Genomic DNA, 57671 nt, shown 5'->3' with positions numbered 1-57671 from the left:
ACGGCGGAGTTGATCTTCTTGGCCCACTCCTGCTTAGCCAGGATGACGCCCGAGCGCGGGCCGGCCAGCGTCTTGTGCACGGTGGAGGTCACGACGTCGGAGTGCGGGACCGGGGACGGGTGCAGTCCTGCGGCGACCAGACCGGCAAAGTGGGCCATGTCTGTCCAGAGCAGCGCCCCGACCTCGTCGGCGATGGAACGGAAGGCCGCGAAGTCAAGGTGCCGCGGGTAGGCGGACCAGCCGGCGATGATGACCTGCGGTTTTTCGGCAATGGCCTGCTCGCGCAGCTTTTCCATGTCGACCCGGAAAGTATCCTGTTCGACCTGGTAGGCGGCAACCTTGTAGAGCTTGCCAGAGAAGTTCAGTTTCATGCCGTGGGTCAGATGGCCGCCGTGGGCCAGCGACAGACCCAGGATCTTGTCCCCGGGTGTGATCATCGCCGCGAGTGCGGCGGCATTGGCCTGGGCGCCCGAGTGCGGCTGCACATTCGCGTACTCCGCTCCGAACAGCGTCTTAACCCGTTCGATCGCCAGGTTTTCCGCCACGTCGACATATTCGCAGCCGCCGTAGTACCGGCGCCCCGGGTAACCCTCGGCGTATTTATTGGTCAGCACGGAGCCTTGGGCTTCGAGCACCGCCCGCGGCGCGAAATTTTCCGAGGCGATCATTTCGAGGGTGCCTCGCTGGCGGCCGAGTTCGTCCTTGAGGACGGCGGCGATCTCGGGATCCAGATCGGCGAGCGGGAGATTGGTCACTGACTGGGCGGATTGAGTAGACACGAAGACTCCTGGGTGGGCGTGAGGAAACTGCTACAGGTCAGGTTACCGGTTGAGGGACGGCGCCCGCAGCCGAGGCGGCGGAACGCAGTTGCCGAGGTTCAACAAGCAAAACGCGACCCTCGGCCCAGGCGTACGATCCGTGGTCTTGCACACCGCTGCTCCCCGGTGGTGCCCCACCTAACGCCAGTCACAACACCGCTAATTGTATTACAGGCGTCCTTTGTTACGGGCGTGCCGGCCCCAACCGCCGGTCTGCGGGGCGACCGCAGGTACCCTTAATCGGGTGACCGAGACAGCAATCGCCGCAAAGCCCGGCTTCATCCTGACGTTGTCCTGCGCGGACCGGCCGGGAATCGTGCATGCTGTGTCCGGTTCGCTGCTGGCCGCCGGATGCAACATAACGGACTCCCAGCAATACGGGAATCCGGTCACGGGCACCTTTTTCATGCGTGTGGCGGTGGAAACCGGCACCTCCTATCCCCGGTTGCGCAGCCAGCTGGAGTCCGTTGCCGCCGAGTTTTCCCTGAGTTGGGAGCTGCACCCCGCAGGCGCTCCGGTCCGTACGTTGATCCTGGCGTCCAAGGCCGCCCACTGCCTCAACGACCTGCTGTTTCTGCAGCGTTCGGGCACCTTGCCCATTGAAATCCCGGCCATCGTCTCCAACCACCGTGAGCTGGCGGAGCTGGCCAGGTTTTACGGCATCCCGTTCCATTACATTCCCGTGACGGCCGAAACGAAGTCCGACGCCGAGAACGCGCTGCGGGCACTGGTCGCCGAGCACAACGTGGAGCTCGTGGTGCTGGCGCGCTACATGCAGGTCATTTCCGATGAGCTGTGCAGCGAGCTGGCCGGCAAGGCCATCAACATTCATCATTCCTTCCTGCCCGCGTTCAAGGGAGCCCGCCCCTACCACCAGGCCCATGCCCGCGGTGTGAAGATTATTGGCGCCACCGCCCACTACGTCACGGGCGAATTGGACGAGGGCCCCATCATCGAGCAGGAGGTCATCCGCGTCGATCACGCCCACTCCACCAAGGAGTTCGTGGCGATGGGCCGCGATGTGGAAGGCCGCACGCTGGCTAAGGCGGTCCAGTGGCATGCCGAGCACCGCGTGCTGCTGGATGGAAACCGTACCGTCGTCTTCAACTGATCGCTGCCCCGCCTCAGTCCAGCGGCACCGGGCCCAGCTCGTCCAGCAGGTCCCCCGGGCCGGGGTTGCCGGGCGCCGAGCTGCCGCCCAGATGCCGCACCACGCCCCAGACGGCATTCAGCCCGGTTGTGACCGCACCCTCGGCCCAGCCGGCCGTAAAGGACACGTCATCTCCGGCCAGGAAGATCCCGCTCCGCTCCGGCGGCAGAGTGTCCTGCTTGAAGTGCGTGAAGAGCCGCTGCTGGTAGCGGTAGTGTCCGGGGAGGTTCGCCTTGAAAGCACCCATGAAGTTTGGGTCCGCCTCCCAGGACACGGTGATCGGCTGGCCGACAATATGCGAGGCGATGTCCACCGTGGGGTAGATCTGCTTGAGCGAATGCAGCATCAGCTCCACCCGTTCCTCGGAGCTCAGCGCCAGCCACTTCAGCGCGTCGTCGTTCCAGGTGTAGGAGAGCAGGATGACGGCGGGCTTGCCCGGGCCGTTGTCCAGCAGGTAGGTGGCGCGGTTCAGCCGGTCGGTCAGGGTCATGGACAGCACCTCGCGGCCGGTGTCCGGATCGACGTCCTTCCAGAACGGCCGGTCCACCATGACAAAGGTCTTCGAGGACTGCATGTAGTGCGAGCGCTCGATCGCGGTCCACATTTCGGGCGCGAAGAGCCCTTCCTCGGTGTGGATCCGGGTGGAGAGCAGCCACGACTGGCAGGTGGTCACCACGGCCGGGTAACTGGCCGTGCGGCCCCAGCGTTCCTGGACGCGAATGTTGCCGTCCGGGGCGCGGGAAATCTTCGCCACCGCCCCGTGCGGGGAGCCGTTGTGCAGCGACGCCAGCGAGGTTCCCGCCGGCCAGTGCTTCATCTCCGACGGCGAAATGTCCGAGGGCGAGTGGTGCCAGAGCGCCTCGGGCAGGCGTTGCGCCCCGCCCACCAGGGAGCGGTGGCCGTCGTCGGCGTCCGTATAGACCACGCGCAGGATCTCCAGGATGGAGTTCGGGAAGTCGGTGTCCCAGCCGCCGGTGCCGAAGCCGACCTGGCCGAAGGCCTCGCGGTGCGCGAAACCGGCGTCCCTGAAGGACTTGCTCTGCGCGATGAAGCCGTAGAACGTCTCCTCGTCCAGTTCCGGCAGCAGCGCGTTCCACAGTGACTTGATCCGGCCGGTGTCGCGGGCACGGATGGCCTGCTGCATTTGGGCGAATTGGGCGCCATCGTTCACTGCGGCGCGCCAGGCCTCGGCCACCTCGTGGAAGAACGGCGGCAGGTCCGCACTGGTGCGCGCGTAATGCGAGGTGCCGGCCAGTTCGATGACCGTGCTGGAGGTAACCTCCGCGAGCGGATTCGGGAACGCCGTCGTCGCCAGTCCCAGCTTGTCCACGTAGTGGTAGAAGGCCCGGCCGGAGGCGGGGAAGCGCATCCCGCCCAAATCCGCGACCACGTCGGGGGCCGCCGGGAAGCTGGCCGTGCGCAGCCGGCCGCCCAGCTGATCCGCCTCATACAGCACCGGTCGCAGGCCCAACTTCATCAGCTCATACGCGGTCACCAGCCCGGACAGGCCCGCCCCTACCACGGCTACCTCGGTGCCATAGAGCTCCGCCGGGACGGAGCCGAGCCCGGCCGGGTGCGCCAGGTAGAGGTCGTAGCTGAAGGGGAAATCCGGGTTCAACATGGTGATAGGTGCCTGCCCGGGCACCGGCGGCTGCTGCGGATCGGTGGCGATGGTCATCGCTGCCCAACTTTCACGGGTTCGTCGTCGAACGAGCTGGTCGCCAGCACACGGTACTCCTCGGCGCTCAGCTCCGCCACCTTGGAATGCCGGCGGCCGTAGCCGAAGTAGGCGGCAAATCCGACCAGCATCCAGCCGGCGAAGACCAGCCAGGTGATGCCGCCCAGGTTGATCATCAGGTAGATGCACATCAGCGAGCCCAGGATCGGGGTCAGCGGGTAGAGCGGGACGCGGTAGCTGCGTTTGAGTTCCGGACGCTTGCGGCGCAGGTGGATCACGGCCAGGTTGACCAGCGCGAAGGCGAACAGGGTGCCGATGCTGGTGGCATCCGCCAGCGCGCCCAGCGGGATCAGGCCGGCGGTGAGGGCGACTACGATGCCCACGATCAGCGTGCCGGCCACCGGGGTGCCGGTGCGGGCCGAGACCCTGCCGAAGACCTTGGGCACCAGTCCGTCGCGGGACATCGAGAGCAGGATCCGGGTCTGCCCGTACAGCACGGTCAGCACGATGCTGGCGATGGCCAGCACGGCGCCTACGGAGAAGACGAAGGCGATCCACGGCTGGTGGGTGATTTCCTGCAGGATCTGCACCAGCGCCGCCTGGGTGCCCTCGAACCAGGTCCATTCGCGGGCGCCGACGGCGGCCACGGCCACCAGCACGTACAGCGTGGTGACAATGACCATGGAGAGCATGATGGCGCGCGGCAGGTCCCGCTGCGGATTGCGGGCCTCTTCACCGGCGGTGGACGCGGCATCGAAGCCGATGTAGGAGAAGAACACCCGGGAGGCGGCGGCTGAGACACCGGCGGCACCCATCGGCATCAGCGGCTCGAAGTGGCCGGAATTGAAGGCGCTGAAGGCGATCACGCAGAAGAAGAGCAGGATGACGATCTTGATGATCACGATGGCGGTGTTGATCCACGCGCTTTCCTTGGCGCCGCGCACCAGCAGCGCCATGGCCAGGAGCACAATCACCATGGCCGGCAGATTGAACGCCCCGCCGGATCCCGGCGGCTGCGAGATCGCATCCGGCAGGCTTAGCCCGAAGGCGGACACGGTTTCGTTGACGTACTGGCCGGCACCGACGGCGACGGCGGCCACGGAGACGGCGTATTCGAGCACCAGGCACCAGCCGCAGATCCAGGCCATCCCCTCCCCCAGTGTGGCGTAAGTGTACGAGTAGCTGGACCCGGCGACCGGAACCAGTCCGGCCATCTCCGCGTAGGAGACGGCGGAGAACAGGGCGGCCAGGCCGGCGATGACGAAGGAAATCCAGATGGCCGGCCCGGCCAGCGGCACCGAGTCGCCCAGGATCACCAGGATCCCGGTGCCCAGGGTGGCACCGACGCTGATCATGGTCAGCTGCAGCACGCCAAAGCTGCGGATCAGCTTGGGACCATTCGAGCCGCTGCCGGCTTCGTGGACCATCTGGCCCAGCGGCTTGCGGCGGAGCAGCTGGCTGCCGAGTCCGACTGCCGGACGGGCACCGCTGCGCCCTCGGTCTCGGCCTTGGCGGCCGGTCCGGGTAGATGTGGGCCCGCTGGCGGGCGGGCTCTGCTGTTTCAGTTGGCTGGGCACAGTCACCGTTGACTTCCTTTTTCGTGCGTAGTTGGCGGGTTCCCCTGATCCAGAATAGGGCTGTGACCTGGCTCTCGACCTTGTGCGAAATGCCCTATGATAGACATTCATGAGACGTATTGCACCAGATGCCATCCTTCCGCAGGCGCTGGCGCCGGGGCAAGCCGGCACCGGAACAGCCCGGTCCGGCGCACTGCAGACAGACCGGGAGCAGCGTATGCCGCTGCTTTCTGAGAAGCTGGATTCCCGGTTCCGGTTCGTTACGCTGGCCCAATTCCGCCGCGAACTGCCGGATGACCTCGTCGTGCTCCATGATGCGGACGAGGGACATGCCGGCGATGGGCAGGACGCGGACCATGGCGTATTGCTGCGCTGGGTGGAGCCCAGCGAGCTGGAGGACCCGACGCCGTACCTGATGGACGGCGAATTCATCCTCACCGCGGGTCTGCCGTTTGTGGGCGACGGTGGCCGGCCGGAGCTGGTGGACGCGTATGTGGCCCGGCTCGTGGAGTCGAAGGTGTGCGCGCTGGGCTTCGGCCTCACGCCGTACCACGACGCCGTGCCGCAGCCGCTGATCGACTCCTGCCGGCAGCGGAACCTGACCCTGATCCAGGTGCCGCCGTCGGTCCCCTTTGCCGCGATCGGGCTGCAGTTCGCCCAGCTGCTCGAATCCGAAGGCGCCAAGGTCTTCCGCCAACTCGCAGACGCCAACCGGGTCCTGATGCGAGGTGTGCTCTCCCCGCGGCCGGAGCACGAGCTGCTCCAGGCCCTGGTCCAGCGCTTTCCCTGCTGGGCAGTGCTGGTCGGCGGGGACGGCAGGATCCGCGGACGGGCCGGCAAATCACCGCTTGACTCCGCTTCGCTGGCAGCTATGCTGGACCGGCTTCTCTCCGGCTCGGGACCCCGGGTGGAGCTGGAGTCCTATACGGTCGCCGGCTCGCTGCACGTCGTCGGCCACCCGCTGCGCAGCTCCAAGGACGCCAACCTGGGCGCCCTGGTGATTGGCTCCGATGAGCGGCTCACCGCCGCGCAGAACAACGTGGTCTCCACCGCTGTCGGCCTCCTTGAACTACTCTTCCGCCAGCGCACCAGCGGATCGCTGGCGCCCAGCCAGCTGGCCGTGGCGCTACTGCTGCACCCGGAGACAATGACCGGCGGCAGCGGCCGGCAGGTCACCGCGGCCAAGGACCTGCTGGCGCAAAGCCTGACGTCCACCCGCACGGCTTCGATGCGCGTCGTCCAGGGAGTGAACGTGGACGCACTGGATCACGCACAGCGGGGCAGCAGCGACGGTCCGGTGCGCGAACTGCTGCAGTGGCGCCGGCTCTTTGAAACCAAGCTGGTGGAAATCACCGACTACGGCTTCGCAGCGATCACCCGGCTGAGGGTCGACGACGCCCTGCTGGCCGAGGTGGACAAGTTGGGCTGGCGCGTCGTCGTGGGGGATCCCACTGAGCTCAACGACCTGCCGGCTGCATACAAGCGCGCCACCTCGTTGCGCTCCCGGGTCCAGAGCACGCAGCAGAACCTGCGGGTGGACGCGGTGACTTGGTCGGTCACCGGGCTGCTGGGGCCGGAAGCCGGCAGCATGCTGGCCGGACGGCTCTTTGCCCCACTGCTAGGGCTGGATCCTGAGCGGCGGGAGACGCTGCTTGGCATCCTACGGGCTTGGTTGGGTGAAAACGGCAGCTGGGACGGTGCGGCCAAAGCGCTCGGCCTGCACCGCAATAGCGTCCGACGGCAGATCGGTGTGCTGGCCGAGCTGCTGCAATACGACATTAATGACGCGCAGACTCGGGCGGAGCTGTGGATCGGCCTGCAGTACGCGGATTCGTTACCGTGACCGTCTCGGCGGCTCCCGGGCCTGATGCCTCGTGGCCCCGGGCTACCGGCCCTCCCAGCGCCCATATAGGTCCGGCCGGCGGTCGCTCAGATAGGGTACATCCGCTCGGGCGGAGTGGATTTCTGCCCGGTTTATCTGCGCAAAAAGCAATTCCTCGCCGCTGCCTGCCTGCGCCAACACCCCGCCGTCGGCCCCGGTGATGATGCTGCCGCCGCCAAAGCGTGTCCCGCCCTCCGTGCCGCAGTGGTTCGCGTAGCCGATGGCCAGTTGGCTCTCCAGTGCACGGGCCCGCAGCAGCACCTGGGGCACGCTGGCATACCCGTGCCCCAAGGCCGTCGGGACCAGCAGCAGCTCCGCACCGCGGCTGACCGCCGCGCGCACCGGCTCGGGAAATTCAACGTCATAGCAGATCAGCAGCGAGGTCCGGAGGCCGTCGAAGTCGACGACGGCGGGCGGCTGGTCCGCGGGTGCAAAGGCCTGCTGCTCCTCGGGGCCGAAGAGATGGACCTTGGCGTAGCTGAGCAGTTCCGCACCTGACCGGTCCACCAGTGTGGCCGAGATGTTCCAGTCCCCGTTCTCCCGGACCGCGGGCAAGCTGTAGACCAGGGCAATCCCATGGCGCTCGGCAATGGCGGCCAACCGGCCGGCCAGCCCGGGGAGGGTGGCCGGATCCAACTCCGCCCGGACCGTCAGCGGCGCGTAACCGACAGGGAATAGCTCGGGCGTGAGCAGCACCGTAGCCCCACGCGTGGCAGCCCGGCCGGCCGCCGCATCGATGGCGGCCAGATTGGCCCCGATTTCCAGGGTCTGGGCCCGGCCCTGAAGAACCGCGAGCAGCATGCGGCCAACCTCTCTTTTTGCGATGTCTCCGTTTCGGATGTCCGGATTCCAGAATAACCATCCGACTGTCCCCCGAGCGGGGCAGATCATCCCACCTGGATGGCATCTGGGGCGAAAGGTCCTCGGCGCGATGGTCCGGATTTTAGCACAGGGGTGAACGTCCGGTAGCGGGTAGCATCGATGCCATGACTTCGCTTATTACATTTGGTGGCAAGACACCCGCTGTCGCCGCCTCCGCCTTCGTCGCCCCCTCGGCCACCCTGATCGGCGACTTGGAATTGGGTGCCGACTCCAGCGCCTTCTACGGCGTGGTGGTACGGGCCGATACGTCCGCCATCCGGGTCGGCTCAGGCACTAACCTGCAGGACAACGTCGTGCTGCACTCGGATCCCGGATTTCCGACGACGGTGGGCAACGGCGTGAGCATCGGTCACGGTGCAGTGGTGCACGGTTGCACGGTGGAGGACGACTGCCTGATCGGCATGGGGGCCACCATCATGAACGGCGCGGTGATCGGCGCCGGTTCCCTGGTGGCCGGCGGCGCCGTCGTCCTGGAGGGCGCAGTGATACCGGCGCGCTCGCTCGTAGCAGGCGTGCCGGCGAAGGTACGCCGGGAACTGACGCAGGAGGAGTTCGACGGCGTCCGGGAGAACGCGAGCCACTACGTTGAGCTGGGGAAAGCCCACAAGGAGATTCACGCCGCCCCAACTGAGTAGCAGTTGCGGCACTCAAAACGCGGTTTGAGTGCGATAACTGCTACTCAGTTGGGGAGGAGGCGCGAAGTGTTGCGTTCAATTCTTGACTACAAAGGTCGATTGATGCACTGTACTACTTATGGCCGAAGAAGACCGCACGACCACCCCGACGAAGAGGCGCTCCCGCAATCCGGGGTCGCAGCCTGCGCTGCGTCTGCTGAACCGCCAGCGCATCATTGACGCCCTGCTCGGCGCCGGCCCGTCGACCCAAGCGGAGATATCGCGTTCCACCGGTCTCTCCACGGCCACCGTCTCCAACATCGTCAAGAGCATGGCGGCCAAGGGCCTCGTTTCAACCGCCCCCACCACCAGCTCCGGCCGCCGCGCCCTCTCCGTCACCCTTAACGGCAACGGTGCTGTCGCCGTCGGCATTGACTTTGGCCGCAGCCACGTCCGCGTCGTGCTGGCCAACCTCGGCTATCAGGTCGTCGCGGAAAGGGCGCTCCCGCTGCCGCTGGGACACCACGCCAGCGAGAGCATCGCGGCGGCCGCGGACCTGCTGAATCTGCTGCTCGCTGAGGCCAACATCCCGCGGAGCCTGATCGTTGGTGCCGGCGCCGGCATTCCGGGGCCGATCGACCGGCGGAGCGGCACCGTCGTGCAAGGCGCCATTTTGCCCGAGTGGGTTGGAATTAACATCCTTGAACGCTTGGAAAAGACCCTGGAGCTTCCTGTTTACGCGGACAATGACGCGAACCTCGGCGCCTTGGCGGAGGTCACCTGGGGCCCGCACAGGTCGGTCAGCAATCTGATGTTCCTCAAAATCGGCAGCGGAATCGGCGCCGGTCTCATCCTCAACGGGGCGCCGTACTACGGGAATGTCGGCGTGACCGGTGAGATCGGTCATGCCACCATCAACGAACATGGACCGATCTGCCGTTGCGGCAACCGCGGCTGCCTGGAAACGGTGGCGTCAACGGCCACCATGATCGAACTCCTTAGCCGCGGCGCGGTGGGACCCTTGACCGTAGGAGACATCGTGCGGCGCGCACTGGCGAAGGATTCCGCGACGCTTCGGGTCATTGACGACGCCGGACTTGCCGTCGGGCGGGCCATCGGCAACGTAGCCAACCTGATAAATCCCGAAGTCATTGTGGTGGGCGGCCCGCTGGCCGGCCTCGATGACCTGCTGCTGGATCCGATCCGGCGCGGCCTGCTGCGCCATGCCGTACCCGTGGTCGGCGAGAGCACAACCTTGGCCATGTCCTCCCTTGGCGACCGGGCGGAAGCTTTGGGCGCCGCGTCCCTGGTCTTCCAGCATCAGCGGATCCGCCGCCCCTAAAATGGGCTATCCTCGGGTTTTTGCGTTAAAGGCTTGACGACAAGCACTGTGACCGAGTTTACTTTTCTTCAGGTATGCAGCTGCCCCCAGTTTCCGGCCCATGCAGGAACAGGACCGTGGCCGCAGCGCTGCAGCGGCCGGTTTTGACCAACGTGTACGACAAAAGAGTCGCTTTGGAGGCGGAGAAAATCATGGTGTCCAGCAGACCGGTAGTCCTGGAGATGCGCTCAATCACCAAAGAGTTCCCTGGTGTGAAGGCGCTCGCCGACGTCTCCATCAGCGTGCGGGCTGATGAGATCCACGCCATCTGCGGTGAGAACGGCGCCGGAAAATCCACGTTGATGAAGGTACTGTCCGGCGTCTACCCGTACGGCAGCTACGGCGGGGAGATCTTCTACCAGGGACAGGTCTGCGAATTTAAGGATATCCGAGCCAGCGAAGCCGCAGGAATCGTGATCATCCATCAGGAACTGGCTCTGATCCCCGAACTCTCTATCCTCGAAAACATCTTCTTAGGCAATGAACCGACAAAGTTTGGCGCCATCGACTGGAACCAGGCTCGGCGCCGGTCCATCGATCTGCTGGCCCGCGTGGGCCTGCGGGATGACCCGGACACCCCCGTCAAGGAGATCGGTGTGGGCAAGCAGCAGCTGGTGGAGATCGCTAAGGCGTTGAACAAATCCGTCAAACTGCTGATTCTGGACGAGCCAACCGCCGCCCTCAACGAATCCGATTCCCAGCATCTCCTGGACCTGATCCGTGGGCTCAAGAGCAAGGGCATCAGCTCCATCATGATCTCGCACAAGCTCAACGAGATCGAACAGGTGGCGGATTCCATCACCATCATCCGCGACGGCAAGACCATCGAAACGCTTGATGTGAAGGCCGACGGCGTCGATGAGGACCGCATCATCAAGGGCATGGTGGGGCGGACACTTGAATCGCGCTTCCCGGACCACACACCGAAGATCGGTGAGGTTTTCTTCGAGGTCAAGAACTGGACCGTGCGGCACCCTCAGGTCCCCGACAGGTTGGTGTGCAAGAACTCCAGCTTTAACGTCCGCCGCGGAGAAATCGTCGGCTTCGCCGGACTGATGGGTGCCGGGCGCACAGAGCTGGCACGGTCCGTCTTTGGCCGCTCCTATGGAAACTTTGTCTCCGGTCAGATCATCAAGGACGGCAAGGAGATCAGTCTGCGCACCGTTCCACAGGCCATCCGGCACGGCATCGGCTACGTCACCGAGGACCGTAAGACCCTAGGCCTTAATCTGCTGGACGACATCAAGGAAACAACCGTGTCGGCGGCGCTGCAGAAGGTCTCCACGTATTCCGTGGTGGATGAGAACAGGGAATACGCCGTTGCCGAGTCATACCGCAAACAGCTGCGTACCAAGGCTCCCAGCGTGGATGAAGGCGTCTCCAAGCTCTCCGGCGGCAACCAGCAGAAAGTGGTGTTGGCCAAGTGGATGTTCACCGACCCCGATCTGCTGATCCTGGATGAGCCGACCCGTGGCATCGACGTCGGCGCCAAGTACGAGATCTACGGCATCATTCAGCAGCTCGCCAATCAGGGCAAGGGAGTAATCGTGATTTCCTCGGAACTTCCCGAACTCTTGGGCATTTCCGACCGGATCTACACCATCTTCGAGGGCGCCATCACCGGCGTCGTCAGCAAAGAAGCTGCCAGCCAGGAATCCCTGATGAAACTTATGACCGCGGCCAAGAAATCCGCCTGAACCACGGAAGAAACAGGATCCACATCATGAATGCCATAAAACAGCTCTTCGGCGGCAACACCCGCCAGTTCGGGATGATCTTCGCTCTGTTATTCCTGATTATCTTCTTTCAGGTATTCACCGGCGGCCTCACCCTGACACCAGACAATGTCATCAACCTCTTCAATGGCAATGCCTACATCCTCATCCTCGCCATCGGCATGGTCCTGGTGATCATCGCAGGCCACATTGACCTGTCGGTCGGTTCCATCGCCGCGTTCGTGGGCATCGTCGTCGCGATCACCATGCGTGACTGGCACCTGCCCTGGTATATGGGCATCCTGATCGGCCTGATTTTGGGGGCGATCATCGGCGCGTGGCAGGGTTTTTGGGTCGCCTACGTCGGCATCCCGGCCTTCATTGTGACCTTGGCAGGAATGTTGCTTTTCCGTGGCGCCAACCAGTTCGTCGGCAAATCCAATACCGTCCCCGTGCCGAAGGATTTCCAGTACATTGGCGCCGGCTACCTCCCCGAGATCGGACCCAACACCGGTTATAACAACCTCACAGTGCTGATTGGATTGATCGCCGTCGCTGCGATCATTTGGGGCGAGGTCCATACCCGGAAGAACGCCGAGTCCATCGGCGCCGAGGTGTCCCCGCTATGGGTATCCATCATCAAACTCGTGCTTCTATCGGCAGCCGTCATCTACGCCACCTACCTTTTCGCCACCGGTCGTCCCGGCACTTCCTTCCCCATCCCGGGCATCATTCTCGGTGTCCTGGTGCTGATCTACGGGTTTATTTCGTCGCGGACCATCACCGGCCGGCACATCTATGCCGTCGGTGGTAACCGTCATGCTGCCGCGCTCTCCGGTGTGCAAAGCAAAAGGGTGGATTTCCTGGTCATGATGAATATGGCCGTCCTGGCCGGGCTCGCCGGAATGATCTTCGTCGGGCGCTCCAATGCGTCGGGTCCGTTCGACGGCGTCGGCTGGGAACTCGATGCGATCGCCGCGGTCTTCATCGGCGGTGCCGCGGTCACCGGTGGCGTTGGGACCGTCGTTGGTTCCGTCATCGGCGGTCTGGTGATGGCAGTCCTGAACAACGGCCTCCAGCTCCTGGGCGCCGGAGCGGACATCACGCAGATTATCAAGGGCCTGGTGCTGCTGGCCGCCGTCGCCTTCGACGTCTACAACAAAAAGCAGGGCAAAAAATCCCTCATCGGGCTGTTGATGAGGAACTTCGGCAATAGGGCTCAAGCCGAGACGACCGAAACGAAAGAAGTCATTTCCAGCACGGCCGGCGTCTAACGAAGCACCGTCAGCACATTTTTCCCAGCAAGGCATGTATCCCACCAAAGAAAGCGAAAACCATGTTGAAACTCAACAAATCGGTGAAGACCATAGCGGTCCTTGCCGCGGCGTCCGCCCTCGCGCTGACCGGTTGTGGCCGCGCGGACACCGGTTCCTCTGCCAACGGCAGCTCCGCTGCGGCCGGCTTCGCCAAGGATGCCGAAATCGGCGTTGCGCTGCCGCAGAAGACCTCGGAGAACTGGGTTTTGGCCGAGAGTCTGTTCAACAACGGCCTCAAGACCGCCGGGTTCAAGGGCGACGTCCAGTTCGCCAACGGCGGCGTGTCCGATCAGCAGAACCAGATTAGCTCCATGGTCACCAAGGGCGCCAAGGTCATCATCGTCGGCGCGATCGACGGTGCCCAGCTGGGCACCCAGCTCAAGCAGGCAAAGGATGCCGGTGCCACCATCATCGCCTATGACCGGCTCCTGCTGAACACGGAGAACGTGGACTACTACGTGGCCTATGACAACTACAAGGTTGGGCAGCTGCAGGGTCAGGCGCTGCTGGACGGAATGAAGGCCAAGAAGCCCTCCGGACCGTACAACATCGAGCTCTTTGCAGGCTCTCCCGATGACGCCAATGCCAAGGTCTTCTTTGACGGCGCGATGAACGTCCTGCAGCCGAAGATCGACGATGGCACGCTGAAGGTCGTCTCCGGACAGAAATCCTTTGAACAGGCCGTCACCCAGGGCTGGAAGGCAGAGAATGCCCAGAAGCGTATGGATACTCTGCTGGCCGGAAGCTACACCTCGGCCGCCCTGGACGGTGTGCTCTCCCCCAACGACACGCTCGCCCGCGCCATCCTTACGTCGGTGAAGGCCGCAGGCAAGCCGCTGCCGATCGTCACCGGCCAGGATTCCGAGGTGGAGTCCGTCAAATCAATCATGGCCGGCGAGCAGTACTCGACCATCAACAAGGACACCAGCGCTCTGGTGACCCAGGCCATCGGGATGGTCAAGGATCTGCAGGCGGGCAAGACCCCGCCGACCAGCGCGGAAGCTGACAATGGAACCAAGAAGGTCCCCACCTTCTACCTCAAGCCCGTCATCGTCACCAAGGCCAACGCGGCTGAGGCGTATGCCAATGACAAGGTTTTGGCCCCGCTGACCAAGTAGCTCCGGCTGACCAAGAGGCTCCAGCAGGGCAAACAGCTCCAGCGGGCCGCTGAATGGTCCCCGTCCCGGTTTTCCGGGACGGGGACCATTGTGCTTTGCCCCTCCAACCTGCGATGCGTCTCTGGCATGATGGCAGGATGACGACTCCGAACCGTTACATCGCCAGGCCGCACTGGTATACCTCCGCTTCACCGGATCCCATCAAAGCCACCGGGAGACCGTTGCGCTGGGGTGTGGTGGCCACCGGGAACATTGCCCGGACCATGAGCACCGATCTCGCATTGCTGGAAGATGCCGTGCTGCAGGCCGTCAGCTCCCGCAGCCGGCACAACGCCGCAGACTTTGCGGCCCGCTTCGGCTTTGCGCGCCACTATTACGACGACGGGGGCCAGCACGACGACGGCGGAACAGTCGGGAGCGCGTCTGCCGGGAATATGCCGGGGTACCAGCAGCTGGTCGCGGATCCCGAGGTCGATGTGGTCTACATAGCCACCCCGCACGCCCAGCACCATGCCGTGGCGAAGGCTGCCCTGGAAGCCGGCAAACACGTCCTGTGCGAAAAAGCCCTGACCATCAATGCCCGCGAAGCGGCGGAGCTGATCGGACTGGCCCGGGAGCGCGGGCTCTTCCTGATGGAGGCCGTCTGGGCGCGATTTGTCCCCGGGATGCAGCGGGCCTTCGAGATCGCAGACTCGGGGGAGATCGGGGACGTGCAATGGGTCCAGGCGGATCTGGGTTTCGTGGCCCCGCTGGACCGCGCGGCCCGCATCTGGGACCCGACGGCCGGCGGTGGGGCGCTGCTCGATCTGAGTGTTTACCCCCTGCTCTGGGCATGGGGAACGCTGGGCGCCCCGGCGTCCGTCACCGCGGCCGGCACCCTCACGGATTGGGGCGTGGACAGTCAGAACGCGATCACCCTTGAATACTCCTCCGGGGCGCATGCCCAGCTCATCTCCTCCCTCACCGCACTCGGCCCGCGGTCCGCCGTCGTCGCCGGTTCCGAGGGCTTCATCCGGACCTCAGGGTCGATCAATAATCCGACCTCACTCGCCGTTCACGTTGGCTCCCGCACCGCCCGGGTGGAGAATTTCGAGTTTCCCGGCCGCGGCTACACCTACCAGTTGCGCGAAGTCACGCGCTGCATCCAGCAGGGGCTCACCGAAAGCCCCACCATGCCGCTGGATGATTCATTGGCCATCATGGCGCTCTTTGACGGCATCCGCGGCCAGCTGGGCATCACCTATCCGGCGGATAGGATGAGCGCCGGATAACCCCGGTCCCACAATGGCGCAGCTTCCGACGAGTACTGACGGGTGAATCTGAAGCGGATCGCGTCCACATTAGAAACGGATCGCGTCGATCACCTTGACGCGGACCGCCATCAGGGCAGGGATCAGGCCAGCCAGCGCGCCCACCGTCACGCCGAAGAATACCCTCCCTCCAGTGGCGCCAAAGCTGCTCCGCCAGTGCCGCCACCGCTCCGCCGGTGCCTGTTAAACTGCCACGATTCCGCCGGTGCCTGTTAAGCCGGTGCCTGTTAAACTGCCACGAATAAACTGCCACGAAAACTGGGCAAAGCTTAACGCGAAGGCTCAATGGGCTGACGCCAGCGCTAGCCGACGCCCAGGTACGCCTCCTTGATCGCGGGATTGGAGAGCAGTTCCTTGCCCGTCCCGCTGTGCGTGATTTCGCCGGTCTCCAAGACAAAGGCCCGATGTGCGCGCGCCAAGGCCTGGTTGGCGTTCTGCTCCACCAGCAGCACCGTGGTGCCTTGGCTGTTGATCTCCGTGATGATCTTGAAGATCTGCCGGATGAACTGCGGCGCCAGCCCCATGGACGGCTCATCCAGGAGCAGCAGCTTGGGGTTGGACATGAGCGCGCGCCCGATCGCCAGCATCTGCTGCTCGCCGCCGGACATGGTCCCGCCGAGCTGCTTCTGGCGTTCCTCCAGCCTCGGAAAGAGGGCAAAAACGCGGGCAATGTCCGCCGCCATGCCGCTTCGGTCCTTGCGCCCGAACGCCCCCATGTCCAGGTTCTCCAGCACGGTCATGCCGGGGAACACCCCGCGTCCTTCGGGAGCCTGCGAGATGCCCTGCACCACGCGGATGTGGGCCTTCATCTTGGTGATGTCCTGCCCGGCGAATTTGATGGATCCGGCCGAGGGGTTCAACAGCCCGGAAATGGTCTTCATCGTCGTCGTCTTGCCGGCACCGTTCGCGCCGATCAGCGAGACGATCTCCCCCTCCTCGACGGTGAAGGACATGTCCTTAATCGCCTGGATCCGGCCATAGTGGACGCTTACATTGTCCAGCTCAAGCAACGTCATCTTCGGGCTCTCCTAGGTATGCCGAAATCACGAGGGGATCTTCACGGATCTCGCGGGGGCGGCCGTCGGCAATCTTCTTGCCGAACTCCAACACCACAATCCGGTCCGTCACCCCCATCACCAGTTTCATGTCGTGCTCGATCAGCAGCACGGTGTAGCCGTCGTTGCGGATGGTGCGGATGAGCGTCATCAGCTCTTCCTTCTCCGCCGGGTTGAAGCCGGCCGCGGGCTCATCCAGGCACAGCACCTTGGGGTCCGTGGCGAGCGCGCGGGCAATCTCGAGCCGGCGCTGGTGTCCGTACGGCAGGTGCCGGGACAGGAAATGCGCATGCTCGGCGATCCCGACGAAGTCCAGCAATGCCATGCCGCGTTCGATGGCCGACTTCTCCTCGCGGACATGAGTCGGCAGCCGCAACAGGGCGCGCCCCACGCTGGTCTTATGCCGGGCGTCAAGGCCGACGACGACGTTCTCCAGCGCCGTCATCTCGCCAAACAGCCGGATGTTCTGGAAGGTGCGGGCCAGTCCCATCCGGGTGATCTTGTGCTGCTTCTGGCCCCCGATGGACTGCCCCTCCAGCAGCACCTTGCCACTGCTGGGCTTGTACACACCGGTCATCGCATTGAAGCAGGTGGTCTTGCCGGCACCATTGGGACCGATCAAGCCCAGGATCTCGCCGCGCTTGATGTCAAACGAAACATTGTCCAGCGCCATCAGGCCACCGAACTTCACGGTCAGATTCTGCACCTGGACCAGACTGTCACCGATCTTGACGCCGATTTCCCGCTCCGGCGCTACAATTTCGGCGACGTCCAGATCGATTCCCTGCTCGGCCAGGGCTTGTTCATCGATTCCGGCGGGCTGCGCAACTGCAGTCTCCGCATCGGCAGCGCGGCGCCCGGCCCGATGCTCGACCGGGTGCCGCTCCGGGTGTCCACCGTCGGTGCCGACGGGCTCCCCCACCGGCCAGTCCGCCGTGTGCCGAGGAAGGTCCTCGTTGTGATCCCCGCTCATGCCTGTGCTCCCTTCTCCTGCGCCGTACCAGCCGTTCGCTTCGCGCTCGCGCCGCCGTCGTCCTTCTTGACCGCCCACTTATAGGCGTCACGGCCATACGACAGCAGCCGCTGCCGGGCCGGAAAGAGCCCTTGAGAGCGGAAAATCATGATCAGCACAAGGGCAATACCGAAGATCAGGTATTTGTACTCGGCAATGGCGGTGAAACGATCCGGAATGTAGCTGACCAGTGCGCCGCCGACAATCGCGCCCACCTTATTGCCGGCGCCACCGAGAACGACGGCGGCGACGAAGAGGATGGAGGTGTACACGTCAAAGCGCTGATTGCTGATAAACCCAACCTGCCCCGCGGCCAACGCGCCGGAGAGTCCACCGACCGAGGCGCCGATCGCGAAAGCCCAGACCTTGTATTTGAAGGTCGGAACGCCCATGATCTCGGCGGCGTCCTCGTCCTCCCGGATAGCGACCCAGGCCCGGCCGACGCGGCTGCGCTCCAGGTTGCCCACCAGCAGCAGCACAATAATGATGATGGTCAGGATCAGCCAATACCAGGGAATGCCGTTGGAGTTGGTGAATATCGGAGTCCCGTCGGCCGCAGTGCCCGGCGGGTGCCCCACGGACTGGAAGCCGACCTGTCCCTTCATTGCGGGGATGATGGTGGCCAAAATCCGCACGATTTCGCCAAAGCCCAGCGTCACGATCGCCAGATAGTCACCGCGGAGCCGCAGGGTAGGTATTCCCAGCAGCACGCCGAAGAACATGGTCACGGCCATGGCCACCGGGATGGTCCACAGGTACGGGATTTTCAAAAACGCCGAATCAGGGCTGGTCAGCATCGCAGAGACGTAGGCGCCCACGGCGAAGAACGCGACATAACCGAGGTCCAGCAGGCCGGCGTAGCCGATCACCACGTTCAGACCGATGGCGATCAGGGCGAAACGGGCCATATTGAAGCAGGCCAAGCCAAAGTTATTGCCCGGTTCGGTGGTCAGGATAGGCGGGTTGATAACCGGCAGCAGGTAGGCCAGCACCACCACGATCAGCAGGAATGCCCACTGCTGCTGACGGCTGAGCGCATTCCAACGCTGACCGAGCGAACCGGGCTTCTTCCCTTTGCGGCCGGCAATACTGGCGCCGGGAGCGGTGGTCAGGGCCTCGCGGTCGTCAGCAGACTGCGCCGCTTTTGCGGACGGCAGCGGGGTGGGGCCATCTGTCATGCTCATGCTTTGCTCCTTCCAAGGGAGGTGCCTAGGATGCCCTCGGGCCGCACCAGCAGTACCAGCACCAGCACCATGAAGGCGACGACGTCGGTCCACTGCGAATTGCCGAGCAGTATCTGGCCATAGTTACCAATGAGGCCCAACAGCAGGCCACCGAGCAGTGCGCCGCGGACGTTGCCGATGCCGCCCAATACTGCGGCAGCGAAGGCCTTGATGCCCAAGACAAACCCACCGTTGTACTGGACACCGGATGGAATCTTCATGACGTAGAAGAGCGCCGCCGCCCCGGCAAGGATACCGCCGATCACGAAGGTGATAATGATGATGCGTTCCTTGTTCACACCCATGAGGGTGGCAGTATCGGGATCCTGCGCCACCGCGCGGATCCCGCGCCCGGTGCGGGATTTGCTGATGAACCGCTCGGTGAGAACCATCATGATGACGGCCGCAATGACAATGACCAGTTGCTGGGAATCAATGATGGTACCGAATACGTCGAAGATGGGCGTCGGTTTGAACATGGTCACGGCAGCCTCGGGGCTGGGACCACGGATGGCGTAGATGGTGTATTGAATGGTGAAGGAGACGCCGATGGCCGTGATCAGGAAGACCAGCCGTGGTGCATTGCGCTTCCGCAGCGGCTTATAGGCGACGCGCTCCACCAGGAACGCCGTGAGGGCAGAGGCGATCATGGCGATCACCAGGGCCAGCACGAGGTTCAGCACAATGGACGCCAGCGACAGGTGCGGAACGTTGGGGCCGAATCCCAAACCGTTGAGTGTAAAGAAAACCGCGTAGCAGCCCATGATGAAGACTTCTGAGTGGGCAAAGTTAATCAGGTTCAACACACCATAGACGAGGGTGTAACCCAAGGCCACGAGCGCGTAGATGGACCCAAAGGTCAGTCCGTCAAAGGTGGCGCTCCAGAAGTTCTCGCCCAAGGACGCGACATCGAAGCTGATCCAGTCATTGTCCATCGGCATGGACGTCAGTAGTGAAGTGAGCATTGGCACATCCTGGTTGAGTCCGGGAAACGGATCGGCAGTGATCCGGGCGGACAATCGGTAGCTTTCGGTTTTTCGTGCGTCCAAGACAATGCTGCGGGACCTCGCCTACCGGCCCCGCAGCATTGTCCATGTTCCGCTAGTTACTCGCCGATCGCGCCAACTGGCACAATCTTGCCGTTTTCCACTTTGTATCCGTAGACCGTCGGGGCCTGCAGTTCGCCCTTGTCGTCCCACTTGTAGTGCTTGCTCAGACCGTCCTTGTCGTAGGACTTGACCCAGGAGAGCAGATCCGCGCGGGACTGCTTGCCGGCGTCGATGCCCGACAGGAGCACCGTCGCGGCGTCGTAACCTTCAATGGAGTACGTTCCCGGCTCCGCGTTGTTCAAGGACTTGTACGCGCTCTCAAAGGAGGGAATCAGTTCACCCGGAATACACGGGCAGGTGAAGTAGGCGTTGTTGGAGGAATCTCCGGCCTGCTTGATGAACTGATCATCCTTGAGGCCGTCGGGGCCAACGAAGGTTCCGGTGAAACCCTTGCCGACCAGCTGCTGGTCAAAGGGCGCGCCCTCGGCATAGTAGCCGGAGTAGAACACCGCATCGGCCTTGGCATTGATGATCTTGGAGATTACCGCGGAAAAGTCCTTCTGCCCGGTCGTGACCTTGTCGGTTCCGGCCAGCGCGCTTCCGAGCCCATCGGAGGTCGTCTTGCCCAGGCCGATGCCGTAGTCGGAGTCATCCTGAACGACGTAGACCTTCTTGGCTGCCAGTTTCCCGGTCATGAATTTTGCGGCTGCCGGTCCCTGTACGGCGTCGTTGCCCAGGCCGCGAAAGAAGGTCGTCCAGCCGTTGGTGGTCAGGCCCGGGTTCGTTGCGGCCGGAGTGATGTGCACCAGTTTCGACTGCTCGAAAATGTTGCCGGTTGCCTTGGACTCGCCGGAGAACGGCAGACCGATGACACCGATGATGCTGGCCTCGGTGGTCACCTGGGTCACCGGGCCGGTGGCCTTGCTCGGATCCCCCTCGGTGTCAAATTTCTTGAACTGCACCTGGCAGCCGGCGTTCGCGGCGTTATGCTCGTTGATGGCCAGCTGAACGCCGTTGAAAATGTTAATACCCAGCTGGGCGTTGGGGCCGGTCTCCGCACCCGCGTAGGCCAGCGTCGTGGTGGCCGGGCAGGTGGCCTTGCCGTCACCCTTGGGCAGGACAGCATTCGGCGGAGTGTCAATTTTGGTCAGTGCCGGGACGTTCACCTTGCTGCCGGACGCAGCGGTGTCGGAGGAGGTGCCGGTTCCTGCCTGGTTCGCGCACGATGACAGCAGCATCCCCAGCGTGGCTGCCACGGCCAGTGTCGAGACAAGTTTCTTGCGGTACATAGATTTGCCTTTCGGGCCACATCCGAGCAAAGGCCTCATTGCCTGCGCTCATTCGTTGATTATGTCCTGAGACTACAACGAAATGTTGTGTCGGACACACTCGGAAGAAATTAAGATCAGGTAACGACCGAAAGACGAATATGCGACAGGACTGCCCACTCTCCCATGCGGGCGAGCGGGCAGTGGATGTACCGCGGCGGCGTTTAGCTACCGGCCGGTAGCTAAACGCTGAGCGTGGCCAGAATTTCGTTGAGCTTCGCCGACGGACGCATGACGGCGGCAACCTTCGCCACATCGGGGCGGTAGTAGCCGCCGAGGTCAACCGGGGGGCCCTGCACGGACAGCAGCTGCCCGACAATGGTTGTCTCGTTGGAGGTCAGCGCCTCGGCAACGGCGGAGAAAGGGGCGGCCAGCTCGGCGTCCTCGGTCTGCTTTGCCAGTTCCTGAGCCCAGTACCGCGCCAGGTAGAAGTGGCTTCCGCGGTTGTCCAGCTCCCCGACTCTGCGGCTCGGGGACTTATTCTCGAGCAAAAAAGTTCCGGTGGCGCGGTCCAGCGTGTCCGCCAGAATCTGGGCACGCGTGTTGCCGGTCGAGGTGGCCAGATGTTCGAAGCTGACGGCCAGCGCAAGGAATTCACCCAGGCTATCCCAGCGCAGGTGGTTTTCCTGCAACAGCTGCTGAACGTGCTTCGGAGCGGATCCGCCGGCACCGGTCTCGAAGAGTCCGCCGCCGTTGATCAGGGGAACGATGGAGAGCATCTTGGCGCTGGTGCCCAGCTCAAGGATCGGGAACAGGTCTGTGAGGTAATCCCGCAGCACATTGCCGGAGACGGAGATGGTGTCCTCGCCCCTGCGGATACGCTCCAGCGTGAAGGCGGTGGCGTCCTCCGGCGTCATGATCTCGATCCGCAGGCCCTCGGTGTCGTGATCCTTCAGGTATTCCCTGACCTTGGTGATCAGGTTGGCATCGTGGGCGCGGCCTTCGTCCAGCCAGAAGACGGCGGGAGTCAGAGAGGCACGGGCACGGGTGACGGCCAGCTTGACCCAGTCACGGATCGGCAGGTCCTTGGTCTGGCAGGCCCGCCAAACGTCGCCGGCCGAAACCTGGTGTTCGATCAGCACGGTCCCGGAGCCGTCGACGATCTGTACGGTGCCTGCAGCCTGGATCTCGAAGGTCTTGTCATGGCTTCCGTATTCCTCGGCAGCCTGGGCCATCAGGCCAACATTCGGGACGGTGCCCATGGTGGTCGGATCGAACGCGCCGTTCGCGCGGCAGTCATCGATCACGACCTGGTAAACGCCTGCGTAGCAGCTGTCCGGAATCACTGCCAGGGTATCCGCGGCTTTGCCGTCCGGGCCCCACATCTTGCCGGAGGTGCGGATCATCGCCGGCATCGACGCGTCCACGATGATATCCGAAGGAACATGCAGGTTGGTGATCCCCTTATCCGAATCCACCATGGCCAGTGCGGGCCCGTCGTCCAGGCCCTGCTTGATGGCAGCCTGGGCACCTTCACGGATGTCGGCGGGAAGCGCATCGAGTCCGTTGAGGATGGAGGCCAGACCGTTGTTCGCGCTGAGGCCCGCCTTGGCCAGCTGAGCACCGTAGCCTGCAAACAGATCCGGCAGGAAGGCCCTGACGATGTGGCCGAAGATGATCGGATCGGAAACCTTCATCATGGTGGCCTTCAGGTGTGCGGAGAACAGCACACCCTCGTCCTTGGCCCGGGCAATCTGCGCTGCCAAGAACTCATCGAGGGCGGCCACCCGCAGGACGGTACCGTCGACAACCTCGCCGGCAAGGACCCGGAAGGAGTCCTTTAGTACGGTGCTGGTGCCGTCTTCGGCGATGAACAGGATCTTAATGGTTCCATTGGCGCCGATCACCACGGACTTCTCATTGGAGCGGAAGTCATCGGCAACCATATGGGCGACGTTGGTCTTCGACTCTGAAGACCAGGCTCCCATGGTGTGCGGGTTCTTGCGCGCGTAATTCTTCACCGACAGCGGCGCCCGGCGGTCGGAGTTGCCTTCACGCAGGACCGGGTTGACAGCGGAACCCTTGATCTTGTCGTAACGGGCCCGGACAACCTTTTCCTCATCGGTGGAGGGATCGTCGGGATAGTCCGGGAGGTCGTAGCCCTGGCCCTGAAGCTCGGCGACGGCAGCCTTCAACTGCGGGACGGAAGCGCTGATGTTCGGCAGCTTGATGATGTTCGCTTCGGGTTTCCTGGCAAGTTCACCCAGCTCCGCCAAGGTATCGCCGATCCTTTGTTCCTCGGTGAGGTAGTCGCCGAAAACGGCGATGATACGGCCCGACAGTGAGATGTCACGGGTCTCCACTTCCACACCGGCGGTGGAGGCGAACGCCTCGACAATCGGCAAGAACGAGTAGGTGGCCAGCATCGGCGCTTCGTCGGTGTGGGTATAGATAATCTTGGCCATTAGCGAGGCATCTCCTGTGAACGTCTACGGAAATCTGGTGTCATTTCTTTTATATCCAACCTACCTGAGGAGGCCTGGTTGCCGCCCATCAGGCACCCCTGCCGTCGATATCGCACTTCGCGCCCCTGTTGTCCGCCGGCACGGGCGCGAAGTGTGACGTCGATGCGGGGTCAGTGGAAGAAGTGGCGTGATCCGGTCAGGTACATTGTGACGCCGGCCGCCTGGGCCGCGGCGATGACTTCCTCATCGCGCACGGAACCGCCGGGCTGGACGACGGCGCGTACGCCGGCCTCGAGCAGAATCTGCAGGCCATCGGCGAACGGGAAGAACGCGTCCGAGGCAGCCACCGCCCCGCGGGCCCGCTCAATGGCGGTACCGTCCTTGTCCGGGGCCAGCGTATTGGCGCGTTCCACCGCCAGCCTGCAGGAATCCACCCGATTAACCTGCCCCATGCCCACGCCGACCGAGGCGCCGTCGTTGGCGAGCAGAATCCCGTTGGACTTGACCCCGCGCAGCGCCTTCCAGGCGAACGCCAGGTCGGCCATGGTGGCGTCGTCCGCCGGTTCACCCGAAACCAGTGTCCAGCTCTGCGGATTGTCCCCCGCGGCATCCATCCGGTCCGTGGACTGGATCAACATGCCGCCGGAGACCTGCCGAAATTCCACCGCGGCGCGGGCGTAGCCCTCCGGCAGCGTCAGCAGGCGGATGTCCGCACGCTTCTGCAGGCGCTCCAGCGCGTCCGGCTCGAACGACGGCGCAATGATGACCTCGGTGAAGACGCCCTTCAGGCCGACCGCCATGTCATGCGTGACCGGACGGTTGGAGGCGATCACGCCGCCGTAGGCCGAGCTCGGGTCGCAGGCGTGGGCCTTGGCGTGCGCCTGGGCCACCGGGTCGTCAGCATCGGCGGGCGCCACGGCAACGCCGCAGGGGTTGGCATGCTTGACCACGGCCACGGCCGGACCATCGAATTCAAAGGCCGTCCGCAGCGCCGCGTCGGCGTCCACGTAGTTGTTGTAGCTCATCGGCTTACCGTGCAGCTGGTCCGCCTGGGCAATGCCCGGCGTGGCGGCTCGGTCGACATAGAGCGCGGCGGCCTGGTGCGGGTTTTCGCCGTAGCGCAGCACCTCGGAGCGCTCCAAGGCGACACCTGCGTACGCGGGCCAGTGTTCGCCGTCGTCGTTAAGCTCTTGAGCGGTCCACGCGGCCACCGCATTGTCGTAGGCGGCGGTATGCGCGAAGGCCAGCGACGCAAGCCGCCGGCGGCTCGCCAGATCAAAGCCGCCCTGCTGCGCAGCCGCGATGACGTCGGCGTAGCTCTTCGGATCCACGACGACGGCGACCGAGGCGTGGTTCTTAGCGGCGGCACGCACCATCGACGGGCCACCGATGTCAATCTGCTCGACGACGTCGTCATTGGCCGCACCCGAAGCGACGGTCTCGGCGAACGGGTAAAGGTTGACGACGACGAGATCGAACGTGTCGATCTCCAGATCCGCGAGCTGCTGCACATGGTCTGGCAGCCTGCGGTCCGCCAGGATGCCGGCGTGAATGCGCGGATGCAGCGTCTTGACCCGGCCATCGAGCATCTCGGGCGAGCCGGTGACCTCTTCAACCCCCTGCACCGGAATATCCACGGCGGCGATCCGGGCGGCCGTCGAACCGGTGGAAACGATGCTGACGCCTGCGGCATGCAGCCCGGCCGCAAGTTCCTCCAGCCCGGTCTTGTCGTAAACCGAGATCAGGGCCCGGCGGATAGGTACCCGGTCAAGTTGTGCAGGGTCAAGGGTGCTCACGGATTCTTCTCCAGTACGTGTCGACTGACGCTGCGCGGCGTCCGGGAAGGGGATACCTCCAAGTTTAGGCCACCGCCATCTGTACCCTTGCAGTATGACCGAGTCGACCGCGCCCGCCACGACAGATGCCCAGTCCCTTCGGCGTCTGGTCAACGGTGTGATCTGGCCCGGATTCATTGGCACATCGGTGCCCTCCTGGCTCGCGGAGGCATTGTCTGACGGCTTGGCCGGGGTGGTGTATTTTAGCCACAACCTCCTTCCCGACATGCCCGGCCAGCCGGCGGAGCTCTCGGCGGCGATCCGGGCCGCCAATCCGTTGGCCGTCACCGGGGCCGACGAAGAGGGTGGCAACGTCACCCGACTGCAATTCCGCGCCGGCTCCGACATTCCCGGCGCGGCGGTGCTCGGAGCCCTCGACGACGTCACACTCACCGAGGCGGCCGGCCGGGCCATCGGGACGCTCTGCCGCGCGGCCGGCATCAACCTGGTGATCGGCCCGGTGGCGGATGTGAATACCAACCCGCTCAATCCGGTCATTGGCGTCCGCTCCTTCGGCTCCGGCACGGACCTTGTCAGCCGGCACACCGGCGCCATGGTCCGCGGCATTGCGTCCACCGGCGTCGGGGCCTGTGCCAAACATTTCCCCGGTCACGGGGACACCAGCGGCGATTCGCACCTGTCTCTGCCACGCCTGGATATGACCCTCGACGACGTCAAGCGGGTCCATCTGCCGCCGTTCCGGGCTGCGGCGGCGGCGGGTGCAGCGGCGATGATGAGCGCACACATTGTGATTCCCGATCTGGGCGAGGCACCGGCCACACTGAATCCGGCCGCTGGCGCCCTGCTCCGCGGACTGGGTTTCGACGGGCTGCTGATCACCGATGCACTGGACATGGCGGCGGTGCAGGCCACGGTTGGCATGGGCCAGGGCGCCGTCCAGTCCCTGCTGGCCGGGGCGGATCTGCTTTGCGTGGGCAACCCGTCCAATCCGTACAGCTCCGGGGGAGGCACCGACGGGACTGGTCAAGGGGGCGCCGGCGAGGACGACTATCTGCAGGTCAGAGACGCGCTGCTGGCCGCCGTTGCCGACGGCACACTGCCCATCTCAGTGCTGGAGCGCGCGGCCGCACGGGTTGCGGCGTTTGCGTCCGGTGCGGCTCGCGTGCCGGCCGCGGACCATCCGGCGGACCCGGCGCAGGAACCTGACTGGGTGGCCGTCGCGGCGCGGGCCTGCACGGTCTCGGGCAGCGGCGGCACCGCTGCCGTGGCGATGCCGCGTCTACCATCCGGGGTATCCGCCGTCGACGTCGTCGATCTTCGCACCGCGCACAATATGGCGGCCGGCGCCACCGAAAACTTCTTTGCCGCAGCGCTGGCCGAGCGCCTGACGGTGCGGACACTGTCACTGCAGGAGCTGGTGGCCGACAAGGAAGCCGTACAGGTTCCGCCAGGGCTGGACAGCCCATCCCCGCGGCCCTGCGTGGTGGTCCTTGACGCCCTGCTGGATCGGGGCCAGGCCGCTGGGCTGGCGGAACTGATCGACGTAGTTCCGGACGCCATCGCGATTAACGCCGGTCTCGCGACGCCTCTCCCGGTCGCTCCGCCGATGCCCATCATCAACTGCTTCGGCTCGTCCCGTGTCAGTGCCCGCGCGGTGGCCCGGCTGCTCACGGCGGAAGACCGGACAGGAAGAACGCTATGACCGACCCCAATGCCGCCCTCCGTACCGAGCTGACCGGGCTGACCACCGAGGCCGCTAACCCCGAACTCTCCGCCCTGGACACGATGGGCACGCTGGCACTGGTGCAGGCCATGAACGCCGAGGACAGCAAGGTGCCCGCGGCCATTGCCGGCGCGGGCGTCAGCATCGCCCGCACCATCGATGCCGTTGCCGAACGGATGGCGCGCGGCGGGAGACTGATCTACGTGGGCGCCGGTACCTCGGGCCGCCTCGGCGTGCTTGACGCCAGCGAATGCCCGCCCACATTCGGAACGGATCCGTCCCAGGTGGTGGGCGTCGTGGCCGGCGGTGAGCAGGCGCTCCGGCAGGCGGTCGAAAATGCCGAGGACGACGACGAGGCCGGCGCCGCGGATATGCGTCACCTGAGCGTCACCGCCGCAGACGCAGTCGTCGGCATCTCCGCCTCCGGCCGGACACCTTATGTGCTGGGCGCACTCGCTGCTGCCCGGGAGACCGGTGCCCTGACTGTCGGGCTCTCCTGCAACGCAGACTCGCCGTTGGGTGCCGCGGCCGGGATTGCTATTGAGATCGAAGTCGGCCCCGAATTCGTCACCGGGTCCACCCGGCTGAAAGCCGGCACCGCGCAGAAACTGGTCCTGAACATGATCAGCACCCTCACCATGATCCGGCTGGGGAAGACGTATGGAAGCCTCATGGTGGATCTGAAGGCAACAAACGCCAAGCTGCGTGCGCGGTCCGAACGAACTGTCATGCAAGCGACAGGAGCGGCCGCCCCCGAGGCGGCCGGCGCGCTGGCCGCCGTCGACGGTTCCGTGAAAGCGGCGATTCTGCTGCTGCTGACGGGCCTGCCGCCGGAGCAGGCGCTGGAGTTGCTGCGCGAGCACCGCGGGCAGCTGCGCTCGGCCATTGGTGCCACCGGCGACGAACGGCCCGCATGACTGCCGGCATCCATTCTGGTGAGGGAGAGCTTCGGCGGGCCGAAGCCCTCCATGGCCACCGCCGGGATGACCGGCGTTGGCTTGGGCGTCGCCGCCGCGGCGCTGCTGGTGGAACGCGTCGGGCGAAAATGGATTCTCGCGGTGACCGGGCCGTTGTCCGCGTTGGCGCTGGTGATTTTCGCCCTGACGTTGGGAGTTCCTGATGATCGTCGTCGCCCGGAACAAAACGCCACCGCCTCGCTTAATCCCAACTGGGACGGGTGGCGAGGTCCGCCAGCACCTTGATTAACAGCTCCCGTTCCGCCATCTTGATCCGCTCATGCAGCGTCTCTTCGGTATCACCGGGTTCCACGGCCACCGCGGTCTGCGCGATGATAGGCCCCGTGTCCACGCCGGCGTCGGCGAAATGCACCGTGCACCCGGTGACCTTGACCCCGTAGACCAGCGCATCCCGCACCCCGTGAGCGCCGGGGAAGGCGGGCAGCAGTGCCGGATGAGTGTTCACATACCGCTTGGGGAATGCATTGATAAAGCCCGGTGCCACGATCCGCATAAACCCGGACGAGACCACATAGTCGGGCGAATATGCGGTCACCGCGGCCAGCAGCGCCTCGTCCCACTCCGCCCGGGTGGCAAAATCCTTGAAGTTGACCACGAACGTCTCCAACCCCGCCGCGGCCGAGCGCTCAATGCCGAAGGTGCCCGGCCTGTCCGCCCCCACCGCGGTGATCTCCACCGGCAGTTGCCCGTCCCGGACCGCGTCAATGACAGCCTGCAGGTTGGAACCGGTGCCGGAGACGAGGACGACTATGCGCATGGGACAACCTTAGGTGACAGATCCAGGGGAACCAGAAGATCAGCCCGACTCGCCGCCGGACACGTGCGCTGCATCTTTCGGTTCGCGCTCCAGCCACGGCCCTGCCGCATAACCAACGACGACGCCGACGGCCACTTCCACCGCCACCCAGACGGCCGTGGTGGCAAAGTCGGGTCCGATATCCGTCAGGCGGCCGAGACCGGACGATCCGTGCGCCAGCAGGGCCAGAACGCCTGCGAAAATCCCGGCCGAGGCGCCGATCACCGCTCCCAGCGCCAGCGTTGAGACGGTCGCGGTGAACCAGCGGGTCTTGACCTTGATGGCGAGCCACTCATCGAAGTGATTTTCCCCCGCACGCAAGAACCACCAACCCGCGAGGGCTCCCGCCAGTACGTTGATCACCATCGCCACCACCCCCCAGGAGAACTCCCCTACCGGAAGCGCGCCCAGCACGGGAATGGCGGGCACCGGGGCCACAACGGTTCCCAGCGGGGAGACGGAGGAACCAACGCCCAGAGCGAAGCCCGCGCCCGAGGCCCAGGCCAAGGTCCAGATCACTAGGTTCGGCAGGAAGCCGAGCTGAATAATAGTCAACGCGATGCCACCCACCACGCCCGTTTTCAGCCCCTCGTAGACGGCCACAATGTCGGACCAATGCCAGACAATGTCAACCACCAGCAGCAATGCTGACAGCGCCAGCGCGCCCAGCAGCGCCACAAAACCGGCACGGACGGCTGCCCAGGCGTAGGATCCCGCCCAGCGTGAGTGCTGACTGGTTGCGGCGATCCAGTCCGCCGCGTCAACCCCGATCAGCCGTCCCCACGTGCCTGCTTCGCGCCGCGCCCCGATGATCAGGCCCAGACCAACGGGGATCAGCGGGATCAAGGTGCCCAACGGAAGACTGGCCCTGACTTCGGCGGTTTCACAGATAAACGCCGTCCCCATACCGGCAGCGGCATATGCCAGCAGCGCTCCGAGCACCGCCTGCCAGAGCTGGTCCGTGTAGGAGGCCCGGGCCAGCCGCCGTCCCGCACGCCAGGAGAGCAGAAAGGGAATCACCGCCAGGCCCAGCGGGATCAGGCTGAGCGTCCCGGTCTGCACCGAGGCGGAACTGGGGCCGTTGTTAAAAGTCAGGTTCAAAGGGACCGCGTGCATCACGAGCCAGATCTGGCCGCCGAGCCTCGCCAGGCCAGCGAAGGACTTGTTCTGGAAACCGTCCGCCCACCACACTCCGGCCAGGGGAAGCAGCACCAACAGAGCGGAGATTACGGCCGCCTGAGCGGACTCGAACGCGCCCTGCAGCCACAACGGCATTGGAATTCCCTGTTGGCTTCCCCTGCCCGTTGTCAGTCTCATCGTCTACCATCGTGCCACGTGGCGGTGCATACTGCCCGTCGGCAACGCCGGTGACGGGCCGGATAGCAGGCAGTGCCTTATGGTCGTGCTGCTTATTAAACTCCCGCAACTTTAACCGACAACTGCTTAGTGGGTTCCGGCCGCCATGACTAAGCTGTCCTCATTAGCCGTACCGGGTGGAAAAATCGCTGGCAAAGGAGCCGTGACATGAAATTGCGGAAAAACAAAGGGGTGGGAGCCGCCGCTGCCGCCATAGTGGGCCTGCTTGCCGTGGGCCTGGTGGCCTGCAGCCCGGAGGCACCCGGGACTCCTGCCGCCAGCAGCTCGGGCGGCGCAAGCTACGACGACGTCATTAGCGCCGGCGCAAAGGCGGACGACGCAACCGTCGCGGCCAACGAGTGGGCCAGCCAGATCAAGAAAAACGGTGTCCTGCACGTGGGCGGCACGGAGACGTCCCAGCTGTTCAGTCTGCTGAACCCCAGCACCGGCAAGGCGGTTGGCTTCGATGCTGGGCTTTCCCAACTGCTGGCCAAATACATCATCGGCGAGTCCAAGACAAAGCTGGATCAGGTCACGGTTGACACCCGCGAGGATCTGCTGGTGAACAAATCTGTGGACACCATCATCGCCACCTATTCGATCACGGACAAGCGCGCCGCCCGGGTGGACTTTGCCGGCCCCTATTACTCCTCGCAGGCGGGAATCCTGGTCAAATCAACCAACACCGATATCAAGGGTGTGGCCGATCTCGCCGGTAAGACGGTGACCACACAGGCCGCGTCGACCGGCGTGACGCTGCTGGCCAGCCAGGCTCCGAACGCCACGGTGCTGCCGCTGCCTGACAACGCCCAATGTCTGGCCGCCGTGCAGCAGGGCAGGGCGGATGCCTATGTCATCGACCAGTCCCTGCTGTTGAATGCCTTGGTGGCCAACAAAGACGTGAAGATCGTCGGCGATCCCTTCGGCCCGAAGGACAATTACGGCATCGGTCTCCCCAAAGGTACCGACGCCAAGGCGTTCGTCAATGACTGGCTGAAAAACATCATCGCGGACGGAACCTGGCTCAAACTCTGGAAGGCGACCATCGGGGCGCAAACCGGCACCGCAACCCCGCCCACCGCGCCCACCGTCGGCTAGCTCCACACTATGGACATCCTGCTCACGAAATATCTGGGAACCTTCGGCGAGGGGCTGTGGGTCACGGCCCAGTTCACCGTCGTCGGCTTCATAGGTTCCATGATTCTGGGCGTTGTCCTGGCAACATTCCGAATCAGCCCAGTGGCGTACCTGCGCGCCGTCGGGCTGATCTTCGTGGAGATTTTCCGTAATGTTCCGCTGGTTTCCCTGTTGATCCTGGTGGTCTACGGGCTCCCTGAAATCGGCATCACCATCGACTACCTGCCGTCGGTGATGATTGCCATGATCCTGGTCGGCGCGTCCTTCGCCTGCGAGGTGTTCCGAACCGGCATCAACGCCATTCCGTCCGGTCAGGTGGAGGCCGGCCGGGCGATCGGGCTGGGCTTCTTCGGCGTGCTCCGCGAGATCGTCTTCCCGCAGGCCACCCGTGCGATGGTGCAGCCCATCGTCACCTTGTTCATCGGGATCCTGCTCTCCTCCTCACTCGCCGGCGTCGTGGGCGTGATGGATCTGACCGCACAGGTCAGCTTCATCAATAACAAGGAGGCACTGGGGCTGGTGACGTTCCTCGTGGCCGCCGTCATTTATGCCACCATTGCACTGGGGGCCGGTGCCGTCGGCGCCAGGCTTGAAACAAGGCTGCGAGTGCTGCGGTGAGCACCCAGCAGGTCCTTTTCGACGCCGTCGGCCCCAAGGCCCGGCGCCGCGTCATGATCCTGACCATTGTCAGCATTCTCGTCACACTGGGCCTGCTGATTCTGGCCTATGCCCAGTTTTATCAGAGCGGCCAACTCGCGCCGTCCAAGTGGGCGGAGTTCAAACAGTCCAGCACCTGGCGGTACCTGCTCAAGGCCTTTGGCAACACCGCGCTCGCCGCACTGGGGGCCGGCGCCATCGCGCTGCCGCTGGGCCTGTTCCTGGCGTTGGGGAGGCTTGCCGACGCGAAGCTGGTGCGCTGGCCGTGCACAGCGGTGATTGAACTGCTGCGCTCGGTGCCGCTGCTGCTGATCATTTACATCTTTGTCTCAGCGCTGCCGCCCTATGGGATAAACCCGGATGTCTTTTGGAAGCTCGTCATTCCGATCGGCCTGTGCTCCGGGGCGACGATTGCCGAGGTTTTCCGGGCCGGTATCCTAGCGCTGCCCAAGGGCCAGACCGAGGCGGCCATCGCCGTCGGGCTCACCCCCGCGCAGGCATTCCGACTGGTGGTTTTTCCGCAGTCCGTGCGGATTGTGCTTCCGGCCCTGATTGCACAGGTGGTGATCCTGCTGAAGGACACCACGCTAGGTTATGTGGTCTCCTATGGTGAGCTGCAGCAATCGGGCAAGGTTCTGGTGGCTTCCACCGGGCATCTGGTGCAGACCTACCTGATCATTACCATCGTCTACATCGGCATGAATATCGTCATTTCGAACGCCGCCAGCGCCATCGACCGCAGGATGTCACGACGCCGGGCCGGCGTTGCGGGCCCGGCCCCGCAGGATGCCACGGAGCGTCAGCTCAGCACCATCGCCTGACTCCTGGCCCTCGGCCCCGTCCAGTGGAGAGGTGCTGGAACGCGCGGTCGAAATACATCCGTGGCTTCCTGTGACGGGTCAATGCCGGGGGTTAAACAGAAGCAGGGCGGGAGATTCCCGCCCTGCTTCGGTTGCCGTTCCCGGCGAGTGCCGTTCATAATGAACGGCAAGCAATACTAGACAGACTGAATATTGGTAGCCTGCGGGCCCTTCGGGCCCTGCTCTACTTCAAAGGAAACCTTCTGGTTTTCTTCGAGGGAGCGGTATCCACCGGAGTTGATGGCGGAGTAGTGAGCGAAAACATCCTGGCTGCCATCATCAGGAGAGATGAAGCCAAAGCCTTTTTCGGAGTTGAACCATTTGACGGTACCTGTTGCCATTTTATTTATTTCCTTTAGAAGATGGAGTATCCGCCCGACTTTCGGGCCCCCTGGTTACTTGTTCTTTGCCACTTCTTCGAAAAAAACAGCAACCTCTCGAGAATCCCTCGAGGCCGCCGCTTGAACTACAAAATGCGCAACACAACAACAACTAACATAAGTATACACATCGGGCGGCCTCGACGCCAGCAGATCCTGCACACATTGAGTGTCCACCAGGCCGGCCTCCGAGCCCTCAGCAGGCCGTCGGGAGGCGGCAAATGGGTCACGTGGACGAGAGCTGCGTCACTTATTCGGTGATGGATGCATCACTTAAACGTTCCGGGACCGAGCCACCACCGCTCAGCGATATCGCCGTTTCAAGTCCACTGCCGTCGTGCGCCGTCGTCCGCGCCGTCGTCCGCGCCGTCGTCCGCGCCGTCGTCCGGCCGTCGTCCGCGCCGTCGTCCGCGCCGTCGTTCTGGACCGTTACCGGGGCGTCAGCGCTGTGGCAGAATCAAGGAGATCCTCATGGCAAAGAACGCGGCAAAACAGACCCGGAACCCGGCGAAGACAGACGGCACAACGCCGCACCAGCCTGCCGATATCTCCCGCCGTCTTCTCCTGCTGGCCCTCGGAGGCGCGGCGGCCGTCACGGCGTTCCGCAGCAACATCGCCGCAAACTACCTCATCACCGACAATCTGTCTTTTAAAGTCATCACGCCGCAGAACACCGCGAACAGCAACGCCGCCGGCCGATTTCCCGGTGCCACGTGGTACCTGCTGGGAGGTTTTGAGGTCTCCAACAGCACGGCAGGACGCAAACTGGCGGCCCTGCAGCCAGCCATGAACGAGCGCGCAGAGGCGTCCTACATTGGTTATTCCAACCGCGGCATTGACGTGGCGCAGCTCTTTATCGCGATCATCAGGGATGCCTATGTGCGCAAAATCAGCACAGTGTACTTGTACGGCGACAGCTTCGGCGGGATGGTCGCCGTCGTTCTGGCGCCGTTGCTCGAACAGAACGGGCTGCACGTCAAGCTCATTGTTTTTGGTTCCAGCCCGAGCAGCGTGGAGGATGTGAAGGACCCTGGCAAGAAGTACATCTCCCTTGCCGGCGCAGTGGTGCCCAACCTGGGCATTGTGGGCCGGCTTGGCTGGGGTGTCTGGAGCGGCCTGAGCAACCCGAACGGCCAGGACATGTACACGGCGGCGCAGTCAGGCGTGCAGTCATCCTTCGACGACGGTCAGAACAGCCTAATTCTCAACACCTCCCAGGCGACGTTCCTGAAGGCGTTCCCCGCGCAGTTCGACGGCGGTGTTTCTCCCTTAACCGGCATTGGCCTGCTCTATGACCCCACTGACTTCATTGTGAACGCCGCCAGCGCGATGCGGGGCTGGCGGCGACTGCTGCCGAACAACACCTTCTTCCGCTACGACATCGCCAGCACCGGTCATGCCAGCCCGGAAATCCATCCGGACACCTATCAGAGTGCGCTGCGTGTCCTGCAGGACGTCTTGGCCCCGCCGCCGTCGGTCCCTCCGGTCAAGACCAGGTACTTCTAGGCCCGACGGCGGCCACTACCGTGGGGAAATCTGCGCCAGGAGCCGCTCGAACGGCAGCGACCGGGTCAGCTTCGCTTCATGCCGGGCCCGTTTATCCTGCCGCCCCTGCTCCGTGAGGCCGGCGGATACCGGAACGATCATGCCGGCCAGCTCGCCGGCCGCCTGGGCCACGCGGAGGTCCAAACCACCCACCGTCGAGTCGCCTGATCCCCAGTCTTCCGGAGCCGCGAAGACCCCAGTAGGCACGGTCCGCGCCCGGAAGTAGTTGAAAAGCGGGCGCACGGCGAAATCCAGCACCAACGAATGACGCGTGCTGCCGCCGGTGGCGCCGATGATGACCGGCATTGCTTCCAGAGACTTCGGATCCAGCAGATCGAAGAACGATTTAAACAACCCGCTGTAGGAAGCGCTGAACACCGGTGTGACCGCGATCAGCGCGTCGGCATCGGTCACCCGGGCTATCGCCGCGGCCAACGGGGCCGGCGCGAACCCGGCAACTAGGTTATGTGCGATGTCGGCGGCGAGGTCACGAAGTTCGACGACGACGGTCTCCGCCGCGATGCCGCGGTCCGCCAACTGGGCCAACGTGGCCCGCGCCAGCTGATCGGAGAGCATCCGGCTCGATGACGGCACCGATAAACCGGCCGAGATGACGACGATCCTACGTTGCATTGCGCTGTTCCTTTGGTAGCGGCAAACCTATGCGTTTGCATCTACCTTGCTCAACCGGTGCTGCCCGCGTCTTATTCCTGCCCCGAGGCACGACGCAGTACCCGAACCGATGCCGGCGGTCACCAGCGGCAAAGATGCTGGCGTCAGCGGCAGCGGCAGCGCCGGCATTGTTGTAGCGTCGAAAGGTGCAACATGCCAGCCGTAATACTCCCACGAGCCGGTGACGATTATCGTGGCCGAACGCATCAGTCCCGCGCAGCGCAGCGCGAATATGTCCCGAATCAGGGGTAAAGACACCAAACCTGAACTGCTGGTGCGCCGGATGCTGCACGGGGCCGGGTTCCGCTACCGGCTGCACGGCCGTTATCGGTCCGAGCGGCTGCCGGGACGTCCGGATCTGGTGTTTGCCGGACGCCGGAAGGTCATTTTCGTCAACGGTTGTTTCTGGCACACGCACAGTTGCGCCGCCGGCCAGCATGCGCCGCAGAACAACGCCGAATTTTGGGCGGACAAGCGCCGCCGGACGGTGGAACGCGACGCCCGCCAGCTGATTTCCTTGAGAGCTCAGGGCTGGCAGGTGCTGGTGGTGTGGGAATGCGAGCTTAAGGACGCATCCATGCTGGAATCCCGGCTGATCGGCTTCCTCGGATCCGACCCCAAGGTGCCGCCCCGCCCATTCCAGCCGCCCCCTCATCCCAACTAGGTAGCAGATATCGCACTCAAGAGACGATTTGAGTGCGATATCTGCTACCTAGTTGGGTGAGATTGGGGCGCCCGATACCCCGACGCCGGTGGCCAGGCAGCGGCCTTAGCCCATGGAGAACTGGTAGCGGGCCGGCACCGGCTCGTTGGGGCAAACCTCCAGCCAGAGGTCGGTGATGGAATTCTCCCCCTCCCGCAGATCGGGGACCTCCAGGCCTGCCCGCAGCAGGGCGGCCGCCTTCGCTGGATTCCCCGCGCGGGCGTGGGCAAGGGCGGTGAGAAATCCAATCCGCGCGTTTCCTGTGAGCTCCGGTGGGGCGCTCCGCACGAGTTCAAGGGCATCGACGGGCATGCCGTGGTGCAGATGGACCGACATCGCTTCGGCCAGCAGCGGCCTGCTTGCCCTGCTGGCCGCGCAGGCCATGCGCAGCTGCTCAAGCCCTGCAGCCGCATCCCCCAGCGCCACGAGCGCCAGCCCCAGACCACGGTGGGCCAGGGCCAGGGTTGCGGAATCAAGACCGGGAGCAGGCGCCGCGGAAGCCGCGTCTGGCGGCTGCTGCCCGGCCGCCGATCCGGTGATCGCCTGCACATATAGCGGACGCGCCGCGGCATGGTCCTGCCGGGCATGCAGCATGCTGGCCAGCTGGAAGGCCGCCTTCCGCGCCGCCGGATCTGCCTCTCCGCCACCTGACAGAGGAGGCAACCCGGCAGCGGCCGGGGTGGCCGCCGGGGTGGCTGGCGGCGCAGCCTGCGGGGCAGCCGAGAGAACGCCTCTGAGCCGCGCTTCCCAGTCGGGGCCGACGACAAAGCTCTCCGCGCCGAAGAAGCTGCCGGTTTCCAGCAGTTCGCGCCAGGGTCGTTGCTCCTCGTCCATGCTGGTTGGCGGGAAGGGCGTTCCGGAATCGTCGATCCATGGCAGCCGCCGGCCCCCGGGCCCGGCTTCATGTCCAGCCCCCGGGGCCGAAACCGAAGCCGATTGTCCGGTCCCCTGAGCAGCCTCCGGCACGGTCCCCAGCTTTATCTCCCACGCCGTCTCCGGTCCGGCAACCGGCTCCACCCATCCGTACCCTGCCTCCGTCCCCGACTGCTCCGCCGGTGCGCCCTCGGGGACCGGCTGTCCACCGTTCCGGCGCTGCGCTTCCAACGCTCCCCAGCCACTGCCGGTCAGTACCGGCTGCGCCGGCGAGAGGTCGGCCCAGCGGCGGGCGTCCGCGAGCGCCTGCCCCAGTGCCGCGCTGCTAACCAGCTGGTCTACCCGGCCCTGGGCATGCTGGACCGCTTCGGCCCAGTCTGTGCTGTGCGCCGGACCGGCAGCCAGCCGGGGGTTCCCATAGGCCTCCACCCACTGCCAGCTGGCTCCCGCAGGCATGGCCAGATGCTCAAACTGCGTCTGCGCCAGGCCGGCCTGGATTTCGGCATATCGGCCCCCGCCCGGAGACAACCATTCCTGCCAGCGGTGTCCGCCCGGGCTCTCGCCCCAGACAAAGAGTTTCCGGCCGCGCAGCGCAGCGCTGGACAGCATCGCGAGCCCGTCGCCGTCGTCGTCCGCGCTGACGATCCAGGGCCGCTGCTCCGGAGCGAGATCGAAAAAGAAGTCCGCCGCCCGCCGGTTCCGCACCGGCCACGTGGCGTCCGTGCCCTCGTCTTCCTGCGGTCTGACGGTCCTAATTCCGCCGCGATAGTCCGCCTTGAAGGCCCGGGCCGCCGGGGCGATGACTCTGGTTTTCTCCCGCTGCGGGACCGCGGCATTGCTCCACCAGTACATCGGCACCTCGTGCGGATTGGGGTTGCGGATCCGCACCGCCACGAACAGCACGGCCGAGTCTTCCGGCAACCAGGCATCAAGCTGGAAAACCACCTCCCTGAGCCGGTCGAACTCCCACATCCGCAGCACATCCATGCCCTCCGGTGTATGCACCAGGGCGGCATGCAGCGGGCTGCAGGTGGTGGGCGAGTGCCCGCGGGTGCCGATATTGAATTCGATCCCACCGGCAAACCAGGCATTGCGCAGCGCGAGATTGGCGAACTGGACGCTCTGTTGAGTATGGACCAGCGCCTTGTCCTGGACCTTGTCATATAGTTCCCAGAGCCGGCCGCCCAGCGACGGCAGGAATACGGCCCGCAGCCGGGTGTTTTCCAGCACGACGGCGCGTACCTTATGTTCCGCGGTGGTCCGGCTGTACCCGTCCTGGCTCAGGTATGGGTACATGTTCGGCACACCGCCGTAGGCCGCGCCGGTGACGAGTTCTGCCGGAATGTCCGCGCCAACCTCGTATGGAGGAGCCGGCAGCGCCTCCACCGGTGGCAACGGACTCAGCGGTCCCAGCTCGGCCACGCGGAGCACACGTTCGTCGATCCGCATGATGTCCGCTAAATTCCGAGGTGAGTGGGGCCAAACATTTTCAGGAGCGTGTTGACAACGACGACGTTGGGTCCGTCGGCGGTAAAGCCCGCCCGCAGCGCGTCCCCGACATCCTCCGGCGCCACCCGTTGGGCCGGCACGCCGAACGATTCGGCGAGCTTGACGAAGTCCGGACCGGCAAGCTCGGTGTGGGTGGCCTTACCGAAGGCGTCGACCATGTATTCACGCAAGATGCCGTAGCCGCCGTCGTCGACAATCAGCCACGTGACAGGGGCGTTATGCTGACGGGCGGTGGCAAGTTCCGCAATGGAATACATCGCCGAACCGTCGCCGGAGACCGCGAGCACCCGGTCCGGACGCGCGTGGAACTGCAGGCCGAGCGAGCCGCCGATCGCTGCCGGGAAACCATAGCCCAACCCGCCCGCACCTTGGGCGGAATGGAACTGCCCGCTGCGGGCGTCCCAACAGCTCCAGCCCCAATAGGCGGCAATGGTCATATCCCAGAAGGTCTGCATTCCAGCCGGGACGGCGGAACGAATATCCGCCATGAACTTCCGTTCCAGCCGCAGATCCTGCTCGTCAAGCCTCGCCTGCACCTTCGCGAGCGTCTCCTCGACCAGCGACTGGGGAGACTGCCCGTGCCAGTCGGCGCGTTCACCCTGCGCCTCGGTGAGGGCTTCATCCAAAGCCTTCAGGGCCTGACCGGCATCCGCCCTGATGCCCAGCGCGGGCCGGTTGGATTCCAGCACCCGTGGCTCGGCGTCGATCTGGATGATGCGCCCGCGCGGCTCCATTGTGAAGTAGTTACTGGACACCTCACCCAGGGACGATCCGATGACCACCAGGACGTCTGCGTCTTCCAGGACCTCGGTGACGTAGCGGTCCTCCACCCAGGACTGCAGCGATAGCCCATGGCGCCAGGGGAACGCGCCGTTGCCGCCGGGGGTGCAGACCACGGGCGCGTTGAGCTTTTCGGCAATGGAGAGCAGTTGGGCCGTGGCGTTCCCGCGGCGCACGCCGCCGCCGGCCACGATGGCCGGGCGCTCGGCGGCGGAGAGCCAGCTGACGGCTTCGCGGACCAGCTCCACTCGGGGCGGGTTGTCGAACGGCTCGGCGAGAGCGTCCTCGACGGCCGGCACGAAGATCGGATCCAGCAGCACATTCTGCGGGATTTCAATCCACACCGGCCCCTGCGGCGAAGACACCGCCTCGGTCCAGGCATCCTGGATGGCGGAGGGAATGCCGGAGGCGTGCTGGATCAACCGCTGGCTCTTGGTGACGTTCGCGGCCGAGGCCTTCTGATCGTCGAGTTGGTGCAGCATCCCTTTGCGCCGGGCGCCCAGTCCCTCCAGCGGGATCTGGCTCACGATGACGATCATGGGCACGCCGGTGGCATTAGCCTCCTGCAGACCGGCCAGCGCGGTCAGCGCGCCAGGACCGGTGGAGAGGAACAGCACGCCAACCTCACCGGTTGCCCGCGAATAGCCGTCGGCGGCAAATGCGGCATTGTTTTCCACCCGGGACGAGACGAAATGCAGCGACGACCGGCTCAGCGCATCGAACAATCCCAGCGCATGCTGACCGGGAATGCCGAAGACCGTGCCGGCCCCGAGTGCACTGAGCGTTTCGACGACGAGGTCCCCGCCGTTACGGATATCGGCACTCTTTTCCTGACTGGTGGCGGCCGGATCGACGTCGATCATTTGACTGCCCCCGCGGTCCCGGCACTCTTCACGGTTTCGGCGCTCTCTGCCGTCTCGTCGGTCCCGTCCGGCGGAGAGGCGAAGAATCCCGCCGGCCGGCGGGACCGTTGGCCGAGGGCCTGGGCGGCATATCCGCCCGGCGCTCCGAAGCGGTCCCCGGGCACGGCATGGTCCGCCATCAGGGTCACCAGCTCGAAGGCTACGTGACTGGCGGCGATGCCGGTGATTTCCGCGTGATCATAGGCCGGGGCCACTTCCACAATGTCCGCGCCGATCAGGTTCATGCCACGGAAGCCGCGGATGATCTCCAGCAGCTCCCGGCTGCTGATGCCGCCGGCCTCGGGCGTCCCGGTGCCCGGAGCGTGGGCGGGATCCAGCACGTCGATGTCAACGGAGATGTACAGCGGCCGTTTGCCGATGCGCTCCCGGATCTTGGCCACGGTTTCCAGCACACCCTGGTAGTAAACGTCGGCGCTGGTGACAATGCCGAAGCCGAACCGGTGGTCGTCGTCGAGATCCTTTTTGCCATACAGCGGGCCACGTGTCCCGATATGGCTGATTGCCTCGGTATCGAGCAGGCCTTCCTCGACTGCGCGGCGGAAGGGCGTGCCGTGGGTGTATTCCGCCCCGAAGTAGGAGTCCCAGGTATCAAGGTGCGCATCGAAGTGCAGCAGGGCCACCGGTTCGCCGGCGCGTTCGGCGGCGGCGCGCAGCAGCGGCAGCGCGATCGTGTGGTCACCGCCGAGCGTCAGCAGCTTGGCCCCGTCGGCCGTCAGGTCCAGGGCGTTCTGCTGGATGGTTTCGATGGCCTCATGAATATTGAATGGGTTCACCGCCATGTCCCCGGCGTCGGCCACCTGGATGTTTTCGAACGGGGAGACGTCCATGGCGGGGTTGTACGGCCGCAGCAGCCTGGACGCTTCCCGCACATGGTTGGCTCCGAAGCGCGCCCCGGGACGGTAGGACACGCCCGCGTCAAAAGGAACCCCCACGACGGCGACGACAGCCGCCGCGACCTGGTCCAGTCGAGGAAGCCGAGCGTACGTGGCCGCTCCGGCATACCGCGGAATGCGGGCGGAATCGATCGGGCCAATGTTGCCATTGGCTTCAATGCGCAGTTCTTTCATGGGGGCCTCACCTTCGAAATCTTCAAGTAATCCGACGCTGACGTTGCCACCATGCTACAACGCAGGTTGTCTTATGTGAACCAAATGTTCTCTCGTAGACAATTTTTTGGGCCTTTCTATCCCGCCTGCCGTGTCGGCCGTCGTCGGCGGGGCACGCCTCCCAGCCCAGGCGGCGCCTACCGGCGCGATGGTGGCGGGTCATGTGCCTGGCCCAGGAAAGCCCACGCGGCGAGGGGTCGATCGCGATGCTGGAGCATTTGCTGCCACGCTGGTGGGGAAAGATTTTTGTGCTCGCGCTGCTCGGGTTTGCCGCGACGGATTCATGATCACGATCACCCTTTCCGCGGCAGATGCCACCGCACACCTGATCGAGAACCCCTTCGCGCCCGGCTTCCTGCACGGTCAGAACGTGGTGATTACCCTGGTCCTGGTTGCGCTGCTGGGCGCCGTTTTTGCCCCGGTCACCCGGGAGGTCCTGCGCGAGGCCGAACCCGACCTGACCAAACGGCCCTGAGTCCACGTGGGCTGACCCACCGTCACCCGGCGCGCCCAACTAGGTCGCACTTGCGGCACTCAAAGGACGTTTTGAGTGCCGCAAGTGCGACCTGGTTGGGTCACTTGCCGGAGGCGGCCGGGACGAGGATGAAGAGGGCGGTTACCGGCAGCCCGGTGTGGTTGATCCAGCTGTGCGGCTCGCGGCCTGGAAAGGACAAGGTGTCCCCGGCTTCGAGGTCATAGCTGGCGTTGGTCATGATCAGGGTGAGCCTGCCGCGGACTATGTGCAGCACGTCCACATCGCAGTCGACGGCGTACAGCTCGGACTCGCCGCGGCCATGCGGTTCGATCTCCGTCTGCAGGACCTGCACCCTCCGTTCGGAGCGCGCCGTCAGCAAACGCTCCACGATTCCTTCACCGCCAAGCGAGATCCGCGGGCCCTCGTCGCGCCGGACCAGGTGCGTCTCCGGAACGGCGAACAGATCACCGATCGAGACGGACAGGACCTGACACAGCGTCACCAGTGAGGCAACACTGGGAGAGGTCAGGTCCCGCTCCACCCGGCTGAGGAATCCCTTGGTCAGCCCGGTCGCGTGAGCTACGTGTTCGATGGTCAGCCGCTGGCCCTGGCGGGCGGCGCGGATCCGTGACCCGATAGCCACGGGAATGGCGCTGGGCTCTACCGGCAGTGCTTTCATTACCCACCTTCCATGCGGAGTCGTGTCTGCGGTCAACAAAGGGTAGTTTGTCTGGCGACCGTCGTTTGTCCGGCCACCGTGGTCTATCCGGCCACCATGGCTGGAAGCGGCTGTAAATAATCACACTTTAGCTTACGAGACAACAAAGGTTTCGCCGCAGATACTCTCGGGAAAACAAGTCCCGGCGGCGGCCGCGTTGGCCGTCCGGGCCTACGCGGATTTGAGGCCAGCCTAATCTTTCGGGACAGGGAAACCGGCCGGATATCACCCTCAGTTTTCGCTAAAGTGGGGTGACCCAAGGAGAGATTCACCGTGCCGGAACGCACCCCCACCGCCAGGGACTTCAAACGCTGGCGCCAATACTTAGCGGACGAACGCGCCGAGGCAGCCGTCTACCGTGATCTGGCCCGACGGCGGCATGGCGAGGAGCGGGAGATTCTCCTGGCCCTGGCCGAGGCCGAGGGCAGGCACGTGAAGCACTGGCTGGGTCTCCTTGGCGACAAGGCCGGGTCCGCGCGCCGTCCGTCCAGACGCAACCGTTTGGTGGGGCTGCTGGCTCGCCGCTTCGGTTCGGTCTTTGTATTGGCCCTGGCCCAACGCGCTGAATCCCGGTCCCCCTATGCCTCGGACGCGGATGCCACGGCAAGCATGGCTGCCGATGAACAGATCCATGAGGAAGTTGTCCGGGGTTTGGCCACCCGCGGACGCAACCGGCTCTCGGGCACCTTCCGCGCCGCGGTCTTCGGCGCCAACGACGGGCTGGTCAGCAACCTGTCCCTGGTCATGGGCATGGCGGCATCGGGGGTCGGCAGCCATGTGGTGCTGCTCAGCGGGGTGGCCGGGCTGCTCGCAGGGGCGCTGTCCATGGGCGCCGGAGAATTTGTCTCCGTCCGGTCCCAACGGGAATTGCTCAGCGCCTCGCGTCCGACTCAGATCACCCTCTCGGCGGCGTCGTCGCTGGACATTGAACACAACGAGCTGCTCCTGGTCTACCTTGCGCGCGGCATGTCGCGGGAGGCAGCCGAGCATCGCGTTGCCGAACGCATGGGCCGCTTCACCTGCGACTGCGACCCGAGCCTTTCTCTGCAGCCGGAGGCGACGCCGGGCGAAGACGCGCACGAAACCATCGGGACGGCCTGGGGCGCGGCCACCTCGAGCTTTTGTTTCTTCGCCTCCGGAGCCATCGTGCCCGTCCTGCCGTTCCTTTTCGGCATGACAGGAGTTCCGGCCCTGATCCTGGCCTGCGTCCTGGTGGGGCTCGTACTGATGGCCACCGGCGCCGTCGTCGGGCTGCTCTCCGGAACGTCACCGCTCAGCCGCGCCCTGCGCCAGCTCGGCATCGGCATGGGTGCAGCCACGGCCACCTATCTGCTCGGTCTGCTCTTCGGCAGCGTCATCGGTTAGGTAGTTGACCGGTCAGCGCAGCACCACCGTCCGGTTGCCCTGCAGGAGGACGCGTCCCTCGCAGTGCCACTTGACGGCATTGCTCAGCGCCTTGCATTCGGTGTCGCGCCCGGCGGCCACCAGATCCGCCGGCCCGTAGGTATGGTCCACTTCGACCACCTGCTGGGCGATGATCGGCCCTTCATCGAGCTCGCTGTTGACATAGTGCGCCGTCGCGCCCACGGTTTTCACCCCGCGCGCATAGGCCTGGTGATAGGGTTTGGCCCCCTTGAAACTGGGCAGGAAGGAGTGATGAATGTTGATCGCGCGGCCATCGAGCTGGCGGGTCAACGAATCGCTGAGCACCTGCATGTAGCGGGCCAGAACCACCAGTTCGGCCTCGTGCGTATCGATGAGCTCCAGCAGCCGGGCCTCCGCCGCCGGTTTGGTCTGTGCCGTCACCGGGACATGATGGAACGGGATGCCGTGCCACTCCACCAGTCCCTGATGGTCGGTATGGTTGGAAACGACCGCGACAATGTCCACCGGCAGCTCGCCGCTGCGCGCACGGAAGAGCAGATCATTGAGGCAATGCCCGAATTTCGACACCATGATCAGCACCTTGCGCTTGGCTCCGTGCTCGCGCAGTTGCCAGTTCATGTCCCACTGACGGGCCAGTGGCGCAAAAGCCTCGCGCAGGAGCCCTAGGGTGCTGGCGTCGCCCTCGGAGATGAAATGAACGCGCATAAAGAAGTGCCCCTGGCTGCGCTCGCCGAACTGATGGTTGTCCAGAATATCGCAGCCATTCTCCAGCAGGAAACCGGAAACGGCATGGACGATGCCGGGCGCCTCGGCGCAATCGAGGGTGAGCACATGTTCAACGAGATGCCGGTCAGCACTGGTCATATCGTCGCCTAACACTCGATCACGTTCACGGCCAGGCCGCCCCGCGAGGTTTCCTTGTATTTCGTCATCATGTCTGCGCCGGTCTCACGCATGGTCTTAATCGCCTTGTCCAGCGACACCTTCTGGCTGCCGTCGCCGTGCAGCGCCAGCCGGGCGGCGTTGATGGCCTTTACACTGGCAATGGCGTTCCGCTCGATGCACGGTATCTGCACCAGGCCGCCCACCGGGTCGCAGGTCAGACCGAGATTATGTTCAATGCCGATCTCGGCGGCGTTCTCCGCCTGAACCGGAGTCCCGCCGAGCAGTTCACACAATGCACCGGCCGCCATCGAGCAGGCCGAACCCACCTCGCCTTGGCAGCCCACCTCGGCCCCGGAGATGGAGGCATTGATCTTGAACAGGATTCCGACGGCGGCGGCCGTCAGCAGGAACCGCACCACGCCGTCGTCGCTGGCCCCGGGAACAAACTTCATGTAATAGTGCAGGACTGCCGGGATGATGCCCGCGGCACCGTTCGTAGGCGCGGTGACAATCCGGCCTCCCGCGGCGTTTTCCTCGTTGACTGCCAAGGCAAAGAGGTTGACCCATTCCATCGCCCGCAGCGGATCCTCGGCATTCTCCGGTGCCTGCAGGGTGTGGAACAGCCCCGGCGCCCGACGGGTCACCTTCAACCCGCCGGGGAGAATTCCTTCGCTGGCACAGCCGTTGTCCACGCATTCGCGCATGACCGCCCAGATGTGCAGCAGCTCCGCGCGCAGTTCGGCCTCGGTGCGCCAGGTGAGCTCGTTCGCCAGCATCACGTCGCTGATGGACATCTTATTGCGGGCACACTGTTCCAGCAGTTGGGCTCCTGTGGTGAAGGGGTAGGGCAGCACCGTGCTGTCCGGGACAATACGGTCCGCCCCGGCCGCTTCCTCGTCCACTACGAACCCGCCGCCCACGGAGTAATACGTCCGCTCGCGCAGCACCTCGCCGTCGTGATCCGTGGCACGGAAGGTCATCCCATTGGGGTGAGCCGGCAGCGATTTGCGCCGGTGCAGCACCACGTCCTTGTCAAAATTGAAGTCCACCGGATGAGTGCCGGCCAGCAGCAGCCGCGCGTCCAATGCCGCAGCGGCCACCTGGTCATCGGCCGTCGCGGTATCAACGGTTTCGGGGTCCTGCCCCTGCAGCCCCAGCACCACGGCCTTATCGGAACCGTGGCCGCGGCCGGTGGCGCCCAGGGAACCGAAAAGTTCCGCCTGGACGCGCACCGTCCGCGTCAGCTCGCCACCGGCAGCCAGGCCGTCAACAAACCGCCTGGCAGCCCGCATCGGGCCGACCGTATGGGAGGAGGACGGACCGATGCCAATGGAGAACAGGTCCAGCACGCTCAGTGCCATCAGCGCACCTCGACGGAGGCGAACTCGCGCATGCCGTCCAACAGCCAACGGCCAACGAAATCGGCAAAGGAGGCCCGCGGGAAGATCCGGAAGCGCTCCGCCTCCAGTTTCCACAGCACCACCGGGATGCTGCCGATTTCGGTGCCCAGCGCCGTCCCTACGGTGAAAGCGCGTGGGTGCAGGTCCAGCGCGCAGCTCTTCTCCAGCACCGCTAGGGCGCTGTGGCCGGCCAGCTCAAAGGTCGTCCGGTTGGCCGAAAGGTCAACCACCTGGCCTGCGTCACCGGCCAGCGCCTCGAGCAGCCGCCCTAGCAGGTCCGGACCTTTACCGTGTGCCGGGCCCACCACGAGGAACTCCTCAGGCCCCAGCCACAGCGTGCCGGTCGCTTCGCCCTCGGCCAGCGGGCCGCCGACCTCCCCGCAGCGCTCCGGCAGGCCGCCGACCACCTCGGCGATCCGCGCTCCGGTCTCCGACGCAGGATCGACACGCACACCCACCATGGTCAAAAACGGGATCTCCCGCAAGGTCACGCCCAGGCTGCCGGCCACCGATTCCTGCTCAAATTTCTCCCACAGGTGGACGGCCGGGCTGCGGCGCAGCCCCTGGAGTCGTGCGTTTGCCATTTCTGCTGTTTCAGCCATCTCGGCGCTTCCCTTCGGCATCAAAAAGTACGGTTTCTCCAACAACTACATCCACCAGCTCATCGCCCATGGCGGCGACCATGCGCTCGCCGATCCGATTGCGCCCGTTTTTGATCAGCGCCAGGCCAAACGACCTGCCCAACGCCGCACTGTGGTAACTGGACGTGACGAAACCCTGCATCGGAACGGGCCCGTAGGCCGGGTTGACCGAGACACCCGATTCCACCAGCTGGGTGCCTTCCGGAAGCCGGATGGAACCGTCCACGGGCAGCACACTGACCAGGTGCTTACGGTCAGTCCGGTTCGCTCCGGCCCGGGAGTAGGAGCGTTTGCCCACGAAGTCCTTGACCTTGGACACCACCCAGTCCATCCCGGCGTCCTGCGGCGTGACGGTGCCGTCGGTGTCCTGGCCGACAATCGGGTAACCCTTTTCGGCGCGCAGCACGTGCATTGTTTCGGTGCCGTACGGGGTGATATTGAACTCCGCACCGGCCGCGGTGACCGCTTCCCAGGTGCTCAACCCGTACCAGGCGGGGACATTGATCTCGTACGCCAGCTCCCCGGAGAAGGAAATCCGGCAGACCCGTGCCTGCACCCCGGAAGCCAACGTGGTTTCACGGAAGGCCATGAACGGGAAGGCCTCGGAATTGTCGGCACTGCCCAGGTCCAGCTCCGGGGCCAGCTTGGCCAGCACCGCGCGGGATTTAGGCCCGACGACGGCGATGGTGGTCCACTGCTCCGTCACCGAGGTGCAATACACGTCCAGCTCGGGCCACTCGGTCTGCAGCCATTCCTCCAGCCAGTCGAGCACCTTCGCCGCGCCGCCGGTTGTGGTGGTCATGAAGTAGCGGTCCTCGTCCAGGCGCAGGGTCACGCCGTCGTCGAAAATCATGCCGTCCGCCATGCACATCACGCCGTACCGGGCCAAGCCGGGCTTGAGTTTCTTGAACGCGTTGGTGTAAATGCGGTTCAGGAACTCGCCGGCGTCCTTGCCGCGGATCTCGATCTTGCCCAGCGTGGTGGCGTCCATGTAACCCACGGAATTGCGGGTGGCCGCACATTCGCGCAGCACGGCCGCGTCCATGTCCTCCCCGGCCTGCGGGTAGTACCACGGGCGTTTCCACTGGCCGACATCCTCAAACTCCGCGCCGTGCGCGACATGCCAGGGCTGGATCGACGTCACCCGGGCCGGGTCGAAGAGTTCTCCGCGTTCCCGGCCGGCCAACGCGGCGAAGGCCACGGGCGTAAACGGCGCACGGTACGTGGTGGTGCCGATCTCCCCGATCCCGGCACCGGCACCGCTGCCCTGCCCCAGGGCCGCGGCGATGACGCCGATGGCGTTGACCCCGGAGGTCTTGCCCTGATCGTTGGCGGTGCTGATGGAGGTGTAGCGCTTGATGTGTTCAACACTGCGCATCCCTGCACCGGTGGAGCGCAGCACGTCCGCGACGGTCTGGTCCCGCTGGAGGTCGACAAAATGATGGTGCCAGTCCGACGGCGTCCCTTCGAGTCCGCCGACCAGCCAGAGCGCGCGGGTGGGACCCTGGGCAACGGCCGGTTGTGCCGGCCGGGCGGCAGCCGTCGTTGCGGCGTCCACGGCGGCTGCGGTGGCAAACCCGGCGGCGACGGCGGCGACCGAACCGGCGGAGATTCCCTCCGCGACGCAATCCGAAAGGGCGTAACTGCCGCGTCCGGAGCCGATTACCTGTTGGTCCCGGACCACGGAGGAGGGCACGAATCCGACCAGGTCATCGTCCCACCGCAGCTTGCCCTGCCGCTGGCTGTGCAGGTGCACCAGCGGCGACCATCCGCCGGAGACCGCCAGCAGGTCGCAGCTGATCTCCTCGGTGTCCCCGACGGGGTTGCCGTCCGCGTCGATTGCGCTGACCGTGACGCTGCTCAGTCGGCCGGCGCCGTCGCTCTCCGTATTAACCACCGCCGCCGAGCTGATGATCCGCACATCCGCCTTACCGGCTGGGCCGGCCGCGGCGGTGGCCCGTTCCGAAGGCTCCGGCCGTGCGTCCACGACGGCGGCCACCGTGACTCCTGCCGCGCGCAGGTCGGCTACCAGATCGTAGGCGGAATCATTGGTGGTGGAAACCACTACCTGTGAGCCGGCCGCGACGGCGTAGCGGTTCAGATAGCTGCGCACGGCGGAGGCCAGCATGATGCCCGGGCGGTCGTTGTTTTCAAAGACCAGCGGCCGCTCATGGGCGCCTGCGGCCAGAATCACCTGGCGGGCCCTGATGTGCCAGATGCGCTGCCGCGACACGCCGTCGGCCGCGGGGCTACCGAGGTGGTCCGTGCGGTTCTGTACCGCCAGGACGTAGTTGCTGTCGTAGGAACCGAACGCCGTCGTACGGTTGAGCACCGTGCATTCTTCGCCGGAGATCAACTCCGACTCGACGTCCTGGACCCAGTTCAGCGCCAGTGTGCCCTGCACCGTCTCGGCGCGGCCGGACAGCAGACTTCCGCCCAGCTCGGGCTGGTCGTCGATCAGGATCACCCGCGCCCCGGTCCGCACGGCCGCGCCTGCCGCGGCCAGCCCGGCGGGGCCACCGCCGACGACGAGCACATCGGTGTGCACGTATTTCTTGTCATAGAGGGCCTTGTCCTCGGCTGGATCCAGCTGGCCCCGGCCCTGCAGGTATTCCGCGGTGAGGCCGTCCACCAAGGACACCGCCGTTGCCGGCAGCATTGATTCATCCGCATGACCGGGGAAGCGCCCGATGACCTTGACCATCGCGTTGGCCTCCTCCACTCCGGCGGACATGATGCCGCGGGGCCGGTCCTCATACAGTGAATTGCCGGCCGCAATGTGCCCGTTGGCCAACAGCGCGGAAGCGAGGGTATCCCCGGGATGGCCGGTGAACTCGGCACCGTCAACGGTAAAGCGCCAAGTGATGCTGCGGTCGATCCGGCCACCGTGGCCGATTCGGGAGGTCTGCGGGGTCATGACTGCGCTCCTTTCTGCTGGGTTTGTACTGTGCTGGCTGGAAACTGGCCGGCCGGCGACTGGCCACCGGGAGTGGGGCTGGTGGAGCCCATCGGGTAAACGGCCTTAACCTCGTAGCTGACGGTGTCCCGCAGCATGTTGAACCATTGCCGGCAGCCGGTGCTGTGGACCCAGCGTTCGGCGAAGTCGCCTCTGGTGTTGTCGCGGTAGAACAGGAACTCGGCCCATTCCTTATCCGTCATCGCGTCCGTGTCTTTCGGATAGGGCACGTGGGCCTGGCCGCCGTAATGGAACTCGGTTTCGTCCCGCGGGCCGCAGTTGGGGCATGAAAACAGCAACATGGGGTGTGCTCCTTGCTTCGTCTAGTGAGCCACGGCAGCGGCGCCGTGCTCGTCGATCAGGGCGCCGGTCTCGAAACGCTCCAGCGAGAACGGCGCGTTCAGGGGGTGCGGCGCGCCGGTGGCAATGGTGTGGGCGAAGGTCAACCCGGCCCCGGGGGTCCCCTTGAACCCGCCGGTTCCCCAGCCGCAGTTCACATACATGTTCTCCACCGGGGACAGACCCACAATGGGCGAGGCATCCAAGGTGGTGTCGACGATGCCGCCCCAGGTGCGCAGTACGTGGGCACGGGCAAAAATCGGGAACAGCTCGACGGCGGCAGCCATCTGTTCCTCGATCACGTGGAAGGAACCGCGCTGGCCGTAACCGTTGTAGGAATCCACCCCGGCACCCATCACCAGCTCCCCCTTATGCGCCTGGGAAACATAGACATGGACATGGTTGGACATGACCACCGTGGGATGGACCTGCTCATGAAGTTCGGAGACCAGCGCCTGCAGAGGGTGCGATTGGATCGGCAGCCGGAAGCCCGCCATTTCCGCCAGCACCGAGCTGTGTCCGGCCGCGCACAGCCCGACTTTTTCGGTGTTGATCGTGCCGCGGTTGGTCTTCACGCCGACCACCTTGTTGCCATCCTTGAGGAAGCCGGTAACCTCGCAGTTCTGGATGATATCGACCCCCATTTCGTCGCACTTGCGGGCAAATGCCCAGGCCACATGGTCATGCTTGGCGATGCCGGCCCGCGGCTGGTAGGTCGCCCCCATCACCGGGTAGCGGATGTTGTCGCTGATGTTCAGGATCGGACACAGCTCCTTGACCTGCTGCGGATCCAGCCATTCCGCGTCGACGCCGTTGAGTTTGTTCGCTCCGACCCGGCGAATGCTTTCGCGGACGTCACCGAGGGTGTGGGCCAGGTTCATCACGCCGCGCTGGCTGAAGAGGAAGTCGTACTCCAGTTCCTCGGGCAGGATTTCCCACAGTTTCAGTGAGTGCTCGTAGATCGCCGCGCTTTCATCCCACAGATAATTCGACCGGATGATCGTGGTGTTGCGGGCCATGTTCCCGCCGGCCAGCCAGCCCTTTTCCAGCACGGCGATATTCGTCATGCCGTGGTTTTTGGCCAGAAAGTACGCGGTGGCCAAGCCATGGCCACCGCCGCCGACGATGACGGCGTCATAGGACTTTTTGGGGTCCGGGTTGCGCCAGAGGAAGTCCGGGTGTTCGGGGAGATGTTCAGTTATCACGCTCCGGCTCCGATCAGATCTGCTGTGGATGCAACGGCGGATGAGCCGCCGCCGTTCTCCAGATGGGGGTAAAGCGGGTGCCGGGCAGCCAGTGCGGCAACGCGGGCACTTAGGGCGGCTTCGTCGTCGGCACCGAATTCGGGGAGCAGCGCCGCGGCAATGATGTCCGCCACCTCGGTGAAGTCTGCAGCGCCGAACCCGCGGGTTGCCAGTGCAGGGGTGCCGATCCGCAGCCCGGAGGAAATCATCGGCGGCCGCGGGTCGAAGGGGACGGCATTGCGGTTAACCGTGATGCCGATCCGATGCAGACGGTCTTCACCCTGCTGCCCGTCCAGCTCGGAGTGCCGCAGATCCACCAGGACCAAATGGACATCCGTGCCACCGGTGACCACCGAGATCCCGGCGGCCGCGACGTCCTCGGCCAGTAAACGCTCGGCCAGAATCCCGGCGCCCTCCAGCGTACGCCGTTGGCGGTCCGCAAATTCCGCACCTGCGGCGAGCTTGAAGGCCACGGCCTTGGCAGCAATCACATGCTCCAGCGGTCCGCCCTGCTGACCGGGGAAGACTGCGCTGTTGATCTTCTTGGCCAGTGTCTGCTTGCTGAGGATCACGCCGCCGCGGGGGCCGCCCAAGGTTTTGTGCGTCGTCGTCGTGACTACGTCAGCGTAGGGTACCGGATTCGGGTGCAGGCCCGCGGCCACCAGTCCGGCGAAATGTGCCATGTCCACCATCAGGTAGGCGCCCACCAGATCGGCAATCCGGCGGAATTCGGCAAAATCCAGCTGGCGGGAGTAGGCGGACCAGCCAGCCACAATCAGCTGCGGACGGTGCTCGAGCGCCAGCGCCTCCACCTCCGCCATGTCCACCAGCAGGTCCGTCTTGCGCACATGGTACGGAACCACGTTGTAGAGTTTTCCGGAGAAATTGAGCCGCATCCCATGGGTGAGGTGGCCGCCATGGGCCAGATCCAGGCCCATGATGGTGTCCCCCGGAGACAGCAGAGCAGCCATTGCCGCCGCGTTGGCCTGCGCGCCGGAATGCGGCTGGACATTTGCCGCTTCCGCACCAAAGAGGGCCTTGACCCGGTCAATGGCCAGCTGCTCGATGACGTCCACGTGCTCGCAGCCGCCGTAGTAGCGCTTGCCGGGATACCCTTCGGCGTATTTGTTCGTCAGGACCGATCCCTGCGCGGCCATGACTGCCGCCGGAGCGAAGTTTTCGGATGCGATCATCTCCAGAGTGGACTGCTGGCGGAGCAGCTCGAGGGAAATGGCCCGGTCGACTTCGGCGTCAACTTCGGACAATGGATCGGTGAGCAGGTCTGCCATCGGTTTCTCCTTTGAAATAAAGCCATGCGGTGAAATATTAGATTTGCATTTACTGATATATCAGTGCTGGTTGAATGCTATGATCGATCTCACAGATAGTCAAGGGGGCTGCGGCCGACCCAGTCAGGAGCGTACGTGAACGCCTTACCGGAAATGCCGCCGGCCGAAGCCGAAGAACTCTCCTTGGCGGAATCCGCTTATCGGAGGATCCGGGACAAACTCATCATGCTGGAGATCAGGCCGGGCGAGCCGCTCAATGACGCGCAGCTGGCCGGCGAACTGAGGGTGGGGCGCACGCCGGTCCGCGAGGCGCTGAAAAAACTGGAAATCGACCACCTGGTGGTCTCGTACCCTCGTCGCGGCACGTTTGCCACCGTCGTGGATATCACCGAACTCGCTGACGTCTCGGAGATCCGGCAGCTGCTCGAGCCCCTCGCAGCCCGCCGCGCCGCACTGCGCGCCACCCCGGCGCTGCGTGCCGAACTGCGCGCCGTGGCAGCTACCATCGGCACCTTGCACACCCAACCGCCGGATCAGCGTGAGCTGATGCGTTACGACCTCACCGTGCACCGGCTGATCTACAAGGCAGCCGCCAACCCGCATTTGGAGGACGCCCTGATCAGATACGACAATCTGGCCACCCGCATCTGGTGCCTGGTGCTGGATAAGGTGCCCTCGGTCAGCGGCCACATCACCGAACACGTCCGGCTGCTGGAAGCGATAGCCGACGGCGACGCCACCTTGGCCGCCGAACTGGCACTGGAGCACGTGGCCAGTTTTGAAAAGACCATCCGCAGCGTGCTGTAAGCCCCGCCGGCGGGAACCCACCCGCGCGGTCAGCCCGCCAGCCTGCCGCCCAGACGGGTGGAGACGGTCCGGGCGGCAGCCAGGACAAGGCCCGCCAGCAGGGAAATCCGCTCCTGTCCCGTTCGGGATCGTGGTGCCGAGGTCGTGATGCAGCCCACCACGACGCCCCGATAGTCGCGGACCACCGCCGAAATGCCGACTTCTTCGAAGGTGGTATACCCGTCATTGACGGCGTAGCCCTGCTTTTTCACCTCTGTCAGATGCTGCAGGTAGTCGCTACCGAGCCCGGATTCCAGCGAATGGGTAATCAGCCCCTGATCCAGCATCCCCTGCGCGGTCGCAAACGGCAGTTCTGCCAGGAAAGTCCGCACCGAGGAACTTTCATACAGGTTGTATCGTGTTCCGATGGGCGCGGTGTGCTTGACCTGGTGCGGGCTGGGAATCTGTTCCACCACCACGGCCTCGGTGCCGTTCCAGACGGCCAGCGCACTCGTTTCCCCGGTCAGTTCGGTCAGCCTTTCAAGCTCGGCGTGCGCGGCCCGACGGACATCGAGTTCGGCCAGCAGCGGTCCGGAGAGCCCGATCAATCCCAGCCCCAGACGAAATCGCCCCGTTTCCTCATCGCGCTCCACATACCCTGCAGTGGCCAGTCCCGTCAGGATTCGGGAGACGGTACTTTTGTGCAGGTTCACTTTCTGCGCTATTTCCGTTACCCCGAGCACCGGCTTCTCGATGGAAAACGCCTCGAGCACGCCCAGCCCGTTAAGCAGAGAAGCGGCAGCCCCTTGAGGCAGCTCATCGCTCTGCCGTGGCCTTCCTGCCATCGTTCCATCCTCACGTACACCCGCACCCGGCGGCCGGTCCGCGGCGAAATCACCGTGATTCCCCATCATAGAACGGGACGGCCGGAAAATATCTTCGGATACCCCTTGTGGCGTTGCTTAGATAGCAACTATATTGAACTTACAGCAACGCACTGTGAATTACATCACTTTTTGGTCGCCGGGTCCCACCGCCACTGCACAAGTGACACGCGTGATCCTCCCGATGACAGCACCCCCCAGAGAGCAACTCCAGCCAGTTCCGGAGCAGACCGTTCCACAGCAGACAGTTCTCATTCAGAACCTGAAAGGAAACAATATGAAGCGCATCGGAGTAGACGTTGGCGGTACATTCACGGATTTCTATCTGTCGGATGACGAAACAGGCCGGGTGGTCATTGAAAAGGTCCCGTCAACGCCGGACGACCCGTCGCGGGCCGTCCTGCATGGCCTGACCCTGCTGACAGCCAAGGCCGGCATCGAACTGTCCCAGGTGGACGAGTTGGTCCACGGCACAACGGTGGCGACGAATATTGCCCTGACGCACACCGGCGCGGAGGTGGGCATGATTACCACGGAGGGTTTCCGTGACATCCTGCACATCGCCCGGCACAAGAAACCCTTCAACTTTTCCCTGCAGCAGGAACTGCCCTGGCAGAGCTCTCCGCTGGTGAAGCGTCGCCACCGTCTCACCGTGAAGGAGCGGATCACGGTTCCAGATGGCGGGATCCTGGTCCCCTTGGACGAGGACGAGGTGCGCGTCCGGGTGCGCGAGCTGCGCGATGCCGGCGTCGAGTCGATCGCGGTGTGTCTGCTGCACTCTTACCTGAACCCGATGCATGAACAGCGGATCAAACAAATCATTCAGAACGAATTTCCCGAGGCGTTCCTCTCCATCTCCAGCGAGGTTGTCCCGCTTTACCGTGAATTTGAACGGTTCTCCACCACGGCGCTGAACGCCTACGTGGGGCCGAAGGTCTCCCGCTACCTGGCCAGGCTTTCCGCCCAGGTCAAGGAGCTGGGCTACACCCGTGACGTACTGCTGATGCAGTCCTCCGGCGGTATGACCCCAATCGACGTTGCCGGTGAGCGTCCGGTCAACCTGCTGATGTCCGGTCCCGTGGGCGGCCTTATTGGAGGTATCTGGGCGGGCAAGCAGGCCGGCTTCGACAATGTCGTGACGCTGGATATCGGCGGCACCTCGGCGGACATCGGCGTTGCACCCGGCGGCGAACTTCGGATGCGTCATCTGTTGGACACCAAGGTCGGTGATTATCAGGCGATGGTCCCCATGGTGGATATCGACACCATCGGCGCCGGCGGCGGTTCGATTGCCTTCGTCGACGACGGCGGCATCTTCCGGGTCGGCCCCGCTTCCGCGGGCGCCCGGCCTGGTCCGGCCTGCTACGGCCATGGCGGTACGAAGCCCACGTCAACCGACGCGCAGGTGGTGTTGGGCCGGCTGCGCGCCAAGCGCAACCTTGCCGGTGGCGAAATGCAGATGAACGTGGATCTGGCCCGGACCGCGATGTCCACGGTGGCGGGCCAGCTGGGCATGACCGTGGAGGAAGCGGCGCTGGGCGCCCTGCAGATCCAGAAATTCGGCATGAGCCAGGCCATTGAGCTCAACTCCGTCCGCCGGGGCTACGACCCCCGGGACTTCACCCTGGTCGGCGGTGGCGGGGCCGGAGCCCTGTTCGCCTGTGAAATCGCGGCCGAGCTGGACATTCCCACCGTCCTGATCCCCGCGCATCCCGGCATTATCGCCGCCACGGGCCTGGTCGCCACGGATCAGAAGTACGAATACGTTGCCACCGCCCGGTACACCCTGCCGGATGTGGATAGGGCAGGACTTGAATCCCGGTACGCTTCTCTGTCCCTCGACGCCGTCACGCAATTGACCGCCGATGGGACCCCGGCGGACCGCCGGGTGCTGCGCCGGCTGGCGGACGGCCGCTATGAGGGCCAGGGTTACGAGGTCCGCTTCGAAGTCCCCGAGGGGGACATCACAGAGGCCTGGCTCGAGGAGCTGGTGGAGCGCTTCCATCAGGCGCACGAGACCGAATACGGACACCGTTTCGCCACCGGCCGGGTGGAAATCGTCAACATCCGTGTTGAGGGCATCGGGATCATGGACGAGCTGCCCGCCCCGATCCTGGGCCGGGCCTCCGGCGGGCTCGACCGGGCGCTGCTGGACACCCAGGATGTCGTCTTTGACGCCGCCGGGAAGCCCGGATTCTTTTCTACGCCGTTCTACGACCGGGAACTGCTCGGCGCGGGCCAGCGCCTGGATGGCCCGTGTGTGATCGAGCAATATGACTCCACGGTCGTGGTGCCGCCGGCGTTCAGCGCCACCATCGACAACCACGGCAACATTGTCATCGCCTGCCCGAAGAAAGACCAGGAGGGCGCCGGCAGCGAACTGGCCACGCCGATTCTGATGCGCGTCATCGGGGGTGCCTTTAATTCGATGGCCAAGGAGATGGCTTCGGTGCTGTTCCGGATGTCCTATTCCTCCATCATCCGCGAGTCGGAGGACCTTGGTGCGGGCATCTTCGATGCCGACGGCCATGTGCTGGCCGAGTCCGACTCGACACCGATGTTTATGGGTGCGATGCCCAAAATTGTCCGCGGCGTGATGAGCGTGCTGGGCGATGACATCCACGAAGGTGACATCATCCTGCACAATGATCCATATCTGGGGGCCACGCACTCCCCCGATGTGGCGATCGTGATGCCGATCTTCTTTGAGGGCGAACGGATTGGTTTTGCCGGGGCCTCCGGCCAGCTGCTGGACATCGGCGGTGCCTACCCGGGCCTGGCCGTGGACCTGGTGGACAACAAGGCCGAGGGGCAGATTTTCCGGGCCGTCAAAATCGCCGAAAAGGGCGTCCGTCAGGAAGCGCTGCTCAAGCACATTCTTGCGAACACCCGTACGCCAACCCACAATGCCGGTGATCTGGAAGCCATGATCGCCGCCTGTGAGCTGGCCACCAGCCGATTCCTGGATGTCACCAACCGGTATGGGAAGGAAGCGGTCAAGCAGGCCGGTGAGCAGTGGATCAACTACTCCGAGGCGATGCTGCGGGCCGAGATCGCCAAGGTGCCGGACGGAGTCTACGAGACCGAGGTCGGCTACCTGGACGATGACGGCAAGAACTACGGCAAGAAGCTGCCGATCCAGGTCAAGGTCATCATCGAGGGCGATCAGATCACCTATGATCTGACGGGTTCGAGCCCGCAGGTGGAGACGGGCTATAACTGTCCGTTCGAAGGCACCACGGTTTCCGCCTTTGCGTTCATCACCCGGATGATTTTCCTGGATGAGGTGTCGCACTCGGTCTTCGTTCCGCAGAACGAGGGGATGCTCAAGCCCATCAAGGTGATCGCGCCCAAGGGGACGA

The 57671-nt window shown here is 64.6% G+C and carries 45 protein-coding genes, 2 pseudogenes and 1 riboswitch (2 of these 48 running past the window's edge); of the genes and pseudogenes, 20 read left to right on the top strand and 27 right to left on the bottom strand.

Annotated features, from left to right (window positions below):
- Positions 1-779, bottom strand: the 5' portion of a protein-coding gene (gene glyA, locus QMG52_RS00930; RefSeq protein WP_283558551.1) for a serine hydroxymethyltransferase. Its footprint begins 514 nt before the window's first position; the window shows 779 of its 1293 coding nt (coding positions 1-779); its start codon is at positions 777-779; the stop codon falls past the left edge of the window.
- Positions 780-894: 115 nt separating this feature from the next.
- Positions 895-980: riboswitch (ZMP/ZTP riboswitch) on the bottom strand.
- Positions 981-1077: 97 nt separating this feature from the next.
- Here glyA (QMG52_RS00930) and purU (QMG52_RS00925) point away from each other — a divergent pair.
- Complete coding sequence (purU, locus tag QMG52_RS00925; RefSeq protein WP_502920421.1) at positions 1078-1929, top strand: formyltetrahydrofolate deformylase; 852 nt, start codon at positions 1078-1080, stop codon at positions 1927-1929.
- Positions 1930-1942: 13 nt separating this feature from the next.
- Here purU (QMG52_RS00925) and QMG52_RS00920 read toward each other — a convergent pair whose 3' ends face one another.
- On the bottom strand, positions 1943-3646 hold the full coding sequence (locus QMG52_RS00920) for a flavin monoamine oxidase family protein (protein ID WP_283558549.1): 1704 nt from the start codon (positions 3644-3646) through the stop codon (positions 1943-1945).
- Positions 3643-5073: an amino acid permease gene (locus tag QMG52_RS00915; RefSeq protein WP_283558621.1), complete on the bottom strand. Its 1431-nt coding sequence runs from the start codon at positions 5071-5073 to the stop codon at positions 3643-3645. Before QMG52_RS00915 ends, QMG52_RS00920 begins: the two co-directional genes overlap by 4 nt.
- 367 nt (positions 5074-5440) lie before the next feature.
- On the opposite strand from QMG52_RS00915, the gene QMG52_RS00910 reads away from it, so the two are divergent.
- A complete protein-coding gene (locus QMG52_RS00910) occupies positions 5441-7066 on the top strand; it encodes a PucR family transcriptional regulator (protein WP_283558620.1) in 1626 nt (541 codons plus the stop codon).
- A 42-nt stretch (positions 7067-7108) separates the two neighbouring features.
- On the opposite strand, the gene QMG52_RS00905 is transcribed toward QMG52_RS00910, so the two are convergent.
- Positions 7109-7906: a nitrilase-related carbon-nitrogen hydrolase gene (locus QMG52_RS00905; RefSeq protein WP_283558548.1), complete on the bottom strand. Its 798-nt coding sequence runs from the start codon at positions 7904-7906 to the stop codon at positions 7109-7111.
- A 185-nt stretch (positions 7907-8091) separates the two neighbouring features.
- Between QMG52_RS00905 and QMG52_RS00900 the strand changes: the two genes are divergently transcribed.
- From QMG52_RS00900 to QMG52_RS00875, 6 genes are all read left to right on the top strand, one after another.
- On the top strand, positions 8092-8622 hold the full coding sequence (locus tag QMG52_RS00900) for a gamma carbonic anhydrase family protein (RefSeq protein WP_283558547.1): 531 nt from the start codon (positions 8092-8094) through the stop codon (positions 8620-8622).
- Between the two features lie 118 nt (positions 8623-8740).
- Positions 8741-9943, top strand: coding sequence for an ROK family transcriptional regulator (locus QMG52_RS00895; protein ID WP_283558546.1), 1203 nt, complete (start codon positions 8741-8743; stop codon positions 9941-9943).
- Between the two features lie 191 nt (positions 9944-10134).
- Positions 10135-11679 (top strand): multiple monosaccharide ABC transporter ATP-binding protein, encoded by a 1545-nt coding sequence (gene mmsA / locus QMG52_RS00890; protein WP_283558619.1) that lies wholly within the window; start codon positions 10135-10137, stop codon positions 11677-11679.
- A gap of 26 nt (positions 11680-11705) precedes the next feature.
- Positions 11706-12971: a multiple monosaccharide ABC transporter permease gene (gene mmsB, locus QMG52_RS00885; RefSeq protein ID WP_283558545.1), complete on the top strand. Its 1266-nt coding sequence runs from the start codon at positions 11706-11708 to the stop codon at positions 12969-12971.
- Positions 12972-13033: 62 nt separating this feature from the next.
- Complete coding sequence (locus tag QMG52_RS00880) at positions 13034-14131, top strand: substrate-binding domain-containing protein (protein WP_283558544.1); 1098 nt, start codon at positions 13034-13036, stop codon at positions 14129-14131.
- Between the two features lie 137 nt (positions 14132-14268).
- On the top strand, positions 14269-15402 hold the full coding sequence (locus tag QMG52_RS00875) for a Gfo/Idh/MocA family protein (RefSeq protein ID WP_283558543.1): 1134 nt from the start codon (positions 14269-14271) through the stop codon (positions 15400-15402).
- A gap of 341 nt (positions 15403-15743) precedes the next feature.
- On the opposite strand, the gene QMG52_RS00870 is transcribed toward QMG52_RS00875, so the two are convergent.
- From QMG52_RS00870 to purH, 7 genes are all read right to left on the bottom strand, one after another.
- Positions 15744-16457 (bottom strand): ABC transporter ATP-binding protein, encoded by a 714-nt coding sequence (locus QMG52_RS00870; RefSeq protein WP_283558542.1) that lies wholly within the window; start codon positions 16455-16457, stop codon positions 15744-15746.
- Positions 16444-17469 carry an ABC transporter ATP-binding protein gene (locus tag QMG52_RS00865; RefSeq protein WP_502920416.1) on the bottom strand — a complete coding sequence of 342 codons (1026 nt, stop codon included), beginning with the start codon at positions 17467-17469 and terminating at the stop codon, positions 16444-16446. The genes QMG52_RS00870 and QMG52_RS00865 overlap by 14 nt, the downstream gene beginning before the upstream one ends.
- Positions 17466-18692, bottom strand: a complete 1227-nt coding sequence (locus QMG52_RS00860; RefSeq protein ID WP_283558541.1) for a branched-chain amino acid ABC transporter permease — start codon at positions 18690-18692, stop codon at positions 17466-17468. The genes QMG52_RS00865 and QMG52_RS00860 overlap by 4 nt, the downstream gene beginning before the upstream one ends.
- On the bottom strand, positions 18689-19696 hold the full coding sequence (locus QMG52_RS00855; RefSeq protein ID WP_283558540.1) for a branched-chain amino acid ABC transporter permease: 1008 nt from the start codon (positions 19694-19696) through the stop codon (positions 18689-18691). The genes QMG52_RS00860 and QMG52_RS00855 overlap by 4 nt, the downstream gene beginning before the upstream one ends.
- A 140-nt stretch (positions 19697-19836) precedes the next feature.
- On the bottom strand, positions 19837-21069 hold the full coding sequence (locus tag QMG52_RS00850; RefSeq protein WP_283558539.1) for a branched-chain amino acid ABC transporter substrate-binding protein: 1233 nt from the start codon (positions 21067-21069) through the stop codon (positions 19837-19839).
- A 221-nt stretch (positions 21070-21290) separates the two neighbouring features.
- The gene (locus QMG52_RS00845) at positions 21291-23513 is read right to left on the bottom strand and encodes an NADP-dependent isocitrate dehydrogenase (RefSeq protein WP_283558538.1); all 2223 of its coding nucleotides are present in this window, start codon (positions 23511-23513) and stop codon (positions 21291-21293) included.
- Between the two features lie 170 nt (positions 23514-23683).
- Positions 23684-25309, bottom strand: coding sequence for a bifunctional phosphoribosylaminoimidazolecarboxamide formyltransferase/IMP cyclohydrolase (gene purH / locus QMG52_RS00840; protein WP_283558537.1), 1626 nt, complete (start codon positions 25307-25309; stop codon positions 23684-23686).
- Between the two features lie 94 nt (positions 25310-25403).
- Between purH and QMG52_RS00835 the strand changes: the two genes are divergently transcribed.
- The 3 genes and pseudogenes from QMG52_RS00835 to QMG52_RS22060 form a co-directional block, all read left to right on the top strand.
- Positions 25404-27011, top strand: a complete 1608-nt coding sequence (locus QMG52_RS00835) for a glycoside hydrolase family 3 N-terminal domain-containing protein (RefSeq protein WP_283558536.1) — start codon at positions 25404-25406, stop codon at positions 27009-27011.
- Positions 27008-27949 carry an N-acetylmuramic acid 6-phosphate etherase gene (gene murQ / locus QMG52_RS00830; protein ID WP_283558535.1) on the top strand — a complete coding sequence of 314 codons (942 nt, stop codon included), beginning with the start codon at positions 27008-27010 and terminating at the stop codon, positions 27947-27949. Before QMG52_RS00835 ends, murQ begins: the two co-directional genes overlap by 4 nt.
- Positions 27950-27961: 12 nt before the next feature.
- Positions 27962-28150: pseudogene (locus QMG52_RS22060) on the top strand (MFS transporter); the annotation flags it as partial.
- Positions 28151-28190: 40 nt separating this feature from the next.
- Here the strand turns inward: QMG52_RS22060 and purN are convergent.
- Both purN and QMG52_RS00815 read right to left on the bottom strand, forming a co-directional pair.
- Positions 28191-28766, bottom strand: coding sequence for a phosphoribosylglycinamide formyltransferase (gene purN / locus QMG52_RS00820; protein ID WP_283558534.1), 576 nt, complete (start codon positions 28764-28766; stop codon positions 28191-28193).
- Positions 28767-28805: 39 nt separating this feature from the next.
- Entirely contained in the window at positions 28806-30122 is a 1317-nt protein-coding gene (locus tag QMG52_RS00815; RefSeq protein ID WP_283558533.1) for a cell division protein PerM, read from the bottom strand.
- Between the two features lie 207 nt (positions 30123-30329).
- Here QMG52_RS00815 and QMG52_RS00810 point away from each other — a divergent pair, with 207 nt between their 5' ends.
- From QMG52_RS00810 to QMG52_RS00800, 3 genes are read left to right on the top strand one after another with little or no spacing between them, the layout of a single operon-like run.
- Positions 30330-31259, top strand: coding sequence for a glutamate ABC transporter substrate-binding protein (locus tag QMG52_RS00810; protein WP_283558532.1), 930 nt, complete (start codon positions 30330-30332; stop codon positions 31257-31259).
- 9 nt (positions 31260-31268) lie between these two features.
- A complete protein-coding gene (locus QMG52_RS00805) occupies positions 31269-31916 on the top strand; it encodes an amino acid ABC transporter permease (protein WP_283558531.1) in 648 nt (215 codons plus the stop codon).
- Positions 31913-32776: an amino acid ABC transporter permease gene (locus tag QMG52_RS00800; RefSeq protein WP_283558530.1), complete on the top strand. Its 864-nt coding sequence runs from the start codon at positions 31913-31915 to the stop codon at positions 32774-32776. The genes QMG52_RS00805 and QMG52_RS00800 overlap by 4 nt, the downstream gene beginning before the upstream one ends.
- A gap of 176 nt (positions 32777-32952) precedes the next feature.
- On the opposite strand, the gene cspE is transcribed toward QMG52_RS00800, so the two are convergent.
- A complete protein-coding gene (gene cspE / locus QMG52_RS00795; protein ID WP_196396675.1) occupies positions 32953-33156 on the bottom strand; it encodes a transcription antiterminator/RNA stability regulator CspE in 204 nt (67 codons plus the stop codon).
- Positions 33157-33666: 510 nt separating this feature from the next.
- Here cspE and QMG52_RS00790 point away from each other — a divergent pair.
- The gene (locus tag QMG52_RS00790; RefSeq protein WP_283558529.1) at positions 33667-34701 is read left to right on the top strand and encodes an alpha/beta hydrolase; all 1035 of its coding nucleotides are present in this window, start codon (positions 33667-33669) and stop codon (positions 34699-34701) included.
- 15 nt (positions 34702-34716) lie between these two features.
- Here the strand turns inward: QMG52_RS00790 and QMG52_RS00785 are convergent, their stop codons facing one another.
- A complete protein-coding gene (locus tag QMG52_RS00785) occupies positions 34717-35373 on the bottom strand; it encodes a CE1759 family FMN reductase (protein ID WP_283558528.1) in 657 nt (218 codons plus the stop codon).
- A 232-nt stretch (positions 35374-35605) separates the two neighbouring features.
- Here QMG52_RS00785 and QMG52_RS00780 point away from each other — a divergent pair, with 232 nt between their 5' ends.
- Complete coding sequence (locus tag QMG52_RS00780; protein ID WP_283558617.1) at positions 35606-36076, top strand: very short patch repair endonuclease; 471 nt, start codon at positions 35606-35608, stop codon at positions 36074-36076.
- A 105-nt stretch (positions 36077-36181) separates the two neighbouring features.
- Here the strand turns inward: QMG52_RS00780 and QMG52_RS00775 are convergent, their stop codons facing one another.
- From QMG52_RS00775 to speB, 3 genes are read right to left on the bottom strand one after another with little or no spacing between them, the layout of a single operon-like run.
- Positions 36182-38437 (bottom strand): DUF5107 domain-containing protein, encoded by a 2256-nt coding sequence (locus QMG52_RS00775; protein WP_283558527.1) that lies wholly within the window; start codon positions 38435-38437, stop codon positions 36182-36184.
- 8 nt (positions 38438-38445) lie between these two features.
- A complete protein-coding gene (locus QMG52_RS00770; protein ID WP_283558526.1) occupies positions 38446-40140 on the bottom strand; it encodes a thiamine pyrophosphate-binding protein in 1695 nt (564 codons plus the stop codon).
- Positions 40137-41267 (bottom strand): agmatinase, encoded by a 1131-nt coding sequence (gene speB / locus QMG52_RS00765; RefSeq protein WP_283558525.1) that lies wholly within the window; start codon positions 41265-41267, stop codon positions 40137-40139. The genes QMG52_RS00770 and speB overlap by 4 nt, the downstream gene beginning before the upstream one ends.
- 206 nt (positions 41268-41473) lie before the next feature.
- Between speB and QMG52_RS00760 the strand changes: the two are divergent.
- Positions 41474-41745, top strand: a pseudogene (locus QMG52_RS00760) (amino acid transporter); the annotation flags it as partial.
- A 136-nt stretch (positions 41746-41881) separates the two neighbouring features.
- On the opposite strand, the gene QMG52_RS00755 reads toward QMG52_RS00760, so the two are convergent.
- The gene (locus QMG52_RS00755; RefSeq protein WP_283558524.1) at positions 41882-42460 is read right to left on the bottom strand and encodes a helix-turn-helix domain-containing protein; all 579 of its coding nucleotides are present in this window, start codon (positions 42458-42460) and stop codon (positions 41882-41884) included.
- A gap of 312 nt (positions 42461-42772) precedes the next feature.
- On the opposite strand from QMG52_RS00755, the gene QMG52_RS00750 reads away from it, so the two are divergent.
- The gene (locus tag QMG52_RS00750; RefSeq protein ID WP_283558523.1) at positions 42773-43864 is read left to right on the top strand and encodes a VIT1/CCC1 transporter family protein; all 1092 of its coding nucleotides are present in this window, start codon (positions 42773-42775) and stop codon (positions 43862-43864) included.
- 12 nt (positions 43865-43876) lie between these two features.
- Here QMG52_RS00750 and purU (QMG52_RS00745) read toward each other — a convergent pair whose 3' ends face one another.
- Genes purU (QMG52_RS00745) through glyA (QMG52_RS00715) form a run of 7 tightly spaced genes read right to left on the bottom strand, consistent with a single transcriptional unit; the run spans position 43877 to position 52639 of the window.
- A complete protein-coding gene (gene purU, locus QMG52_RS00745) occupies positions 43877-44749 on the bottom strand; it encodes a formyltetrahydrofolate deformylase (RefSeq protein WP_283558522.1) in 873 nt (290 codons plus the stop codon).
- A gap of 8 nt (positions 44750-44757) precedes the next feature.
- Positions 44758-46131, bottom strand: coding sequence for an L-serine ammonia-lyase (locus tag QMG52_RS00740; protein ID WP_283558521.1), 1374 nt, complete (start codon positions 46129-46131; stop codon positions 44758-44760).
- Positions 46131-46772 (bottom strand): sarcosine oxidase subunit gamma, encoded by a 642-nt coding sequence (locus tag QMG52_RS00735; protein ID WP_283558520.1) that lies wholly within the window; start codon positions 46770-46772, stop codon positions 46131-46133. Before QMG52_RS00735 ends, QMG52_RS00740 begins: the two co-directional genes overlap by 1 nt.
- Positions 46765-49728, bottom strand: a complete 2964-nt coding sequence (locus tag QMG52_RS00730; RefSeq protein WP_283558519.1) for a 2Fe-2S iron-sulfur cluster-binding protein — start codon at positions 49726-49728, stop codon at positions 46765-46767. The genes QMG52_RS00735 and QMG52_RS00730 overlap by 8 nt, the downstream gene beginning before the upstream one ends.
- Positions 49725-50069 (bottom strand): sarcosine oxidase subunit delta, encoded by a 345-nt coding sequence (locus tag QMG52_RS00725; protein ID WP_283558518.1) that lies wholly within the window; start codon positions 50067-50069, stop codon positions 49725-49727. The genes QMG52_RS00730 and QMG52_RS00725 overlap by 4 nt, the downstream gene beginning before the upstream one ends.
- A gap of 21 nt (positions 50070-50090) precedes the next feature.
- The gene (locus QMG52_RS00720) at positions 50091-51311 is read right to left on the bottom strand and encodes a sarcosine oxidase subunit beta family protein (RefSeq protein WP_283558517.1); all 1221 of its coding nucleotides are present in this window, start codon (positions 51309-51311) and stop codon (positions 50091-50093) included.
- Positions 51308-52639 carry a serine hydroxymethyltransferase gene (gene glyA, locus QMG52_RS00715; protein ID WP_283558516.1) on the bottom strand — a complete coding sequence of 444 codons (1332 nt, stop codon included), beginning with the start codon at positions 52637-52639 and terminating at the stop codon, positions 51308-51310. Before glyA (QMG52_RS00715) ends, QMG52_RS00720 begins: the two co-directional genes overlap by 4 nt.
- Positions 52640-52792: 153 nt before the next feature.
- Here glyA (QMG52_RS00715) and QMG52_RS00710 point away from each other — a divergent pair, with 153 nt between their 5' ends.
- Positions 52793-53446 (top strand): GntR family transcriptional regulator, encoded by a 654-nt coding sequence (locus tag QMG52_RS00710; protein ID WP_283558616.1) that lies wholly within the window; start codon positions 52793-52795, stop codon positions 53444-53446.
- 29 nt (positions 53447-53475) lie between these two features.
- Here QMG52_RS00710 and QMG52_RS00705 read toward each other — a convergent pair whose 3' ends face one another.
- Positions 53476-54270: an IclR family transcriptional regulator gene (locus QMG52_RS00705; protein ID WP_283558515.1), complete on the bottom strand. Its 795-nt coding sequence runs from the start codon at positions 54268-54270 to the stop codon at positions 53476-53478.
- Between the two features lie 316 nt (positions 54271-54586).
- Here QMG52_RS00705 and QMG52_RS00700 point away from each other — a divergent pair, with 316 nt between their 5' ends.
- On the top strand, positions 54587-57671 hold the 5' portion of the coding sequence (locus QMG52_RS00700) for a hydantoinase B/oxoprolinase family protein (protein WP_283558514.1). The gene runs 788 nt beyond the window's last position; the window shows 3085 of its 3873 coding nt (coding positions 1-3085); its start codon is at positions 54587-54589; its stop codon lies off the right edge, out of view.

Source organism: Paenarthrobacter sp. PH39-S1 (genome assembly GCF_030063245.1).
Lineage (GTDB): Bacteria > Actinomycetota > Actinomycetes > Actinomycetales > Micrococcaceae > Arthrobacter_M.
Note: the sequence above shows the minus strand (reverse complement) of the source record. Positions and strands in the feature narration are given on the sequence as shown.

What these genes read in the sequence shown, in the direction of transcription:
- QMG52_RS00775 (WP_283558527.1), bottom strand. Translation starts at nt 38,437, where the DNA reads ATGCGGATCGACGAACGTGTGCTCCGCGTGGCCGAGCTGGGACCGCTG.
- QMG52_RS00865 (WP_502920416.1), bottom strand. Translation starts at nt 17,469, where the DNA reads ATGAGCGGGGATCACAACGAGGACCTTCCTCGGCACACGGCGGACTGG.
- QMG52_RS00740 (WP_283558521.1), bottom strand. Translation starts at nt 46,131, where the DNA reads ATGGCACTGAGCGTGCTGGACCTGTTCTCCATTGGCATCGGTCCGTCC.
- cspE (WP_196396675.1), bottom strand. Translation starts at nt 33,156, where the DNA reads ATGGCAACAGGTACCGTCAAATGGTTCAACTCCGAAAAAGGCTTTGGC.
- QMG52_RS00920 (WP_283558549.1), bottom strand. Translation starts at nt 3,646, where the DNA reads ATGACCATCGCCACCGATCCGCAGCAGCCGCCGGTGCCCGGGCAGGCA.
- purN (WP_283558534.1), bottom strand. Translation starts at nt 28,766, where the DNA reads ATGCGCATAGTCGTCCTCGTCTCCGGCACCGGTTCCAACCTGCAGGCT.
- QMG52_RS00810 (WP_283558532.1), top strand. Translation starts at nt 30,330, where the DNA reads ATGAAATTGCGGAAAAACAAAGGGGTGGGAGCCGCCGCTGCCGCCATA.
- QMG52_RS00855 (WP_283558540.1), bottom strand. Translation starts at nt 19,696, where the DNA reads ATGCTCACTTCACTACTGACGTCCATGCCGATGGACAATGACTGGATC.
- purU (WP_283558522.1), bottom strand. Translation starts at nt 44,749, where the DNA reads ATGACCAGTGCTGACCGGCATCTCGTTGAACATGTGCTCACCCTCGAT.
- QMG52_RS00785 (WP_283558528.1), bottom strand. Translation starts at nt 35,373, where the DNA reads ATGCAACGTAGGATCGTCGTCATCTCGGCCGGTTTATCGGTGCCGTCA.
- speB (WP_283558525.1), bottom strand. Translation starts at nt 41,267, where the DNA reads ATGAAAGAACTGCGCATTGAAGCCAATGGCAACATTGGCCCGATCGAT.
- QMG52_RS00860 (WP_283558541.1), bottom strand. Translation starts at nt 18,692, where the DNA reads ATGAGCATGACAGATGGCCCCACCCCGCTGCCGTCCGCAAAAGCGGCG.
- mmsA (WP_283558619.1), top strand. Translation starts at nt 10,135, where the DNA reads ATGGTGTCCAGCAGACCGGTAGTCCTGGAGATGCGCTCAATCACCAAA.
- QMG52_RS00710 (WP_283558616.1), top strand. Translation starts at nt 52,793, where the DNA reads ATGCCGCCGGCCGAAGCCGAAGAACTCTCCTTGGCGGAATCCGCTTAT.
- QMG52_RS00805 (WP_283558531.1), top strand. Translation starts at nt 31,269, where the DNA reads ATGGACATCCTGCTCACGAAATATCTGGGAACCTTCGGCGAGGGGCTG.
- QMG52_RS00845 (WP_283558538.1), bottom strand. Translation starts at nt 23,513, where the DNA reads ATGGCCAAGATTATCTATACCCACACCGACGAAGCGCCGATGCTGGCC.
- mmsB (WP_283558545.1), top strand. Translation starts at nt 11,706, where the DNA reads ATGAATGCCATAAAACAGCTCTTCGGCGGCAACACCCGCCAGTTCGGG.
- glyA (WP_283558516.1), bottom strand. Translation starts at nt 52,639, where the DNA reads ATGGCAGACCTGCTCACCGATCCATTGTCCGAAGTTGACGCCGAAGTC.
- QMG52_RS00755 (WP_283558524.1), bottom strand. Translation starts at nt 42,460, where the DNA reads ATGAAAGCACTGCCGGTAGAGCCCAGCGCCATTCCCGTGGCTATCGGG.
- QMG52_RS00815 (WP_283558533.1), bottom strand. Translation starts at nt 30,122, where the DNA reads ATGAGACTGACAACGGGCAGGGGAAGCCAACAGGGAATTCCAATGCCG.
- QMG52_RS00900 (WP_283558547.1), top strand. Translation starts at nt 8,092, where the DNA reads ATGACTTCGCTTATTACATTTGGTGGCAAGACACCCGCTGTCGCCGCC.
- murQ (WP_283558535.1), top strand. Translation starts at nt 27,008, where the DNA reads ATGACCGACCCCAATGCCGCCCTCCGTACCGAGCTGACCGGGCTGACC.
- QMG52_RS00870 (WP_283558542.1), bottom strand. Translation starts at nt 16,457, where the DNA reads ATGACGTTGCTTGAGCTGGACAATGTAAGCGTCCACTATGGCCGGATC.
- QMG52_RS00730 (WP_283558519.1), bottom strand. Translation starts at nt 49,728, where the DNA reads ATGACCCCGCAGACCTCCCGAATCGGCCACGGTGGCCGGATCGACCGC.
- QMG52_RS00850 (WP_283558539.1), bottom strand. Translation starts at nt 21,069, where the DNA reads ATGTACCGCAAGAAACTTGTCTCGACACTGGCCGTGGCAGCCACGCTG.
- QMG52_RS00725 (WP_283558518.1), bottom strand. Translation starts at nt 50,069, where the DNA reads ATGTTGCTGTTTTCATGCCCCAACTGCGGCCCGCGGGACGAAACCGAG.
- QMG52_RS00835 (WP_283558536.1), top strand. Translation starts at nt 25,404, where the DNA reads ATGACCGAGTCGACCGCGCCCGCCACGACAGATGCCCAGTCCCTTCGG.
- QMG52_RS00905 (WP_283558548.1), bottom strand. Translation starts at nt 7,906, where the DNA reads ATGCTGCTCGCGGTTCTTCAGGGCCGGGCCCAGACCCTGGAAATCGGG.
- QMG52_RS00735 (WP_283558520.1), bottom strand. Translation starts at nt 46,772, where the DNA reads ATGGCTGAAACAGCAGAAATGGCAAACGCACGACTCCAGGGGCTGCGC.
- QMG52_RS00790 (WP_283558529.1), top strand. Translation starts at nt 33,667, where the DNA reads ATGGCAAAGAACGCGGCAAAACAGACCCGGAACCCGGCGAAGACAGAC.
- QMG52_RS00770 (WP_283558526.1), bottom strand. Translation starts at nt 40,140, where the DNA reads ATGATCGACGTCGATCCGGCCGCCACCAGTCAGGAAAAGAGTGCCGAT.
- QMG52_RS00875 (WP_283558543.1), top strand. Translation starts at nt 14,269, where the DNA reads ATGACGACTCCGAACCGTTACATCGCCAGGCCGCACTGGTATACCTCC.
- QMG52_RS00705 (WP_283558515.1), bottom strand. Translation starts at nt 54,270, where the DNA reads ATGGCAGGAAGGCCACGGCAGAGCGATGAGCTGCCTCAAGGGGCTGCC.
- QMG52_RS00910 (WP_283558620.1), top strand. Translation starts at nt 5,441, where the DNA reads ATGCCGCTGCTTTCTGAGAAGCTGGATTCCCGGTTCCGGTTCGTTACG.
- QMG52_RS00880 (WP_283558544.1), top strand. Translation starts at nt 13,034, where the DNA reads ATGTTGAAACTCAACAAATCGGTGAAGACCATAGCGGTCCTTGCCGCG.
- QMG52_RS00915 (WP_283558621.1), bottom strand. Translation starts at nt 5,073, where the DNA reads ATGGTCCACGAAGCCGGCAGCGGCTCGAATGGTCCCAAGCTGATCCGC.
- QMG52_RS00895 (WP_283558546.1), top strand. Translation starts at nt 8,741, where the DNA reads ATGGCCGAAGAAGACCGCACGACCACCCCGACGAAGAGGCGCTCCCGC.